Genomic DNA, 57,671 nt, shown 5'->3' on the forward strand with positions numbered 1-57,671 from the left:
ATATAATCCTCATGTGCTACATAAGGTACGTAGTACATGAAGCGGCATTGACCAGGCCTTACAGGCGCAATTCCATCACTCACGTTATTGCTTTCCAGCTGGTAATAGTTATTATCGTTGTTGTACAGGCGTACCGCTTCCAGTGGTGGTAAACCTCCGGTAGTAGTTACATCGCGGGCAAGGGTCATGGATGGTGCAAACGGATAACCATTATAGAGCAATGGCATTACCTGGTTCTGCAGCCATTCATTGTTGGTACCCGCTTTCAGCAGTATGAGCGGTTTGGTAGAGAATGTCGCATCGCCACTTACATCAAACCTGTCAAATGTTTCCTGGGTATTAAAGCTGGTACCGATCACAGTTACATAACCGATAGCGATATCAAAGAGATCTTTAGAACCGGTAACATTATTCATCTTCTCAGCAAAGGTGCCGTACCTGCTGGTGCGGAAATTGTATGAGATGACCTCTTTATCTGCTTCAGAATTAGCATTGCCTTTCAGGGCGGTCTGTGTAAGAGTGGTGCTATCGCCGTCTTCTCCTACTGTGGTCTTGGCGTTCTTCGTTACGTTGTTGGCCGCGTTTTCCAGCGACAGGGAAGAACGGACAATATTATAGGTATAGATCGTTTCCTTTGACAGGTCAGCAGGGATATCAAAGTTTACCTGTGCTGCAGCTTCATCATAAGATACGCTCGTAGTGGCTACCTGTTTCTGTGCGGAAGTGAAGGCCGCTGTAATGCTGTAGCTCTCGCCTTTGTCGTCTGTTTTCCGGAACAGCTTCGGCTGACCGTATTTCAGTTTGAGATATCCTTTATTGTATTCACCCGGGAAGAAGTTGTACTGGTTCCTTACAGGATAAGCATATACTACGTTTTCCCAGCTGATGGTCTTAGGCTCTTCGCCGGTAGTGAATGTGCTGGATTTTGTTTCATAGTCGATGTTCCTGCCGTCGCTCTTCAACGCATCCCAGCTGGCGCCGTTCTGTTTCTCAAAATGGACTTTAGCCCCGGCCGTCAGTTTGGTTAATCCAGGCAGGATGTCGCGCTGATTGAGGGTTGCCGACATACCATCAGGATTTACAACAATTGCTCCTGTGATAGGCGTCTTATCGTTCATCAGTGTTACTTCATCCAGTTTCACACGGTAAGTAGCTACCTGGTCAAGTTCATTCATCATAGAGAAAGGTTTCTCGATCGCCAGGTTGAAGGCTACCTGCGGAGAAGAGAAGACACTGACATCGTTGCCCTGGTCGTCAGGTTTGATGTCGCTGATCACTTCTACGTTTATCTCTTTCGCACCCACTATTTCACATTGAGAACCCAGTTCTACTTTAATATTTGCAGTTCCTTTCACCAAACCACCAAGCACAGAATATTTCACACCCGCCATACCCCTGAACCAGGATGGATTAGGTAATTTCGCCTGTACCAATATGGCTGCGGATAACTTAGCAATATCAAATGAGCGCTTCTTTCCCAGTACTTTCACACGGATGCCCACGTTCCCTTTGAGATAAGCGTATGCCTGTCCGGATGCATACCATCCGTTAAAACCGATAATGCTGTTGCTGCCCTTACATCTTGCCTCTCCGTAGTTACGCAGCAGGATATCGGCGCCTGCACCTATTGCAAATTCACCATATATACCATAATCAAATGAGAAGCCTGCCTTGAAGTGTGCACCAAAGCCAAACCCTTTACCGGTGCTCATGGTGTTTTCCATGGCCATGAAATTGGTATTGACATTATCAAACACTTCGCTTACTTCCACAGGCACCGGTGGCATATCTTCCACTTTTGACCCCATCATAAAGTAGCTGCTCACTTCCGCTACTCCTGCAATGGAGAGCGCGTTCATCTGCGAAGGACGGCCTATATAGAGGTACCAGTCATCCTTGCCTACATGCAATACCGATTCGCCTACCAGTCCGCGTTCATGCGCACCTTTCACGATACCGGCAATGTTGACATAGGTTTTTATGCTGGCGTCAAATGAACTGTTCACGTTGTCAAACCGCATCTTAAACTGTACCCATACCGGGGCCGATTCATCTTCTTTCGCTTCGTTCTTGCTCTTCGCTTTTACAACCTGGTGCATGACATACCCGGCACCGTCAAACTGTGCATAACGGAAACCTCCGTTCGTACCGAACTGTACTTCCAGCGCCAGGTTGGCATTGATCACGACATCCGTTGAAAGCGCCAATGTCACACCACCCATGAAACCAAGTCCCGCATCTTTTGATGGTACATATTTAAAGATCTCGTTCACGTCTTTCAGGCCACCTTTTTCATCTATAGCATTCCTTGAATCGTAAGGATCAAAGTCTGAAGGGCGCTCCATATGATAAGACATACCACCCATCATACCTGTGATCTGTAACATTGGTGGTATCGGCACCCTGACGCCTATATAAGCATCCACATGCCAGTAACGGAAATCATCTTTGGAACCAAAATAAGCTGTTGCAGAGGCTTTGGGAATAGGTCCCGGCAGGGCGAAATCAAGTTTCCCCCTGAAGCCGTTCCCGTATACAGGATGGTTATCGAACAGCGAAATGATACCATGCATCTGGAAGGCCATTACTTTCACATTCAGATCAATATCGCTGATCGTTACTTTGTCCAGTTTCCAGCGTGTGTCCACTTTTTCTACAGGCTGGTTATCGACCATCACGGTCTGTTTGATCTCTTCCTGTGCTGCAGTGATGGTAAATGAAGTGCTGCCACTGAAGCCCTTATCGCCCGAGCCCATAAAGTTCAGCATCACGGTAGCGCCTACTGCTACTTTTCCTTCGGAGATACCTAAACTCAGCTCGTCGAAAGCGATGGGGAAACCACTCATTTTCGCATCGCCGGCTGTGGCTATTTCGAATGTACCGCTATGTACATAAGGTTTCTGTGTAGAAAGGGTCAGGTCTTCGAAAGAGATGTCCTTAATATTCAGCACACTCTTATTAAGCTCTACCTTACCGGTCAGTGTTGCTTTCGGAATGAAGTCCTTAGCCGTTTTGGTGACTTCTATGCGACAGTCCTTGTTCAGGGTAATTTTACCTGCAAAGAAGGAATATGTTTTATCTTTTGTGGTGGCGAGTGCGAATGAATAGTACGTATCGTTGCCACGCATACTCACTGCGGCATCGTATGCCAGCGGATCGTCGCCCAGGAAGCCTATTCTCATTTCCCCACCCAGGGAGCCGCCATTGAGCTTGTTCTTGCTGAAACTCAGTCCTACTTTGTCGATAGACATTGGCCAGCCACCTGCGCTGGCATCGCCCAGCTTTACAATGTTTTCAGCTTCCAGGCTACCGCTCACCCCCTGATCGTCTATAATGAAGTTGGACACGGTCACTTTAGGCCGTCCTTTAGCGGAAGCCACCTGCTCCGGTAATCCTACTTCCAGCTCCTGGAGGTAGAACCCGCGCCACAACAGCGGACTGGAAGGATCTTCCAGCATATCGGCAGTGACATCCAGGCCGGAAGGATTGGCCAGGTCACTCATATCGATGACGGCGTGCTTTACCTTAAAGTTGAAGTCTTTGAGGCCTTTGATACGGAACGGAGGAATATTGATATCAGCGATGATGTTGCTGAGATCTTTCGCTGAATTGATGGACAGGACTGCCTGTACGATCTCTTTACCCGGATCGTCCGGTTCTATCCATCCTTTATCAAACTCAAATACACCACTCAGGTTGGCCGATTTAAAGCCATTACAGTCCCATTCTACGAAGTTGCTGCCGTCTCCGGGAAAGTTAAGCTCTACGTGCTCGTTAAAGTTAACACGCTGGTCGTTCAGCAGCAACAGTTTGGTGGAGTTACCTACTCCGACACCTCCCGGCGTAAAGGCGATATCCTTGCCGCCGAATATCAGCTCGCGGCTGGTACCAGGGACATTGAAACGAAAATAAGCGCTCAGGTAGGCGCCCTGCGGCGTCATACGAATACTGTCAATGGCAATGACGTAGACCTTGCCGTTTATTTCACGGACAAGTCCCACAGGCAGTGTACCCAGCGATTCGTTAGTCAGGAAATTGATAAACTTGTTCTTTTCCTTGATCTTATTGAACACGCTGATTGCATGATCTACAAGGCCTTCTTTTGCCGTGTCTTTTGGAAGACCGGTTGTGGAATTTGTGGCGTTAGCGTAAACAGGCCACAGAAAGAACAATAACAGTGAAAATACTGCCAGTCGTAGGACGGGTACAGGGTGGTGCTTCATCGGTCAACGGGTGGGAGTCCCTTAATATTAACAATAAAACAAATGTAAATTATTTATTGTCCACATTACAATTTTTTATTCAATGTTAATTTAATTTAATGTATTATTCTTTATAAACAGGTGATTATCAGCAATGTGTAGAACGGTTGGTTTATGGGTTTTCGGGTTTGTCTTAATTTCCAGGGCAAGGTAAGCCGAATGGCAGTTCTTTCAGCGGGGATAGACAGGTATACCGCAGTCGTATACACGATATCTATGGAAGACCCGGGCTTGCAGGTGGTGGCTGCAGCCTTACACCAGACGTATACCAGACGTATACCAGACGCATACCAGACGTTACACGACATCTATGGGCAAAAAACCGGGTATGCAGAGGCTCACGGGGTATATAAACAATCAGCCCGCCAAAGACGGGCTGACTGCAGCAAATGATTCCATTAAGAGGTAATACATTGCTAATATGGCTTATTAGGACTTATAGTATTATATCCGGCAACGCTAAGTGCAGGGCGCCCGGTTAAAGGCAACGCATTACAATATAACAGCACTACATTAATGGCGATATGCCGGCTTTTGCGCCGGGTGTAACCCGGACCTGGGCTGGACTTATAAACAGGCATCCTACCGGGGCATTTATGGGAACAATGCCTGCCACCCCGGTAAAATGCCTGTATTCGTTAAGCCATGGTCTCATTGACCATTGTATTAATTTTCTGTTGTGATTTGCGCAGATGGCGGTTTGCCATTCGGCGGGCGTCGTCCGCTGCAGATTCGGCCTTATTCAGGAGACCTTTCACACCTCCATTTTTACGGGTCAGATATAAGATCACTCCGGCTGCTGCTGCGCCGACAATAGAAGCGGCTATCATTGCTTTTTTCATAACTCGTTCATTTTGGTATGCATTGTTTAATACAAGAGTTATACCAATTGAAGCCAGATTTTATATTTTTGCCGGCACAATTAAGACCAAACATGCCCGAAACCACACCTGTTTACAGTATCCCGTTGAAATACCGGAAAATGGAGAATCTGCATATCGTTTTCTGGCTGCTGAAAGACATAGGCTGGTGCCTGATCTGGAAGCCATTGGGCATTGCGATGATCTTCCCGACGTTGATAATCGCAATTGTTATTGCTTACCGTACACGGCAGTTCGTATCCGAGTTATGTCACAACCTGGCTATTGCCGTGTGGATCACTGCTAACTCGTACTGGATGATCAGCGAATTCCTGCATTTTGATGCGGAGATCATTACCGGCGGAATCACTTATAAGCATTTGGCACTGATACCATTCTTAACGGGCGTACTGATACTGGCATACTATTATGCCTGGTATAAACCAAAACATCCCGAAGAGACCGAGACGATGTGATGCTTCTCAATAGTCCCACCATACATGCTGTAACCAGTCGTCCGTTCCTCCCATCCTGTCCAGCGCCTCCTGGTAGTGGACCGTATTGCTGAATGCCTCTGTGGCGGGATAAAACAAACGCCTGGGCGGAATGCCGTCTGTCTGCGATTCATTGCCCATGTCGGTAATCGGCTTCAGTACCGGGAAGCCACTGCGGCGCTGGTTGGCATACGCTTCAAATCCATTGGGAAATAGCGCCACCCATTTCTGCATATTGATCTGTTCTATCTCCTTTCCGGGTGTCAGCCTGTGTGCACGGACAAATGCCGTTGCTGTATCGTCCGGGATATATCCTATTTCAGGGTATAGTTTCAGCTGATCTATGGCTGCCCGGATGCCTGTCTGATACCAGGTATTGGCGTCGTCAGGGATCCAGCCCCGGGCGGCTGCCTCCGCCTCCAGGAAGGCCACTTCCGCATATCCCATATGCAGGAATGGAGCCTGCAACTGATAGAAGGGTTGGTTCAATACGCAGTATTTATCCGCAGCAGGTATTACCACGCCTTCAGGGCTCACGTAATCTTCCTGGTCATCCCAATAGTACAGTCCCGGCGCCATGGACAGGTAATTGGTAATAGCGGCGATGTTGTTTCCTTTAGCGTCCTTATTCTCGAAAAAGGTAGGTAAACGCGGGTCTCTTTCTGCCTTCAGGAATTCTACAAAGGTGCTGCTGCCCCTTACCCACTGACGGACGTTATCTTCCAGCAGTGCCTGTGCATAACCGTTGCCCCGCAGGTCGGGATAAGCATAATTATCGTGCAGCATGCGGAAATTATCTTCCGGGCCCCGCATCACACCGGCGGCCAATGCCGCTGTTACCTGCTGCCGGGCAGTAATGGCGTTCACTTTTGTCAGCCGCATGGCCAGGCGCAATCGCAGAGAGCCTGCCAGCCGTTTCCACTTTTCCAGGTCGCCGCCATAGACAATATCATTTGAGATGCCCTCTTTCATAGGATCGAACTGCACAGTGGCCTCTGCCAGCTCTTTGAAAAAGTCGGCGTAGATGTCTGATTGTTTATCGTACTGCGGTGTGTAGACCTTGTTGTAATAGGCCAGGCCGGCCTGTGAATAAGGAATATCGCCATAGGTATCTGTCAGCAGTGAAAACACGTACACCCGCAATATACGCGCGGCCGCCAGGTAATTGGCAAGGGCGGTATCGTTCTTATGATTTTCCAGCAAGTCTACCAGCTGCTTCAGGCTCTTACCATACAGGTTCTCCCACATGCAGTTGTTATAAAATTCATCCCGGATATATTTCCCTCCCTTGCTCATATCTTCCGCTCCTGTCAGGTATTGCACCATGGGTTGAAAGATGTAAAGATTAGGATATCCCATTTCACGTCCTCCATCCATGAAATAAGCGGCAGCCGTAAGCTGCTCGCCCGGAGGAATACGCTCTTTCGTCTTGGGATCTGTATTGATCTCATCAAATCCTGCGGTGCAGGATGATAGTAATAAGATCAGGAGTATGTTCCATCTGTGTCTTTTCATAAGCATCACTTAAAACCTGAGGGAAAGTTTAAGACCGTATGATTTTCGCGTTGGCAGGGAGCCGTATTCCAGGCCCTGTGCCGTTGTGTTGTTGTAACTTGATTCAGGATCGATATTAGGCACCGCTTTGTAAAGGGTGAATGGATTGCGCGCGACAAGGGAAATGGTGGCCTCCCGGAATACCCTGCCGGAGACGGGCAGATCGTAATCAAGATGCAGTTCCCTGAGCTTTACGAAAGTAGCATCGTAAATAAACGCCTCGGGAATGCTCTCTCCCAGCCTTTTCCAGTAGGCCTGCGGATTTACATAGGCCATTACTTCATTGCCCGTGGCCGCCTGAATACCTTTAACAGGCAATCCGCCGGTAGCCGTCCACTGCTCCGGTGTTTTTCCTGCATGGATCCTTTCCTGTTCGGAACGCGCCCATTCTTCCCTTCCTGCCAGCGTTCCTTTCTGGTTGCCGTTTGAATAGGCCAGCAGGTTGGTCATAGAGAAAATATTGCCGCCATATTTTATGTCCACCAGCACTGTCAAAGCCAGGCGTTTGTAGGAGAAGCGGTTGGTAATGCTGCCTGTCCAGGCATATTGATTACTTCCCAGGCGACTGTCTGTGCTGGTATATTTCGGCAGATTATTCCCGTCCAGTACCAGGCGCCCCTTGAAGTCGCGCAGGAAATGCCTGCCGGTGAGCATACCGTATTCCGCATCTTTCTTTGCCACAACAGAAACATTTCCCCAGCGGGCCACTGCTACCGGGTAATAAGGCGATACCAGCGAGTTGAGCGACTGTATCCTGTTCATGTTGCGGGAGAAGATCAGCCCTGCTTCCCAGCTGAAATGCCTGCGCAGCACCGGCATGCCGCCCAAGGCTATTTCAACGCCTTCATTGCGGATATTGCCGGAATTGATCACGGCGCTGGTATATCCGCTGGTGGTGGAAACGGGTGCATTGAGCACCTGGTCTTTCGTCCGGGAATGATACCAGGTGGCGTCAAGGTGTAAACGGTTATCGAAGAAGGTCAGGTCGGCGCCTGCTTCATAGGCGTAGTTAACGCCCGGCCGGAGGTCGGCGAAAGGCACATTATCTACCGCCACACCACCAATGGAATATCCCTTCACGAGCGGAATGTCGGGATTGTAGCCATAGGTGAGCCGTAATAGATAAGGCTGCACAGCGTCCGTACCTGTTTGTGCTACGGATAAACGGAGTTTACCGGAGGACAGGATACGCTTGTTCTTAATCAGCTCTGAGAACTGGAATGCAGCTGATGCAGAAGGATAAAAGTAAGCATTGTGATTGTGCGGCAGGGTAGACGACCAATCCTTCCGTCCTGTCAGTGAAAGGAACAGAAGCCGCCTGTAATCGACATCCAGGGAGGCATATACCGCGTTGATCCTTTTCCGGAGGATCATTTCATGCCGTATACGGGTCGCGAAATTGTCGATGCCTCTTTCGTCGCGGATATTCATTTCACGGCCGGTAGTATTACGGATGGTTTCCTTGTAATCCATGCGGGTGGTCCCTACATTCAGCGTGAACCTGAACTTATTCAGCTGGCGGGTATAGGTCAGCAGCAGGTCGCTGTTGATCTCCCACAGTCTTCTGTCCTTGAGGAACATAGCGCCCATTGGGTTCACAGGCGTGGAGTAGTTCATCAGCTCATTGAAGAAAAACGCAGAATAGTCGGCGCCCGAACGTATGTGCAGGGAGAACCCGGGGCAGAGTTTATATTTCAGGCGGATGAAGCCATTGAAACGATCCTGGTCGCTGTTGTTGGGTTGCTCATAGATGGCCCAGTAGGGATTGACCTGGTAGGTGTTGTTATTCCAGTTGATATAGTCGCCCGTTACAGGATCTTTGTAATGCTTCAGCCAGTTGAGGTCAATATTGGGCGCAATCCCGCTTAATACATAGCCCACGTTATTGGGATTGTCGGACAAGGCAGGCCGGTTCAGCACTTCCTCGTCCAGCCATGCCAGGCGGGTATCCAGCTCCAGGTGCCGCGTGAGGCGGGTCGTAACCCGGGCGGAGAAGTGATGCCTTTGCAAGCTGCTGGTGGGCATGATATCGTTGTTGCGTGTATTGGTATATGATGCCCGCAGCTGCGTCCTTTCATTTCCTGTGGACAGGGCCAGTGTATTGATGAGGGTAAATCCCTGGCGGAAGAACTTTGTGACAGGGTTCCGCGCTTTCACATAAGGCGCCTTCGTGCCATTCCAGAGCCATACCATGCTATCGGCGTTCATTTTAGGTCCCCAGCTATATTGCGCATCCCAGCGGGCTGCGGCTGCGTCTGCGGGCAACTGACCTTCACGGCCGCTGCCATAGGCGTCCTGGAAGTCATACTGACTATTGAATCTTTCCAGCACGGTATTCGACATAAACTCTATTTCCAGCCCTTTACGGGCGCCTTTCTTTGTTGTGATCAATATGACCCCGTTTGTAGCCCGGCTGCCATATAAGGCCGCGGAAGCCCCTCCTTTGAGCACGGAAAGTGTCTCCACATCATCCGGGTTGATAATGACGGTACCATCACCCAGATCATACCCTCCATACTTTTCCGCCTGACCGGGAGAGGTATTGTTCACGGGGATACCGTCTATGACAAGCAGCGGCTGATTATTCCCACCCAGCAGGCGCATTCCCCGCAGGGTCAGTTTCGTGGACCCTGCCGCTCCGCTGTTCACCGGGCTGACATCCAGTCCTGCGATCTTTCCGCTAAGTGTACTCATAGGATGCACATCCCGGACACTGGTCAGCTCCCTGCCTTTTATTTCTGCATGTGCATATCCCAGTGAGTATTGTTCCCTGTTAATACCGAGGGCCGTTACCACGACGGGGTTCATTTGCATGATACGGGTGGTTGCCATCGTATCGGGGACAGCTGCAATTACTTTATGAAACCGGATAATGATCTGATGGCCGATAGTGCGGATCTCATACTGAGCGGGCGGGAAAACGGTTTCCAGGGCGGCCTGTATGGAGATCTGCGTTTCGTTCATGGTAACGGGTGTACGTCCGTTGATGATCTCATTAGGATAGGCAAAGGAAACACCGGTCTGTTCACCTAACCATTTCAGGAAGGCAGGAACAGGCATCTTCTTCACCCGGATATCCAGATGCTGCTGCAGTAGTGGAGACTGTTGTGCCGTACCGGTCAGCACCGCGCACAATAAGAGGGTTAAAATACCCAAAGTGGCCAGGACCTTCATAAGGGTAATGGAGCTCAGTTATTGATCCAGAACGGCCGAAAATATTGCCAAGGCTTCGTCCTGGGGTGTATTATGCAGGCGTAAGGTAATTCGTTTATGCCGTAAATTTTCAACAACTTTTATTTCCGGAATATGGTAGTGGGCGGCTAATACGCGCGCCACATTTGCTGCTTCTTCATTCTCAAATACCAGTTCATTGGTGGCCCAGGCGCATTGATTGCTATAGTTACCTGTCGGATGTTTTATTTCATCATCATTCCGGCCTACAGTTGCCAGGTTGCCGCTGCCACTGTTCAATACCAGCTTCTTTCCCCCGCTTTGCAGGCTGATGCTGCCTTCAAAGACGATCACTTCTGTGAAGGTGCTGTCTATGCGCAGGTTGAAGGCTGTTCCCAGCACTTTTACGGTTGATCTATCTGCTACGACAAGGAACTGCCGCTGCGGATCTTTCACTACATCGAAATAGGCTTCTCCCTGTAGTAGCTTCACCTCGCGTTGTTTGAATAACTTCCTGTAAGCCATGGAGGTACCTGCTTTCATGTGTATAGTAGAGCCATCAGGGAGGGTGATACTGTCTATATTGGAAGTCGGCGTGGTATAAGTGATCCAGGCATTGCGGGTATTTTGCCACCACCAGCCGCCTGCGGCCAGGAACAACAGGACAACAGCCGCGGCAACGATCTTCCGGGGGAACATGCGCTTTACCCTGGCGACCGGCGCCATGTGCTGCGACAGCTCCTGCCACCCTTCAGCTACATTAAAGGGCACAGGAGGGACACCTGCGGCAGCCTGCCAAAGCTGCTTCATTTCTGCATACAAGCGGCGGTTCTCTTCCGAGTCCTGCAGCCATTTGTTCAATGCAGCCTGTTTGTCCCTGTTACCGGGGTCCGTCAGACAATCTATGATGAACCCGGTTATGTCGTTGTTGTTCATTGCTTTATAGTATTACGACAATTCAGCACCCCTATACTTTGATGCTACTGCAATTTTTTTCCGTCCAATAAGTGATTGCGAAGATATTTCAGAGCTACTGCCAGCTGAAAATAGACCGTGTTGAGCGTGATCCCCAGCCGTTCTGCTATTTCGGCGGGCTCCATTCCCTCGAAGCGGCTGAGCAGGAAGATTTCCCGGCAGCGCGGCGCCAGGCCCTGTGAGAGACGTACGATCTCTTTCTGTAACAGTAAATGGTCTGTGATATCATGCAATGACGCATCGTCGGCCTGCCATTGCAGGACTTCTTCGCTGACATTTCTCGAACGCCGTTTTAACTCGTTGATGCTCCTGTTGGTTATTGAACGATATAGGTAGTGACGCACATTCCCGGTGATCTCGATCTGTTGTCCCTTTTCCCAGAGGTGTGCAAACAGGCTTTGCACGACTTCTTTCGCCAGGTCATTATCCCTGACCCAGCGATAAGCTAACAGGAACAATTCCTCACTGTATGCTGTGTAAATTTTCTGGAAGACACCGGCATTACGGCTACGGAGGGCCTCAGTAGCTTCTTCAGCAGAGATATGGTATCCGTCTTGCGTCATCATCAATTTGAATGCCGCACAAAGTATTATTTTTTTTAAATAATCGAAGGGAAATTTCAGCAGCGACTGTGAAAAGCAAGCACCCCTGAAAAGATGGTGCAACGCTGAAATAATGCAATGATAGATCCTGTTAAGTATTCAGACGACCTGCTGCTTCATAATTATCTTTCAGGCCTACTCCCGACAATTGCAGTCTGACGGCCTCCTGCAGCAGATAGCAGATCTTTCCTGCTGCAGTGTCATATTGTAGTCCCTCCCGGCGGATGTTAGAGATGCAGTTCCTTGATTCATCTGTATTGCCCACCTTCGGGTTAAAAGTAAAATAAGCGCCCATACTGTCGGCCGCACTGAGCCCGGGCCTTTCTCCGATCAGTACCAGCGTCATTTTCGCTTGCAACAGGGTCCCGATCTCATCGCCGATGGCCACCCTTCCCTGCTCCACCAGGCAAACAGGTCCTGTGGATATACCTGCTGCTTTCAGCATAGGTAACAATTGCGTCAATAACGGTAAGGTATGTATATTCATCGCCGTTGCGGAGAGGCCATCTGCGATAATGATGGCTACGTCTTTCTGCAATAAGGCAGCCGGCAATGTGTGCAGGGTGTTAACACTCTCTGTATCCAGTCTCCTGCCTTTATCAGGACGTTGCAGGTATTCCTGCCTGTCGGCCGCACTGCTGTGCAGCAACAATGTACCTGTATGAAAAGGTTGCAGCTGTTCCATTAACAGCGTTATATCCAGCTTTGAGTAAACGGCATCCCGGGCATGTGCATGCGCCAGCCTGAAAGATAATACTTCCCTCAAGGGGATAGCAGTACCTGTTCTTCCCAGCGCAATACGCGCTGTTGTAAAAGCCCTTAATGAAGACCAGGGATCTTCCTGTACCTGGTTGCTGTGCTGTAATTCCTTGCTCATCTCTTGTGATGGATATTAATAAAATATACTGCCTGCATTTCCTTATGGCGGTGCAACCTAATCGCTGATGCTTAGCTATGCCGCATGATCGCTTAATTACTGATAGCTTTCATTATGGATCATGCCATAACGATTGATCGTACTTATGTGGCATGCACACTTAACTGCTGCTTTTCATTATGGACTATAGCATAATTACCGATGCAGCATGAACAGCTGATTGCGTCAGGCGTTCCGCGATGCATTATCGTATAACTGCTTACGATGTTCACCCTGCATTATAACCCAGCAGCTGATGCATCTTCCCTACCTGCTGCAACTGGCCTTTATGATTGACAATGCCCTGCCTTTGCAGCCAGGCTTCAAATTCAGGCGCGGCCTTCAGGCCGAGTACCTTGCGGGCATACAGCGCGTCGTGAAAGGAGGTGGATTGATAATTCAGCATGATATCATCAGCCCCCGGTACGCCCATGATAAAATTGCAGCCTGCCACACCTAATAATGTAAGCAGGTTATCCATATCATCCTGGTCGGCCTCTGCATGATTTGTATAACAGATATCCACTCCCATCGGTAATCCCAACAGTTTACCGCAGCAATGATCTTCCAGGGCTGCACGGATGATCTGTTTACCATCGAACAGGTATTCGGGGCCAATGAAGCCTACAACAGTGTTCACCAGTAAAGGAGAAAACTTACGGGCCACTGCATAAGACCGCACCTCGCATGTCTGCTGGTCCACACCTTCATGTGCGTTGGCAGACAAAGCACTTCCCTGCCCCGTCTCGAAGTACATCACGTTGTTACCAATAGTTCCCCGCTGTAATGACAGCGCTGCCTGATGCGCTTCTTCCAGCAAGCCCAGGTGAATACCGAAACTGTTGTTGGTCTTTTCTGTACCACCGATAGACTGAAATACCAGGTCGACCGGCGCACGGTGAATGATCTCCATGGCTGTAGTAACATGGCATAAAATGCAGGACTGCGTGGGAATATCGAACTGTGTACGCAACTGGTCCAACATGTGCAATAATTGCACGACTGCCTGCGGACTATCCGTAGCGGGATTGATACCGATCACCGCATCGCCGCTGCCGTACAGCAAACCATCTATGATACTGGCGGCAATGCCTTTGGGATCGTCTGTGTTATGATTAGGTTGCAGGCGTACTGACAGGTGTCCTTTTAAACCGATGGTATTACGAAAGCGGGTCACTACTTCACATTTCTGCGCCACACTGATGAGGTCCTGGTTACGCATCAGCTTTGATACCGCGGCTACCATCTCGGGTGTAAGCCCGGGCGATAAACGTTGCAGCGCCGCTGTATCCGCTTCATCGCTCAGGAGCCAGTCGCGCAACTCCCCTACGGTGAAATGACTCACAGGTGCGAAAGCAGCCTGGTCATGTGTATCAATGATCAGGCGGGTGATCTCATCTTTTTCGTAAGGAACGATCGCTTCCTGCAGGAATGTTTTTAAAGGTACATCTGCCAGCACCATCTGCGCCGCAACACGTTCTTCATAGCTGTCGGCCGCCAGCCCGGCCAGGGCATCGCCTGAGCGGAAGGGCGTCGCTTTTGCCAGCAGCGTACGAAGATTGCCGAAGGTGTATGTTTTGTGTTGTATGGTATGCTGATATGACATGAATGTTGTTGTAAAAATATTGATGATGTACGCGGCTTCCCCGGGGTTGCCCGTGTTACGATACGCCACCCGGGGTTGCCACCCGTGTTACGATACGCCACCCGGGGTTGCCACCCCGGGCTACAAACACAGGGACTCCTGACGGAGTCCTATTGCGTTTTGTGGCTTGCGTTTTATGGTTTGCGTTTTTTGTTTTACGTTTTTTTTGTGAATCGTATTTGTCAGAGCACCATTTCTTGTTGGGCAACAGGAACCACCGGTGTGCGGTGTTTGCCCATTGCTATGAATATAACCACTGCAATGATCAATCCTGAAAAGAACAGGAGCGCCAGCAATTGATTGTAGTAGATGATCGCAACCAATGATACCACCGACAATGCGAGTGCAATAGCAGGGAACCAGGGATAGAACGGCGCTTTAAAAGGACGTTCCAGTTCCGGTTCTTTCTTTCTCAGTATGAACAGGCTGATCATGCTGAGGATGTACATCACCACAGCGCCCATTACAGAGAGGATCACCAGCTGATCTGTTTTACCCAGGTACAGTGCCAGCACGCCCAGCAATCCGCCGGCTATGAGGGCGATATAAGGCACCTGTCTTTTAGGGCTCAGTACAGCCAGTACACCTGGCAGATAACCGCTGCGGGCCAGCGCAAACAGCTGGCGGGAATAACTGATAATGATGCCATTGAAAGAAGCGATCAATCCGAAGAGACCAATCCCCGCAAAGATCTTCGTAATGCCGCTCTGCTTACCCAGTACAACGCCGATGGCTTCCGGTAAGGGATAGTCAATGGCTGATAATGATTTCCAGTCGGTGATGCCTCCTGTTAACACCATCACGCCTACCGCCAGTAATGCCAGCGTGAGCATAGCAGAGATATATCCCTTTGGGATATTACGGGAAGGATCCTTCACCTCCTCTGCTACCATGGCAATACCCTCGATACAGACATACAGCCAGATAGCAAAGGGAAGGGCGGCAAATACGCCGAGCCAACCTGCAGGCATTGCATTGTGCATAAAATTGGCCGCTTTGAAGGATGGCCCTACAATGCCCATATATATCAGCAATTCGGCTACTGCCAGTAAGGTGATAACCAGTGAGAAAAGGGCTGATTCTTTAATACCCAGCAGATTGATGCCCGTCAGCAGCACATAAAAAACGATACCCGTTCCCAGTACGGGCAATGCAGGATGCAGGAAATGCAGGTAATTGCCCAGGGCAAAAGCAATAGCCGGTGTGGCCAGGAGGAATTCTACAGCAGTGGCATATCCTGCTATCAGTCCGCCGAAAGGCCCCATTGCCCGGTGCGAATAAGTAAAGGGACCGCCTGCCTGTGGAATGGAAGTGGTCAGTTCTGTAAAACTGAAAATGAAAGTAATGTACAGCAGCGTGATGACGAGCGTGGCCACAAGGAAGCCGATGGTACCGGCTACGCCCCAGCCATAATTCCATCCGAAATATTCACCGGAGATCACTAATCCGACGCCGATGGCCCAGAGATGTATGGGCCTGATCACTTTCTTTAAAACTGTTTCCTGAGCAGACATATATAAACACGGGATTGCTGGTAATGCCTGAATCATTACCATTGGTTGATAAAGTATATTCCCGTTTCCCTCCGCGAAATGTTGTCAAGATACACAAAAAGATCACATTTCAAGCGCCAGCGAGGTATTCGCATTGCGGCTGCCTGCAAATTTCAGCCTGTATTCTGTGGGGGTCAGCCCTACTTCCTTTCTGAATACTTTACGGAAGGCCTTGATATCGTTGTAACCACAGTCGAGCATTACCGTGAGGATGCTGTTACTGGTCTGTTCCAGCATCTTTTTAGCCGCTTCGATACGGGTCTTCTGCAGGTATTCTATGGGGGTGATGCCTGTAGCCTGTTTGAAACGGCGTACGAAGTTGCGGCGGCTGGCAGGAATATTTTCCATGAACGATTCCACGTTGCGGGCCTCCTGGAAACAGGATTCCATGCGTTGCTGTACTTCAGAGATCAGCGGGTCTGTATGTTTCTTTTCCGGCAGGAACATACCGAAGTAGGATTGTGTTTCACGATCCATGTCGATAGCAAACAGTTTCGCAGCCTTCACGGCCATGTCCTGTCCACAATATTTCTCTACCAGGTGCAACAACAGGTGGAAGGTGCTGGTAGCCCCTCCGCTGGTGTAGATGCCTGACGAAGAGGTAAGCACTCTGTCGGGCTGTAGCAACACATCAGGAAAATGACCTGCAAAAGCGCGGCAGGCGTTCATATGCGTGGTGGCAGGCTTACCATCCAGCAGACCTGTAGCCGCCAGCAGGAAAGCACCGGTGCAAAAACTGGCGATTTCCGTTCCTGCGTGGTGTTGTTGCCGTAGCCAGGGAATAAAGGTGCTGTTGGCGGCAATGGCATTATCCACATCTCCCGCTATAAAAGCAGGGATCAGTACAATGTCAGGTTTCGCTGCCTCCTTTAATGCCACCGTGGTATAACGGCCGTAATGAGGTAACATGTCCACTTCCTTCTGATCGGGCAGTACCAGCTGTATATTGAAAATTGGGGCCTGCTGGTTGACAGCATACATATTGTTTACCGATTCGAATACATCCAGAATGGCGGCCGTGCTTATAAGCCGGTGGTTGTAGGTGAGCAGCAGTGCCAGGTTCATCATGATTTCAGGTTTTAAACAAAGTACCGGTCAAGTTACGACATTTGGCTCAAATACGCCCTATCTGCTTCTTTATCAGTTATTCAAGAAAAGTTTATAAAATATGCTTCTCCTGCAACCTTCCTTTTCCGGAAAAATGAAAATAGTGTCTCATTCCGGCGTATGATCCACGCCGCTTCCGGTATTGCTGCCGCCTAGACCAAATTGCCTGTTACAACACCAATAAAAAAGATCTGAAATATTATAAGCAATCGTATTTTTAAGGAAATAATAATGCTTTATTCCACGTTAGCGTGCTGCTAAAGGGTGTACCTGCATCATTATGCATGCAGCGTTGTCAGATCATCATTATTTTCCTTTAGCCGGTAATGTAATACAGCAACATTTCAAACCATTATCTTTTATACCTGATATCATACAGTTATCTTATCATTCCATGTAAACAGCTATATACTTCTGCAAACCACAAGGCATTCCGCTATAGCCTGATAAAAATCCCTCTTAAACACATGAAGAAAACCGTCAATTCCCTCCTCCTTTGCATGACTATGTTTGCTTTGGCAACCTTATTACTGATGTGCAAAAAACAGGACGCCAACAGCATGAAGCGGGTAGCCGGCAACAGCCTGATAGCCGCTGCTGCCGCGCCACAGATCGTTACGTTCGTACATCCTGGTGTGCTGAACACACAGGCAAGCCTGGACCTGATCGCCTCACAGGTGAATGGCGCCACGCCGGATCCTGTACGTACTGCCGCTTACCAGAAAGTACTGGATTATGTCAATAACAACGCGCTGCCTACCCGCTTCTGGGAAACCGTGACCGTGGGTTCCAACGGGGCCACCACAGAGTCAAAAAGCCAGATCAGGAAAGACGCCATACTGGCTTATGCACTGGCCTTGCGCTGGGCAAAGACAGGTAATGCCACGTATGCACAACAGTGTATCGCCATCCTGAACGGCTGGTCTTACACTTTCAAACAGTATGCAGTGCTGTCGGGGTCTAACCAGTATCAGCCATCGCTGGAAGCGTCATGGACCACTCCCAGTTTTGTTGCCGCTGCTGAGATCATGCGTTATTACAAGGCCTTTGGTCAGTCGGCCGGCTGGTCTGACGCTGACATCAACCAGTTCAATAACTACCTGAACCTGGTGAAGAACAATTATATCAACAACACACCGGCGTACAACAACAACTGGAATGCTTCTGCCGGTTATGCTAAAATGGCCATCGGCATTTTCCTGAACAGCACTACCGTATACCAGAATGGTTATAATATCATTACACAGCACCTGCCGGTCATTATTAAGTCTGACGGCACCATTCCTGAATATTGCGACAGGAATGACTGTGTGCATTTCCAGTATTCACTGACAGCATTCGCATATGCGGCCGAGCTGGCAAGTATACAGGGCGACAATTCCCTGTGGACATTCAATTCCAACCTGCTCAGCAAAGGCTACGATTATATGAAGGCTGCCTACAACGGGGCCACTTCCTGTACCACCTGTTCTACTTCCAGCACCGTTTTCCCGGGCACCGAAGTGGCTTACAATTATTACAAGACAGCGAACCTGAAATACCTGCGGGAACTGCAGGACCCGCTGTATGTAACTTCAGACAAAACGTTCCTGGGCTTTACCTCCTATACACATTTTGATGTACCCGGCCTGTAACAACGACAAGTAAACAGATAACCAGGGCTATAGCGGATAAGACCGTCCCGGATACTCCAGGACGGTCTTTTTTTTAAAAAAAAGATATCAGGTATTGCAACGTACGTTTTTAATGCATACCTTTGAATCATGAGCTTATTTAAGAAAGATACATCTCCCGAGATGGTGCCGACGAAAACTGAAATGGACGTACTGCAGATACTCTGGCAGTATGGCCCCTCTACTGTACGTTTTGTACACGACAAATTGAATGAGCAGAAAGAGGCGGTGATCTATACCAGTACTTTAAAGCTGATGCAGGTAATGAAGGAAAAAGGGATGCTGGACCGTGACGAAAGCAGCATGAAACATGTGTACAGCGCTGTCGTGGAAGAGAAAAAGGTGAAGGGCACCCTGCTGAGCCGTTTTATGGACTCCATGTACAATGGTTCACCGAGCGACCTGGTGGTGGCATTGCTGGGCAATGACAAGACCTCACCGGAAGAATTAAAGAAGATCAAAGAGTTGTTGAAAAATATGGATAAGTAACTAAATTCCAACACCCATGCACCCCTACCTCAATTTACAATCAGGTGGCGAACAGTTTCTCCAGGCTTTCAGCTGGATGCTGATACATTCCCTCTGGCAGGGATTGCTGCTGGCCCTTACAACGGCCATATTACTGCAATTCACCAAAAGGGCGCCTGCACGATTGAGGTATTATATACTGTTCAGCCAGTTTGTATTATTTATACTGGCTTGTATATGGACCTTCTTCCTGGGTATGAGCAGACCATCGGTAAGTATTGTACCACTAAGCGATACTTTCGGGCAGCATGCTTCGCAACTGCTGCATATCAATACCATTAACATACAACAGTTTGCCGGTGCATGCGCCGCTTATATTTCCAGTCACGCATCATGGCTGGTACTTGTGTGGGCTGTCTTTTTCGCTTTCCGTTCCATCAGGATGGTGCAGGGACTGATGTACCTGCAACGTGCACGGCATCAATATGTTTATGCGGCGGCCGGCTGGCAGGAACGGCTTGTGCTGCTTTGTGGAAAGCTGCATATCAATAAAAGCATCCGCCTGCTGGAATCGGCCCGTATAAAGGCACCTATGGTAATAGGACATCTGAAGCCGGCGATACTGATGCCGGTGGGTTTATTGAGCGGTATGCCGGTGGAACAGGTGGAGGCAGTACTACTTCATGAACTGGCCCATATACGCCGGCACGATTATATTGTAAACCTGCTGCAAACCTTTTGCGAAACTGTTTACTTCTTTAATCCCGGTCTCTTATGGATGTCCGGCCGGCTGCGGGATGAGCGTGAACATTGTTGCGATGATATCGCCCTCGCACAAACCGGTAACAAGAAAGAATTTATACAGGCGCTGATCAGTTTCAAGGAACACGCTATGTACAATCATGCAGCTGTGGCATTTCCGGGCAGGAAGAACCAGTTGCTGCAAAGGGTGAGCCGTATTATCAACAACAAATATCAGCCGCTGGGAACAGGTGAAAAAGTATTCTTCATGGCAGGCATCCTGTTGCTGACAGTTATCCTGTCAACCGCTGCCATTACCCAGCTGCGCAGTATGGAGCAGGATCTTGCCGGCATACATCACACCGCCAGGAATTATGTCCTTCCCATGCCGTCGCCCTTATTGCCAATTGCAGCTGTTGCACCCGCAAAACCAACTGATGGTGTTACGCTGCAAAAAAACAAGCGGATAAAAAATGCAGCGGCCGCTCTTTCTGTCATAACACGTGATGCGACAATAAGCAGGGAGTCTGCAGACGAACATTACGTGGAAAAACTGCTGGCAGATGAAATACAGCCGGAACAAACAGAAGCCGCCATGCCCCGCGATGAAAGGAGGCGCATAAGGCCAGCGTATACAGCCGGCAATACACAAAGGGCAAACTGGTCTGCCTTCCGCAGGCAATATACTCCCGGCAACAGCCAGCTGCCCAGCAGCTCTTCTGAGCTCCACCTCACTGCAAACGGCAGAGAGATCACGCTAAGTGCCAATGAGGTAGTGCTGCGGGACGAGCAAAGAGAAGAGGCAAGACTGGCTCATATACAGGGTCAAAAAGACAGACTGCAGGCAGATCAGGACCGGGCGCAGGCTGTCAGGGACCGGATACAGGCGGAAAGAAACCGTGCACAGGCAGACATGGACAAAGAACGGGGAAGGCTGGACCGCATACAGGCGGAGAAGGACAGGATGCAGGCAAACCTTGACCGTATACAGGCTGATAACGACAGAGTACAAGCGGAAAAAGACAGAGCGCAGGCAAACCTCGACCGCATACAGGCTGATAAAGACCGCGCGAGGGCCGAGGCAGAAAGAAGGCAGGCAACACAATAATCCATTTAAATAATCATTCACCATTTAAAGCCGTGCAATAGCACGGATGGCATTGTATTGCCACTACCATTCTAAAAACAACAATATGACGTAAAAAATTTTCGCAGCCCTTACTGCGACAGGATCTTTATTTCCCGTTCATTCCCGGGCTTTGTTTACAAACCATGTAATTTTTTTACAGCAAAAGCTGTAACAGGATGTCTATTGCCTGTACATCCCAGGCATTATTTACAAACTTAAAATTCATCAGAAAATGAGCACACATTACTTCAAAAGCAACATACTGCTTGCATCATTCCTCGTATTGACCCTTTCCATAAATGCACAGCAGATCTCTTCCCAATACACGACATCTGATCAGAAAAACGGGAAGGAACGTGTCATCACTGACAAAGGTGATAAAACCTACCAGCTGGAATTTACGGATGGCAAGATGAGCTTTTTCTCTGTAGATGGTGTCAGCATACCGGAGGAAAAATGGGGCGATTATAAGGCCATTATCAACGAGATCCAGGAGCAGATGAAAAAGGACAAGGAACAGGCAAGACTGGATCGCATTCAGGCGGAAAAAGACAGGGAACAGGCAAAGCTGGACCGCATCCAGGCCGACAAGGACAGAGAACGGGGAAGACTGGACCGCATTCAGGCTGACAAGGACAAGGATCGCGGAAGGCTGGATCGCATCCAGGCGGAGAAGGACCGGGAACAGGGAAGGCTGGACCGTATAGAGGCAGACAAAAACAGAGAACAGGCCGACAGAGACCGCCTGCAGGCAGAGAAAGATCGTACGCAGGCAGAATCAGACAGGCAGCAGGCGGACCGGGACCGCGTACAGGCGGATAAAGACCGTGCACAAGCTGCATTGGATCGCATACAGGCCGACAAAGACAGGGAACAAGCCGCGAAAGACCGTGTGCAGGCAGAAAAGGACCGTGCACAGGCCGCGGCTGACAGGAAGATGATGGCCGACCTGACCGCCGATCTTATAAGTGATAAACTCATTACCAGTGCGAATGACCTGCACATGCTGACCCTGTCTCCCACTGAAATGACAGTGAATGGTATTAAACAACCTGATGCCGTGCATAAAAAGTACCAGGATAAATACAGCCGCTTTGCCAAAAACCGTTTCTCCTACCTGTCTGACGGCAATAGCCAGCAGATGCAGATGCACCGGGGAAATTAAATGACCTGCTTATTAGTAGTTACTTTCCATTATGAGAAAAGCCGTCTTATTTTTGAGACGGCCTTCTGCTTATCTGTTCTATTAATGTATCTCCATTCAATATTCGCCAACCAGAGAAGTTGAGCTGTTTTTCTATCACTCCGGGTAACTGGCCTACCACCTCCCTGACCGCTGCCTGACTTAAGACCCAGTTGTTGGGGCATTGGCCACTGCTCAGGTTAAAAAAGACCGGTCTGAATTCCGCTCTGGCCCGCAGGCTGTCTACCTTTTGTTTAAGAAAATACTGCCCAAGCGCTGTACGCGCTACGCGGGTGTTATAAAGACCTGCAATGATCTCACTCAGCTCACTGAATTTTCTTATCGCTGCCGGTTCCACTGCCGTGCTGTCGCCGAAATTAAACTGGACCACAAATACTTTTATCGAGGAGTCTTTCAATGGCAATACGTTTAACACCTGTAATAAGGTTTCCGCTCCTTTATTCTCATAATACCCTCCATCTACATAGTGCGACTGCCTGCAACTGCTTTTGCCGTCCCTGTAACAGAGAGCCGCTCCGGGCGATACCAGCGGGAAGCGGCTGCTGAGATTGATAGCAGTGCTATATTGCAGATTGAGACCAGTTACATTGTACAGGTCACGATGACTGCCAAAAGGCAAAGCGCTGACATCTACATTACTCCATATACATTGCCGGCCAGTTTCTACCTCTGTAGTATTGATGAAGAGGGCCGGCAAATCACCGCCAATAGTCGAATCGAATGAACTATCCAACAGGTTCACCCGGGGCTTCCACACCTTACTGGTATCTCCACCACTATACTCCCAGCTTCTCTCCAGTGCTATCGCCCTGTCAAACTGTTCGATATGATGCGGCCAGAAGTAATTGACCACTTCTCCAAAAAACATCTTTCCTATCACCGCAGAAAGATGATCATGCTCGAAGAAGTTCCTGATAGCAGGCACCAGGCTGCCTGCCTCGCCAGACATGCGTTTACTGATCACCATCGAATTAAATACGTTAGCACCGACGGAGCCTCCGGAAACAGTGCTATAACAATAGATATGCTTCGTCAGGAATGGCATGTCCTCCTGGAGTTGTGCCAGTGTCAGCGCAGTAAAAGCGCCTGTTCTGAGTGCACCGCCTTCCGCTGCGACAAAAATAACTGGTATTGTTTTTCCATCTTCCAATCTATAGGTTCCTGAGGAATCATCTTTCAGGTGCTGCAACCATGCACCGAAATGCCTTTCGATGGTTTGCCGCTCGCCTTTTCTTACCTTGTACAGCTTCCTGGCCGGGTGATCATTATTATAAAAAGACGAGATCAGAAACAACGCTAACAACACCCATCCCAGTGGTATTGGCAGCGCCCACCGGCGTCTGATACTATTGAGGTAGTTAAAAAACACCACCACTATCTGCCAGCAGGCAAATGCGGTAGCAGTAATTCCCGCCGTTCCAAGATGCATAAAACAGTTCTCGGGCAGCCAAAGAAATATTATAATGATAAGGGCCGCTATACCTGTAGAAAGATATAGCTGATTCAGCAGATGAGGATAGAAACGCCGGGGTATCCGGTATAACCAGATCTTCAACTTACTATCTTTATCGAAATCTGTTTTTAAAAGCGTGAATGTTGTATGATGAACAATTGCATCATCTTCAATAAGGGGAGCGGGCAGTGTCGTACCGTCCGGAAGTACAACACCTGTCGGTAATTCCCTATCAGGAAGTTGTTCGTCACGCACTACCTTCTCTGAAATATTAATACGCACATCGCTATAGATACCATAGAGCTTTTTGCTCCAGACCAGTTCATTCCCTGTTGGAACAAACCAGCTAAATGGTCGTTTTTCAGACCAGGACGACAAGATGGAGCTTATATAGAGCACGTACAATCCTGCCACTAATACCAGGCTTGTAAATAGTATTCCTGCTACAGCCCGGTATTCTCCATTATTCAGTTTAACATTTCCACTGAACACTACAGTAAGCATCGCAATACCAAAAACAATAAAAGGATAGAAAAGAGAAACATTGGCCACTCTCCGCTGGATGCTCTTTCTTTGCTCCACCCTGTCCCGTGACAATGACTTACCTGAGTTGTCGGTCAGGTACACCATCCACCGGCATGTCAGTTCAGAAGAAATCGCCCAGAACAACATCGCTGCCTGCAGAAAAATGAAGGTAAGCGGCTGTACAGGCGCATTACCAAGGTCTTCTATCATGCATAGTATAACATCAGCGCCCTGTGTTGTCTTTACAAAGAGAAAGAATGCCGCCAGATCAAAGATGAGTAGTATCCATATACCACGCAATACGATGATCAGATCAGAGAACCAGGCAGAATCCCGTGTAGTATTCATGTTTTTCAGTTTATCTTCCACCAACGTTAAAACCTCCCATGTTAAATGTTAAGGATAAAAACCAGGCGCTTTTCCAGACGTCTTTCAGAGGGATGGTACTCAGCTCATTCAATTCAATGACATCACCCGTTTTATAGCCGCCGTCCAGGTCTTTTACAGGCCCTAGTGCAACACCACTGCTGAATACCCAGCGACTGTCACGGCCAAACATCACGCTTCCGCCAAACAGGTAACGGGGCAGCGCCTGTTGATTAATGGCAATCCCTGCAGTGGCACTGAAATTCACATCTGTGCCGCTACGCCAGTAAATATGCGTCAGGATAGCGGGTCCTATGTTAAAGTTGCCTACATCTTTGTTCAGTATCCTCTTCCGCTGTACGGAATCAATAGATGAGATGCGGGATGAATCTATTGTTCCATTGTCCCTCCTTACATAAGTTGTATCGTTAAACCATTCTGTTTTGGTAATAAAGTCTTTGTTTACCAGCGAGCTGCCAAACAGGCCTACACTAAAGTCAACCTTTACGCCACCGGCGGTATAGTATTTCCTGACAGTCTCTTTATTCATGGTGACAAGCTTACCATCGTGATAACGGTTTAAGGTAAGGCTGATCAGGTCTTTGTTTTCAATGAGGAGGTTGTGATTGTCGTACCGTTTATAACCGGCTATTTTCAGGAAGAGGTCTACAGCCTCATGTACAACCTTAAAGTACTCTTCCTGCTGGTCCTTGTCAATGTCTTTCAACTTCAGTTCTGCTGCTTTTAATATGCCTGTTGCCGTAAAGTCTGTAATCCCTAAAAGGGTCGTCATCCGTTCTTTGATATAGGCAACCCCATTTTCTACCATCTCCACATCCAGTCTTTCCTGCTTCATTTTTTCGTTTGCATATCTTTCCAACTCAATACGCAATTCTTTAAACAGGTCGAAGGTTTTCATTCCATTTTTTATACCGCCGGCGGCTCCCTTCTGCTCTTCAAGTGCTGCCGCCTTTTTTCCTTCCTCCCCTGCTGCGCCCGCGCCGGTGCTGGCTATAAAGGTCCTGTTAAATAAGGCTGCATCATCGAGAAAACGGTCGCCGTAATCGGCAGACAAAACAATACTATCACGGTATGGATGATAGTGCGGCACTACGATCAATAAACTCCTGTTTACTGTAGGAGACAGCTTTCGGACTTCTTTGATCTTATAGATATTATCACATTGCGGAGGTAACACATTGCTTCCTGTGGCAGCAAACTGCACCGCAGGATACAGTGCTTTAGTGATATCAAGTTCCTTTTTCAGCAGGTCCAATTTCTGGGCGATAGCGTTCAATTGTTCTTCAGTCGTCGCTGCCGATATCTGCTGACTGACATCCTGGAAGTCTTTTTTTATCGTATTTAACCTTAAGGTAGCCCTGCTATCTGTTGTCTTTAGCTGAAAGCCCGTCAATTCTTTATCAAGCTCATTAATTTCCTTTAATACACCGGATAATTTGTTCTTCTTTCCTCCACGTTGTGCTTCCATAACAACACCATCGCAGGTATTACCCAATACCTTATTCAATCTTTTATAAATACTAACCGGATCCTCTTTACTGAAATCATAGACAATGGCCCAACGTGTATGGTAATTTAGCTTGACAGACTGTTGCGGTACGATTTTGCCTGCCCATGCTGCTTCCATTTCAGGGGTCGGTATAAATAAATAGAGAAGGTCCTTATCAACAGGGGTTTCAATACGTTGCGGTTCCGCTGGTACGGACTCACTTATATGTGTTTCAGGCTTAACGGGAACAGTTACTTTCACCTTATCTTTAACGAGAACAGCATTGATCGTTCCTCTTTCAAACCCTTCCTTTTGACGAATATCTGCCATAAATATTTGGACCTTATTACCGGAAGTATCCACCTTGACCAACCCTTTCGGCATCAGTTCTTCCAGCGTAGCAGAGCTACTATCTGAGGTAATAACAGATGCCTTAAGGAATTTTTTCAGATCATTCCCTGTTATGTGAATTATACTGAAGACTACATTCCTATCGAACGTCAGTCCTAATTTCTCTTCAGCTTTTAATGTATCAGGCCATAGGGTAAAATCCGCCGTAATGACCTGCTTGTCCTGTGCCTTAGCTGCTATATTGCAACAGATCATCAGCAATAACAATAATGTCTTTTCCATATACTAGGTATTAATTTCAAAATCCCGGTTAAGGAATAGGTTATAGCACGGTAACACGGCAGAACAATCATCATTTCCGCCGATAATAAAACCAATCAGCCTGTTGGTCTGCTTTTCTACAACAGGAGCTCCCGAATCTCCGCCTACCGAGATCTTTTCTGTCAGGATGATCTCAGTAAATTTCTGGCGGTGCGGGCCTATTTCCACATTATTAGAGAGACTGAGTACCTTGCCTTCGTTCATGCCCGATACATATCCTATCATCACTACAGTAGTACCTTTTAGTGCCGACAGTTCTGAAAAGGGAACATGCTCCCTGATAGTAATAGATTCCTCTTCGTTCAACAGTGCTCTGGATAATCGCACTGCGGCATAGTCGTATTTCGAGGAATATTCCCCCTCGGCAACAATATGCGCATCCGTCCTCCCCCTCCCTATAGGGAAGAACGCCTGCCTGAAATCGCCTTTATATGGGCTAAGTGGAAAGAGATCACTCAACAGCACATGATAACAGGTCAGCAGGAAATGATCAAATGTATTTCCGTTCTTTCGCCGTACACTTAATGATCTTGTTCCAAACGTAGACATGTCTTTTTTGGGGCTTATTCCACCTCCTATATGTAGCGGTATATCACTTTCCATATCCCTCTTTGAAATCAAAACATTATGCGAGAAGGTCCCCACCTCCAACACATCCGTCAATATCCTGATCCCCCTGTAATGGATCTTCGGCAGCACTGTCACACTTAAATCAGCTGCATCTACCTTCTCTTTCACGTATACCAGCAATGACAACTCCTGTCCTTCATCAAAATTCTTATTGCCGATACCGCAACCCACATAGCCCTTCACATCTTTCTTCAGGATGCTCTCTGCTTCCTTCAGCACCATCAGCAGTATGGCCATTTGCTGATCAGCAGGGAAGTCGGCCAGCTTACAATCATCCAACTGAAAATTGATATTGTAAAACCCTCCGCTCCAATAGTAAAACCCATCGGCAGATCTGTACCACAGGTAATTACCATCCACCACATCTCCATACACCACAGCATTCACTTCCACCGTATCACCGGGCGACACGTAACCTGCCAGCTGACCGGTAGTGCCGGGCTTACCTGCCCGTTTGTTTACATGTTGGGAAACCAGGAGTTGCATTATTAACCTTTTCTGTCTGTGATCTTCAATTGTTCTGTAGGTGTACCGGAAGGAGTCGATGCCGGCTGGCCGGAAGAAGGGAGTCCTGTCGCGGGATTGTTGGCATCTGCACCTGCTACAGGTTTCGGGCCGGCAGCTCTCAGGCGGATCACCTTGTTCAGCAGATCAAACCAGAAGGGGGCGCCCAGGCTGACAGCCAACGCTGTCAACACCCAGCCGAAAATGGTGAATAGTCCTCCCTTCTGCAAAGGATGGAATTGCAGGAACTTACGGGGCTGACAGTCCTCGCGGTTGGCTTTTGATTCCAGCAGTGCCTGTGCGATGATCTCCTGCTGTTGTTTGGTAAATCCCCGGTTGTCAAGACTATCGATAATAGCACGTACACCTTTGGAGGTGTCTTTGTAATTCCATCCCAGCCCTAAGATGTAGTTGGCTTTGTCAATATCGCTCAGGGTCATCTGCATGGCATCCTTTAACTGCGGATCTACCAATGCGACCGTTTGTTTTACTATTACGGTATCAGGAGCCGGCGCGGCTTCGGCCGCCTTTTCTTTTTTTACATCTGCAGCATCAACAAGACCTGCACTATCTTTCGCCTGAGCTACCGAATCTGTCGGGGCGCCTGTAGCTGCCGGCGCGCCGGGGTCTTTTTTACTGCCGGCTCTTTTTTCCGCAGCGGCTGTCTTTGCTGCATCTACTTTTTGTATGAGCGTGTCATAACGGCTCTGGGAATTAATAGCCAGCTGCACCAGGTTTTCCCGGGCCGTTCTGTCTTTCGACAGAATACTCGTGATAGTGATCGTATCTGCGTTAAAGATCACTGCAATCACAATTCCGATGAGAAAGAGGATGAATTGGGTCTGCCGCTTGTACCAGCCGGCTACCCTGTCCATTGTATCGTTGTACCATTTTTCCAGGAGCGCCCGGAAACGGTCTGCGTCTCCCTGCGCGTCCCTGTACAGTTGCTGCAGATAACGCAACGTTTCATCATCGAAACGATAGCTCCTCCCGTTGGCATCAATGGCGCCACTATCGAACAGCGCCTCTTTGATCTTACTCATTTGAGGAACAAGCCCGTCGTAGTCTTCACCACGCAGTAATAACATCAGTGTATTGGCGAAGGAAGAAGGTGCAATGTAGGCTGGCTTACTATTCCAGCTGCTTTCTGACAGGTATTTAATAGCGGGATGTTTATAGAATGCTTTTGTAGCCCCATTTTCATTCAGCGGACATTTAAAATGCTTCCAGTTCTCTGACACTGCCGCCCACCAGCGACGGATGCCTGATGCCATATAAGAAAAGATCGTATTATTTTCAGGCGCTTCCGCTATCCCGTTGGTCCTGTCTTCCAGCATATTCCTCAGCGCCTTCATCAACATCCTCGGCCGGAGACTTAGCCACTGAGCAATGATCTCTTGTACTATAGTGGCAAGCAGGCTATATAAAAGGAAGATGAAGATCAATCCGATACAAACGTCCAGGGCAACATTGTTAAGCATCTTGGGGGTATGAGTATGAATAATTACATGACCGTAAATTAAAAGTTTCTATTCCCCCAAAAAATACCAACTACTTTGTATTTTTCCTTTTGGCCTAAAACGAAAAAAGAGGCTCATGCCAAATATAAATGAGCCTCCTGAGAATAGCTTAAAAGCCTGCCGGTCTCCGTCAGGTATCCGAACAAAAAGAGCCCGTATCTTACTTTTGATACGGGCTCTCTTCCTTTTAATAGTATGTTCTTTACCTGATCTCTTTCAACATCTCTGTCACCGCTGCTTCCAGCTGGTCGTCCCTGCCGGTCAACGCATTTTCATAACGCAGCGGCACGCGGATATCCGGCTCCAGCTGCGTGTTTTCCAGCGGGTGATCGCCGGTTCTGCCAATTACGCCCACCATTGGGATACCGAATACCAGCGAAGGATCTATCTGACGTTCCCACCATACCGCAGTACCTGTTCCCGGTACCGGCATGCCTACCAGCTTACCGAGGTTGTCCTGTTTGTAGATGAAAGGAAAGATGTGCGCATCGCTATAGTTCCCCTCTCCCATCAGCACGCAGCTGGGTCTTGTCCAACGGGTCTGTGGTTCCCATGCCTTGGTTCTGTGCCCCTGCGGTGCAAAGTTTATATATGCTTTTCCACCCAGGAAATTGTACAGGTCATCGTGCAGCCATCCACCGCCATTGAAACGGGTGTCTACGATCAGTGCCTGTTTCTCCCTGTTCTTACCCATTACTTCATCGTACACTGAACGGAAACTGGCGTCGTTCATACTCTGTACATGCACATATCCTACTTTGCCACCGCTCAGTTTATCCACCATATTACGCATGCTGTTTACCCAGCGTTTGTACATGAGGTTACCTTCATCATTACCGGAGATAGGTTTTACAGATTCATCCCAGCGTTTCTGTGTGGCCGGATCATAGATGCTTACCAGGATATTGTTGCCTGCTTTACGGTTCAGCAGTTTAGCCCAATCCTGTTGTGCTGTAATTTCCTCTCCGTCTATACGCTCGATGATATTACCTTTTTTCAGTTTGCTGGAAGCCTTGTCGAAAGGTCCGCCTGCTATCACTTCATCCACTTTCAGTCCATTACCAGTGTATGTTTCATCATATAGTACACCCAGTGCAGCGGTGTTATCGCCATCGGGGCGGGATGCGTAGTAACGGCCGCCGGTATGCGATGCGTTCAGTTCTCCCAGCAGTTCGCTGAGCAGTTCCTGGAAGTCGTAGTTGTTACTGATATGCGGCAGGAAACGCTCGTAGTTCTTTGCATATGCTTCCCAATCTATCTTTTTCAGTGTAGCGGGGTCGTAGAACTTATCTTCCACCTGTTTCCAGGCATGTTCATAGATGTAACGGCGCTCTGCTTCCTGGTCAAGCAGGAACTCTGTGCTGATGCTGACAGGCGTGATCTTGCCTGAAGCAGCATCTACTTTCACAACGCTGCCACGGTTGCTCACGAAGATGCTGTTACCATCTTTGCTCAGCTCAATACTACCGGGGCTGCCACCTAATTTGGCCAGTATCTTCGTCTCTCCTGTTCTTGGTTCTGTCACCCACAGATCATAACCTTTTTCAAAAGAGGCCATGTAGTATACCTTGCTGGCGTCATTGTTCAGCACATAATCGCTGATAGAAGCACTGTTGATGGTCATCCGGATGATCCTGCTGTCGAGGTTATCGAAGTCAGGGTTAAAAGGTTTCTTCGGAGCAGCAGTATCCTTCTTCGCTGTTGCGGAATCTTTACCGGATTTCTTTGCGTTGTCTTCTTTTTCTTTCAGCAGGTTGAATTCGTCCTTTGAGAGTTTATACCGGTCATATGCTTCCTGGTCAAAGAACACCCCGAAGATGTCCACTTCCGTGGCGCCTTGTCTGGCCAGGCCGCGGCGACCATTACGATCGCTCAGCCAGGTCATTACTTTACCGTCTGCCGCCCATTTATTGCTGTTTTCTCCAAAGCCGCTCATTACAGGATAAATGGTCTGTCCTTTACCGTCTGCAGCGATGATAGCCGCATTGCTGACATTGAAATAACCCTGATGATCGTCGGTCACGATCCACTTTCCATCGGGGCTCCAGAAGAATTGCCAGTCGCCGTCAGAGTAGGAATAGTTATGCCCGGCCGGCAGCAGGGTGCGGCTTTTTTTCGAAGCGATATTATATACACGCAATACGTTCCTGTCTTCCATATAGGCAATTTCTTTGCCATCGGGAGAGAACAGGGGCTGAAATTCCTCCGCTTCCGTAGCAATGAGTGGTTCTTCCTTCAGGATCGTAGATGCGAAGAAATAGGGCTCTTCTGAGCGGACAATGGAAGCCTGGTAGATGTCCCAGTTGCCTTTCCTTTCTGCCGCATAAACGATATGTTTACCGTCAGGCGCCCAGGATACGGACCGTTCCTGCTGGGGTGTATTGGTGATGCGTTTGGTCATATTGCCTTCCACGCTGGTCACAAAGATCTCCCCACGGGCTACAAAGGCCATTTCCTTTCCGTTGGGGCTCATGGAAAACTCTGTTACATTGCCGTTTATCGACAATGGTTTCGTTACTGAAGAACGGCCATCATTAAAGATCTGCACGGGCACTTTCTTTGGCTGCTGACCTTCTTTCAATGTATAGATCTCCCCGTTCCAGGTAAAGCAAAGCAGGTTGTCGTCCGATTTAGACAGGTGACGCACCGGATGCTTTTCAAAGCGGGTAAGCTGTTGTAATTTATTCTTGTCTGTTAAAGATCCTTTGAAGAGGTTCTGGGAGATGCCTCCTTTCTCACTCAGGTAAAACACCTGGTCATTATCTGCAAACAGGGGCTCACGATCTTCACCTTCATAGCCCGATACCTGTTTGTAGATTTTAGCGGCCATGTCATATACCCAGATGTCGCGGGTCACTGCCGACACATGGTGTTTACGCCAGGGGTCTTCGTATCCTTTTACGTCCTGGAAGACAAGCTGCGTGCCTTTCGCGTTGTAGTGGGCAGACTCGGCGCCGGCTGCGCTGACCAGGATGGAGCGGCCACCGGTAACGGGTACATTATACAGGTTGTCGAACAGGCCGGAGCTAAAACGTACGCTGCTGGCCGGCGCATTGCGGGCGCTGCCGAAAAGCACCTGTTTATTGTCGGGTGTAAAATCGTACGGAACATCTGCAGCGCTGTTGTAGGTCAGGCGTACAGGTGTACCACCTGCGGCCGGCATTACAAATACGTCGAAGTTACCGTAACGGTCACTGGCGAAGGCAATGGATTTACCGTCATGGCTCCAGACGGGCATCATGTCCTGGGCTTCATGAATGGTGATGGGAACGGCCACACCACCATTCGCATCTACCCGGTAGATGTCTCCCTTGTAACCGAAAGCGATGGTCTTTCCATCAGGAGAAATAGCAGGGTATCGTAACCATAAGGCGTTTTCCTGTGCATAGCCTGTTGTAGCAGCATAGCACATTGTAAGAACGAGTAGTAGTTTTCTCATAAATAAAGGCGGCTGTTAATTCACTATCCAAGATAGTAAATGCAATAACGTCTTTATTCCTGAAATGATAAGTGGCGTTCTTTCCTGATGGCGTTCCTGCTTTGTCAGCTATTCCGTAGTTTACTGTGTTTGCGGCCATACCCGAAGTAGATGGCGAAGCCGATGAGCAGCCATACGATCAGCCTTATCCAGGTGTCGAGCGGTAAGGAGAACATCATCAGCAGGCAGGTGAGGATACCGAGTATCGGTACTACCGGCACAAAAGGTGTTTTGAAAGCCCTTGGGATGTCCGGCTGTTTAACACGCAGGATGATAACACCCAGGCAGACCATTACGAAGGCCAGCAGGGTACCGATGCTGGTCATCTCTCCCACTACATGAATGGGTACCAGTCCGGCGAAAAGGCTGATGAAGATACAGAGTACAATATTTGACTTGTAAGGAGTAGCAAAGCGGGGATGCAGTACGGCGAATACCGGCGGCAGCAATCCGTCTTTACTCATGGAATAGAACACCCTCGACTGGCCCAGCAGGTCTACCAGGATCACGGAGGTATATCCTATCAGGATCGCCGCAATGACGGCCAGGAACAACCACTCATACGGCGTATGCGCGATGGCGACAGCTACAGGAGCCGCATTGTCTTTGAACTCGGTATAATGCGCCAGTCCCGTCATGACGTAACCAAACAGCACGAAAAGGATGGTACATACGATGAGTGAGCCCAGTATGCCCACGGGCATGTTCTTTTTGGGGTTCTTTGTTTCCTGCGCCATAGTAGCTACAATATCAAAACCAATGAACACAAAGAAGACCACCCCTGCCCCACGCAGGATGCCGCTTACGCCGAAATGCCCGAATTCGCCTGTATTCTGCGGAATGAAAGGCTTATAATTCTCCGGGTTGATATAATGCCAGCCCAGGGCAATGAACACCAGTACCACGCTGATCTTCAGCGCAACCACGATGGCATTGAACAATGCGGAGCCTTTTGTACCGAAAATGATGATGGAAGTGATAAACACGATGATCAATACCGCCGGCAGGTTGATATAACCATGTATCTGTGAACCGTCTGCCAGTTTGATGAGCTCGAACGGCGAGGTAACCAGTTGCGCCGGCAGGTGAATATTGAACTTATCAAGGAAGGTAACGAGGTATTTAGACCAGCTGATACCCACGGTGGCAGCGCCTACTGAGTATTCCAGCACCAGGTCCCAGCCTATGATCCAGGCAAAGAGCTCGCCCAGCGTAGCATAAGCATACGTATAGGCACTACCGGCAACGGGCACCATAGAGGCCATTTCTGCGTAGCAGAGGGCACTGAAGGCGCAGCCGACAGCTGCAAGAATGAAAGACAGTATAACGGCAGGACCGGTATTGTTGGCGGCGGCTATGCCTGTGAGGGAAAAAAGACCAGCGCCTATGATCACGCCAATGCCTATAGCAATGAGATTGATACCCCCGAGATTACGTCTTAATGTGTTGGCCCCGCTCTGAGCAGCCTCCTGCTGAAGACTTTCAATTGATTTTTTTATCACAGGTAAAGTTGGTTTGGCTGCAAAGGTAAGTCTCTTCCTATTACCCTACAAAATTAATAGGTTTTATATTTCCTCCGACCGGTCTTCAACTATTTTGGTTCTGTTAACATCTCATTAACGAGTTCAATCGTCCTCTTTTATAACTTAGACAATATATTTCATAGGTATAGGGATATCAGACAGCTGCTCTTTATAGGGCGGCTTATTTTTTAGATATACCTTTAGCGTGATTTTATCGCGTATTTATAGTGAAAAAACGACTATGCCAGATCAGGACATAAGCGCCTGAACGCCCGCAGGGCTTGAGCTCAGCACAATTACCAGTAACAATGATGACATGTATGGCGCCTATACGGAGCAAGGGAGCCCCTGAGCATTGCACATTCCTTTTCCGGGAAGCGGAAGAATGGGATGCGGAGAGCTGATTTGCAAAGTGCCCGTTAAAGGTGCAGATTTGCGCTGCGTGTTATGCGGGTAAGTACATGGGAATTTTACGGAAGTTTTGAAAAGACCGGATAAGGACTATCGGGCTTCCCGGGGAAATTTCGGTGCGGAGCCTAACAACCACGTTATTACCCGGTAGTAAAACAATATCTGGCGGCTCAGCGTCTGGGTAGGCACCGGAAGCATAACAGGCGGGCCGACCGTAATTGAACATCTTTTGTGTCAAAAACGAACACTTTACCGATGCGCGCCACTCATAAATATCACCATATCAATCTGATACAATGCTGGCATTGCATTGGTAGCCTGCATTGCAAACCGCATATATGCTCCTGCACTATTTAAAGATCACTTCCAGAAGTTTTGTAAAGAACAAACTTGCCGCTTTGATCAACATCTGCGGACTGGCCATAGGATTGACGGCCGGGGTGCTGATCATACTCCTCATCAAAAGTGAATTCGAACAGGACCGGTTCCATAAGAACATCGATCAGATATACATGCTGCTGACAAACTCCCGGCAGGAAGGCAATATCAGGACGGGAAGCTCAACACCTGCACAATTGACGGTTGCCATGCGTAACAGCATACCGGAAGTGAATTACGCGGCTCATTGCAGTTCCAATTCCCAACATTTACTGACCTATGGCGGAAAGAGCATTTATGAGGATGGCATATATGCGGAACCAGATCTGCTGAACATCATGCACTTTCCCGCTGTGCAGGGCAACCCCATTACCACTTTGGGAGACGCCGGGTCTATTGTACTGAGTGTATCGACCGCAAAAAAACTCTTCGGCAACGAAGATCCGATGGGTAAGATCATCCGGCACAATAACCAGCACGACCTGAAGGTTGGCGCCATTATGCAGGACCTGCCGGCAAACAGCTCCGTGAACTTCCATGTGGCACTACCTTTCCGGATCTGGGAACAGGAGAATGCCGGCACATTCAGGAACTGGGAGGCCTATGTGCTGGCCACGTATGTAGAACTGAAACCCGGTGCAGATCTCACCGCCGTCAATAAGAAGATAAATGCATTATTCCCTACCCCTCCCACCGATATCAATCTCGGAGTATTTGTCTATCCTTTTAAAGACAGGTACCTCTATAGCAGTTTCAAAAATGGCAAGCCAAACGGCGGAAGGATAGAGATCGTATTGTTGTTTGCAGTCATCGGCATATGCATATTGCTGGTTGCCTGTATCAATTTTATGAACCTGTCCACCGCCCGTTCTGCTATGCGCTCACGCGAGGTAGGCGTCAGGAAAACGCTTGGGGCCACCAAAAAACAGGTCATTGTGCAGTTCCTGGGCGAGGCTTTAATGATGACCACCCTCGCGTTGCTCATAGCCGTTGTACTGGCCGTATTATTATTGCCCAGCGTCAATTATTTTACGGGAAAGAGCATTACCATCAGTGTATCTGACTGGCGACTTTGGCTGTCGATAACGGGTATGACCCTGCTCACCGGGCTGATCGCCGGCAGCTATCCTGCCTTCTTCATGAGCGCCTTTCAACCGGTGCGTGTATTGAAGGGAGTGATCGTGAACAAAAAAAGCAGCGGATTGCTACGCAAGGGGCTTGTTACTTTTCAGTTCATTATTTCCATTTTCCTGATCATCACCACCATTGTTATATACAGGCAGCAATCATACATACAGCAGCGCCCTATCGGCTATGAGCAAAGCAATCTTATAGACATTCCTGCCAGGGGTGAGATGACCACAAAGCTGGGGGTCATGAAAAACGACCTCTTACAATTGCCCGGCATCGTGGCAGTATCCGGCGGCGCTGACGACCTGGTCAGGTTTGGCGGTGCTACGGATGGCATTAACTGGCCCGGAAAAACGGCCGATCAGAATTTCTTTATCAATGTTTCTGATGTAGCGTATGACTGGGTGAAAACCGCCGGATTGCAGCTGATTGAAGGAAGGGATTTTAACCCGGCTTTTGGCGCTGATTCCACCGGTTGTATACTCAATGCAGCTGCTGTACGGAAAATGGGCCTTAAAGAGCCCATAGTGGGCACCAAACTGGGTAACAACACCATCGTGGGCGTAGTGGCAGATTTTTCCTTCAATGATGCCTTTAACGCCCCCCCGCCTTTGATCGTCTATCTGAATCACGGGCCTTTGAACCATTTGTTTGTCCGTCTCCGGAATGATGCTGACTGGCAGAAAAGGCTGGCACAGATAGAGCAGATCGTTAAAAAGCATAACCCGGATTATCCCTTTGAGTTCCACTTTACGAAAGATCTCTACCAGCGGCAATTCAAGGGTATCCGCTCCACCGGTCAGATGGTAAGCCTTACCGGTATGCTTGCCATCTTCATATCCTGTATGGGACTGTTCGGGCTCTCTGCTTTCCTGGCAGAACGGCGGAACAAGGAAATAGGCATCCGCAAGGTATTCGGCGCCAATGTTGCAAAGATCTGGCTGATGCTGTCGCAGGATTTCCTGAAGCCGGTACTGATCGCCTTTTTAATTGCAGCCCCGCTGGCGGGCTGGGCGATGTACCTGCTGCTTTCCTCCTTTGACTATCATATTAGTCTTTCCTGGTGGATGTTTGTACTGGCGGGAACGCTGGTGTTGCTGGTTGCGCTTTTCACCATCAGTTATCAGGGTATAAAAGCAGCATTGACCAATCCGATAGACAGCCTGCGGACGGAATAAATTTCTCTATCTTAGATACATGATACAGGAAGAAGCCCCTCTTACCAATGAAGACATCCGGCTCCTCAAAACCGCAGGAAGGATCACAGGCATACGGTGGTTGCTGTTATTACTGTTCACCGCCATTACACTGGTCCTGACTTCCCTCCTGCTGATGGCTGCCTGCGGAAGGCATGCCACGCTTTATATTCCTGTATCAGCCGCCTGGGGGGTGTTTTTCGCCATCTGCCTGTTTATGTGGCGGAGTGCCCTGAAGCAGCGCCGCCTCATCAGGTCGGGCCTGCATACGGGCAGAAAGCGCCTGCTCCGGATACGGATAAAGCTTCTTCACGCCTCACCCAGGGGCGAACTCCGGTATATCAGCACGACCAATGAGATCGTTGATGTAAAAGCCACCCTGCCTGATAAGAGCTTCTTTTACGAACAAAGGGCCAGCTACCATCCGGCTATTGTCCGGAACATCAGTGGCCTGACCGGCCAGGAGGTAGTGCTGCACGTCAGCAAAGCAGGCAATATCCTGCTGAAAGCAGAATACCCGCGTACTTCCTTCAGGGAATCGACTGCCCGCATCTCCAGTGATGACCTGCAGCTGATGAAAGAGAAACAATCCACACTGGTGAAACTATTCCTGACCGGCTGTACCGGCCTTGCCCTCATCTTGCTGCTGGGTGGCATTGCCAGGGGATATTATTCCAACCTGTACATTGTTATTGCCGTTATATATGTCGTCTTCTTTTTACTGGCCAGCCCTGCCTATTACGTTTACAGCAGTTATACCCGGTCAGAGGGTAAGATCGTTGTTCGCGGTAAGGTTACGGAGATCATCTCTACCATGCGGCCTGACCGGGGTACGGGCGATATCTATTACCGGGTGGGCGACAGGCTATACCTTGTCCGGCCTATCGAGAACCTGGACACCAAAGTACAGGCAGGCAACGAGGTAGAATTACATTTCATACGCAAAAGGAACGGACGCCCCGGCAGAATGCTGTACGATATAAAATGCTAAGCACTAACAAAAAGTTAGTACCTTAGCAGGACTTAAATGTGAGTCAATGGCTGAAACAGTTTCTAAAGTCAGGCTGGGTTCGAAGGAGTGCTCTGAGGCCCTGACAGCAGTGGGCGACGCCCTGTATGTGATAGGTGGAAAATGGAAACTACGGATCATCATTGCCCTCTCCGAGGGTTTCTGCAGGTTCAATGAGCTGCAGCGGCGGGTGACAGGCATTTCTGCCAGGGTATTGTCCAACGAACTGAAAGATCTTGAACTGAACGGTTTTGTGGTCCGCACAGTGCAGGCAACATCTCCGGTGATAGTAGAATACAAGCTGACAGACTACAGCGATACGCTTTCAGATGTGCTGGGCGCACTCCGTGCCTGGGGATCTATGCACCGTGCCACTATCAAAAGCAGGATGAAGGAAGCTACACAGGCAACATCTTAAACACTACACGCATCATCATGTTGTTAACCGACGGAAAATATTATGGCAATACCGTTCGCCGGATTGAGCTGGAACATTTCAATCTGACGCTGACGGAATATGCCTCAGCTGCTACCCTTCCCAGGCATCATCATGAAAATCCCTATCTCAGCCTGTTGCTGGAAGGTAACTATATGGAAAAAGGCAGTAAGGGAGATACGATAATAACCGGCGGGCACTCCATCTTCAGGCCTGAGGATCATGAACATGCCAATATCTTCGATGAACATCCGGGCAGATGTTTTAACCTGGAACTGAAAAATAACCTGGGCGGTATGTTGGACCGGGAGATGAAGGCGCAGCGGACAATGATCTTCAAACAATCTTTCCTCGACCTCTTCCTGTTGCATTACCGTTTCCTGAAAGGACATGCTGCCGATACCCTCGATATGCTGTCTTTAGAGATCGTTACCAACCTGTTTACCCACGACCAGCTTTCGAAATACGGACAGGCGGGATGGATCACCACCATTACAGACCGTATCAACGATATGCCCGACGATCAGCACCTGGTGGACGTACTTGCGGCGGAAGTGAATATTCATCCCATCTACCTGCTACGGAAGTTCAAGGAAAAAACAGGCCTGCGCCTGTCGGAATACATTACGCGGGTAAGGCTGGAAAAAGCAGCCAACAGCATTGTGGCAGGCCGGGAGAACCTGACCGGCATTGGCTACAGCAGCGGGTTTTACGATCAAAGTCATTTCAGCCGCAGCTTCAAAAGTTACTTCGGCGTTTCCCCCCGCGATTTCAGCAAAATTGTGAAAGGTTAGTTCTGTACAAGTTTGTTCCTTGTGGGAGTACTTACTTTGTTGCCAGGTAAGATCCCGTAAAACATGAAACGCATCATCACACTATTTTTAATCCTTTGCCTGGTACCCTTCCTTTCTCCGGCACAGCAAACAAACCTGTTGTGGGAAAAGGCAGCCCGGACACTCGTCAAGGCTGACCTGAACGGCTCGTCCGCCATTCTCCGGGATATACTGCGCGACCCGCACACCGGCGCCAATGACAGCGCCAAAGTATACCGCACACTGGCGCTGCGCGACTGGCAGTTCCAGCATGACTATGACCTTGCCAACAAACGCCTTGACAGCGCCCTCGCTGTTGCTGCAAGCGGGAATGCGGCTCTTGTGGCCCGCAGTAACATTGCTGCGGAAGCAGAACGCTATACTACCTCCCTCGGGGCTGCAGAAAAGGCCTTGGGCCTTGCCGCCACACCCACTGAACACAGAGATGCGGCCATCGCCTACGCCAACACCGTTTATCTTTCTTCGAAAAACAATCAACATCCTGACACGCTGCTGTTGAATAAAGCGGGCCAGCTGCTCATGGAAGCCCTGCAACAGATGCCAGGACTTCCGCAGGCAGCCAAACTGCTGGTGGGAACTGGTATCCTTAAAAAAGACGGCCGTCTGGTGCTGATTGGCTGGAATGCCTATTTTCATTTCCTATCAGCAGATAGCGCTTATCCGTACCTGCGGGAGAATGCCAGGACATTGTCCACGATACTGCCACACTGGAAAGGTAATACGCTTCCTGCTGCAGAAAAAGAACAGGTTGCCCGGGCGCTGGCGGGATCGGGCTTTTATGAACACGCAGCCTTACTGGCAGGGCCCTCCCAGCAAGACATTATTGTGTACGCCCGGTACCTGCAGGAACTGGGCAGCTTAGCAGGCAACTACTACCGTCAGTTAGCGCAGCATACATCCAACGACAGCCTCTTCGAGCAGCAGGTAATGCAGCTGTGCGGAGGCGTACTGAAAGACCTGCACTTATCCGCAGGAAAAGATTCCCTCACGTATGAAAAGTTCCTGGAGATCATGCAGCCGCGATTCGGAACAATGGGCTTCTTCGGCGCCACATCCAGTTCCAGTGCCAGGGAAGTGTGCCTGGGACATATCGTCAACATCACCCGTAAAGAGGTATTGCAATACGGTTATAAGGCATCGCTTACATTCATTGAATTAGACCTGATGACATCCAATGGGTTCATCAGCTGGCTTTCGGGCAGAAGATCGGGGAACGGTGGCTGGTCGGTGAACGATACTATTTACAGGGTAAGGGAAGTGTATATGAAACAACCTGTTGAGGCATGGACACTGGTTAGCGACAGCACCGTACGCAGGGAGCAACTGGCCATCTTTGAAAAAGCTATTGCCGGTACATCCACAGATACCGCTACCCTGCTGAACGGCATCGATATACGCCTTCGGATCAACGCCATGGATAGCCTCTATGCAACATTGTACAAGCAGGGATTACGTGGCAGCGACCTGCAGTTGCAGTTCATGAATACGCTTGAAAGAAAGGAGGAAGTGGCGTCTATTTTTGCCCATGAAGGCAGGCATAGTATTGACCAGATCTATTTCGCAAAAGACTTTGAAAAAGCGCCTAACAGTGAACGGGAATACCGCGCCAAGCTGTCCGAGATCACCTGTGCTGATTTTCCCCTGTTCATATTCGGTAAACTGATCTCCAGCCCCAGCACTTCAGGCCACGGCATGGCTAACAGGAAGATCCTGGAAGAGGCCCTGGCATGGATGGGTAAACATCAGGGGGACATCAGCGGCTATGATACCAGGATCCCTGCTATAAAACAATTGCATCTCCTTTCCGCCAGCCAGATACAAACATGTTTCCGTGAAGCAGACCCGTTGAGCAAACAGTAGTTCGTGCTACGCTGCTCTCAGGCTTTTTACCGGATCAGCTACAGCTGCTTTTACTGCATGGAAGCTTACCGTTGTCAATGCAATAAAGGCTACAAGTAAAGCGGCTGTGGCAAACATGCACCAGGTGGGGCTAATACGGTATGGATAATTTTCCAGCCACCTGTTACCGGTACGATATGCTATTGGCATGGCCTGCATCAACGATATAATGCATAACTGAAGAAGGGAGCTCCAAACCTACAGAGCCCCCTTCATACTATGGGAAAAAAGCAATCTTAATAGTCGCCGTTACCATTATTGTTCCCTGTCATTCCATGACCATTCGTACTATTCTTACCGGGCACCAGTTTCCAGATCTGTCCTGTGTTGCCTGAAGGGCCCAACATACCTGAAACAGCTACATACAGTTCACCACTCCAATCCTGTCCGAAACCTTTGAGATAGTGCTTCAGATTGTCCGGATAATTCTTCAAGGTGAGCTCCTCAAAGTTCCATAAACCACCGTTGAGACCACGGGGAGTGGACATAAACAATTCTGCATCCGCCTTCCCTTCTGTACGGGCAAAAGTGCCGAAGATATATTTACCTGTCAGCCAGGGCAGATCTTTACCACGGTACACATTACCGCCTATGATAGTTACTGCGATCCCGCCTTTGGGGTTTTCCGCATTATTCAATTCAATAACAGGGTCAATGAGCTTGTTGCCGAAATTGTCCTGCACGGGGCATCCTCCGGGCAATTCCTTTTCATCGTCGGCTGCATTAAAGCAATGTGTGCCTTCCTTTACATTCCATCCGTAGTTGCCGCCTTTTGTTACCACATCGATCTCTTCGTACAAAGCCTGTCCGGCATCGCCTGCATATAGCCAGTGTGCACCGCCCATATCGAAAGAGAAGCGATAGGGATTGCGGAAACCGTAAGCCCATATTTCATCCTTGCCTGGCTTGCCCACAAAGGGATTATCCGCAGGGATAGCATAGGGGCTTCCTCCATTTACATCAATACGCAGGATATTGCCAAAGAGGTTAGCTTCGATGTCCTGTCCGTTGCCACCGGCATTTGTTTTATACCAGTCGTCCACGTGGCCCGGCGCCACATCATCTGCGCCACCGCCATCGCCAATGGCAATGTAGAGATAGCCATCCCAGCCAAAGGCGATAGTTCCGCCATTATGGTTCATTTGCGGATCGTCCAGGTCCAGTATCACTTTTTCGGAACTCATATCGGCCATGTTAGGATTACCCGGGTCTACTTTAAATTCCGCAATACGACTGAGATTGTTCCAGGTACCTCCACCATCAGGGCCACCTGAGCGCGGCGGCAATGTGTAGTAAATGTAGAACCTGCCGTTGTTCCTGTAATCGGGATGGAACGCCAGTCCCAGCAATCCACGTTCATCGTAGCCGGGGTTTAATGGCACTATTTTACCGCTTACATCCAGAAAAGGTGAAGGCATTTTATTGCCATTGGCATCAACGATCCAGATCTTCCCGATCTGGTCAATAATAAACAGCCGTTTACTGTCGTCCGGCGCTGTCACCACGCCCAGCGGAGAAACAAGATTGTCGGCAATAAGTTTTGAGTCCACGACTTTGGAAGGGTGATCATCATCTTTTTTACATCCCGTGGAAACAAGCATGGCAGTTAACAATGCTACTGTTAAAGGGCCGGCAATACGGCGCAGGAGCAGACAGTTGGCTCTTGTGGAATTGATCTTCATAATAATCGATTTTAGATTGGTTAATTAATCATCAATTGATCAAGATCATAATAAGTAATAAGGAGTGCTAGATGGTTTTCTTTACCGGCAGGCAGTACAGCGCTCTATCGTGCTCATGGATATACATAGTTGGCAAAGAAAAAGATATGGCATCATGTATAAGTAATACGTCACTATTTATGAAATGGTTGCCTGCCGGTAAAAATAAATATTATGCCTGTGGCCGCCAGCAAAGGGTTTCAGGGTAATACACACACCGTCATGTACAGATCGGGACATACCGGAAACAACAGTTAAGTGGCTTTACAAGGTCGATGTAACCGGAATAAACGATCTTCTGCATATTAAAAGGCTGTAGGCAGCACCTGGTAGCCAGATGAAAAGAGAAGAACTCAGAAAGACATAAAGAATAGCTTAGGTGATACCTGGGTCCCTCAGGTATCCGGATAAAAAAAGCCCGTCCGCAGCTGGCGAACGGGCTTTTTTGTCGTTATAAAATCATCAGAAAATATATCTCGCTCCGAGCTGCAACTGCCACCTGGAGATCAGGTCTGGGCTGGTAATGAATGTTTGTTTCTGTGAAGGATCGAACTGATAGATTGCTTTACCGGTATTATCCTTGCCGGCAACACCAACAGGCTGGTAATAACCAGTGGTACTTGCATACTTACGCAGTCCCCATTTACTGCTAATGAGGTTACCGAGGTTCACTACGTCGAGGCTTAGCTGGATAGTGCTGGTCTTTTCTTTACCGCGGAAGTTAAAGTCCTGCAGTACGCGCATATCTATCTGGCTGAACCAGGGCGTGGTACCGGCGTATTTCTGTGTGTACTGGCCACGGTGTTTGCTCAGGTATTTATCCTGGTTGATGAACGCTTCCAGTGCGGCGCCCTGTGCGGCAGCATTCTGGGTATTACCTTCTGCATCCAGGAGCGGGGCAAAGTTCATGTTGCGGATCTCTGCCGATGTAGGCACATACATCAGGTCGTTCGCAAAAGAGCCATCGTTATTGAGGTCACCTCCATATACATAGGAGAAACGGTTACCGCTTGTCCAGTTACTGAAGAATGATACGGTAGTGGCGTATTTGCCTTTGCAGTATTCAAACTTTTTAATACCGGCTAAGACTATACGGTGGGTGTTGCCGTACAGGGAGTGGGAATTCACCGCCTTGTTAGCGTTACCGAGCACCGGGTTACGGTCAAATGCATCGCCGGAGATCTCTGCGGAGATGGAGCTGGCGTCTTTTGCTACCAGGTAGTTATAACCCAGCATCAGGAAATATCCTTTACCGAAGGTTTGCTGCGCCTGGAAAGTAGCATTGAAGGAGTACCCTACTTTCACGTTGGTGAATACATAGGTGGAGGTATTTCCTTTGTCGGATGCCTGGTATACAGCACGGTTATCGCCGGTACCTGAATTCAGCACACCTGTAGGCGTACCCAGGCCATAGTCGCGTACCATCATGGCGTTGATATCTTTCGAATAAGCCACATCGCCACTCAGCACCGTACCGATAGGCAGTTTATAATCCAGGCCAATGTTGGAACGCCAGATCTGCGGCCATTTGAAATTGTGGGCTGTTACGTTGTAATAGCCGGTGAAGGGATTTCCGATGGCATTACCCAGCCATACGAAGGGGAAGCGGCCGGTGAACAGACCGGTACCACCACGTAACTGTAAGGTCTTATCGCCCCTGATATCCCAGTTAAAGCCTAAACGGGGAGATACCAGTACTTTACCGCTGGGCATACGGGTATTATCTATTTGCTGACCAGGTCCATTCTTCACGGGGTTACCGTTTTCATCGAACAGCTTCAGGTTGTCGCTGTTGGGAACAGTAGGTGAAGCGGTTGAAATAGTACCCAGGAAAGTTCCGTTATCCGGATCTATGCTGGGGTTGTTGTAACTGGCTTTGGACGGGAAATACAACGCTTTGTCAAAACGAACGCCATAAGTCACCTTAAAATGGTCAGTTACGCTGAACTCGTCCTGCAGGTAGGCAGAGATCTGTCCCACAGTAAGGTAGTACCATGTCCACTGGTCGGCGGCCACGCGGTTCTTTGCATATGTTACGTTCTTATCATACACTCCTGCAGCTACATTCGTCAGGAAAGTATTGATGTCCACGCCGGAGAACACGGTAAAGCCAAAACCTGTCAGGTTAAAGGAGTTTCCGAATTTGAACTGTTCATAGGATGCCCCGATGGTAAGGGTATGTTTGGGGAGGATGATATTGAAGTTGTCTGTCAGCTGCAATGCATCCTGGTTGAGGCGGTTATTAATGGAGAAAGGCTCGTATCCTGCTACTATGTAAGGCACATTGTATTTTGTGATGTTCAGCACGGGGAAAGGCGAAGAGAACGGATCGCGCTTGTCCCTGAAACTGGTGAACACTGCACGGAACTTGTTGGAGTAGGTATCGTTGAAGTTAGACTTCAGCTCCAGTCCGAAGGAGTGCAGTTTGTTGATCATCTTATATCCTGAATTCCGGAACTGCAGGGTGATGGCGTCCGGGCCACGGCGGTTAATGGCGTTGGGGTGCGCAGTTTTTTCCTGCGAAGCGTCCAGGCCATTGTAAGTGAACGACAGGTTATGCTTGCTGTTGATCACCCAGTCTATCTTTGCCAGCCATTTATAGTTCTTGCGTTCAAGGTCAAAGTTCTGGTAAGGGCCGGTTACATAACCAAAGCGTTGGGCCAGTGCAGCGCTGACAGCATTGAGGTCTGACTCGAGCACGCGGGAGGTGGTCACATCGCCGGCGTTGCTGTTATTCCTCGCTACATAGGCGCTTGCGCCATCTTTACGCTGTTCTGTTTCGAAGTTGACGAAGTAGAACAGTTTATTCTTTTTGATAGCGCCTCCCAGTGAGAAACCTCCCTGGAAATGTTTGAGTGTAGGCACTGTCAGTTTCTGCCCGTCTACTTTATCGCCCGAGATAGCGTCATTACGGTAAAAACCATATACCGTTCCGCCGAATTTATTGCTCCCGCTTTTGGTAACGGTATTCACCCCCGCGCCGGTAAATCCTGACTGTGTAACATCATATGGCGCGATATTGATCTGGATCTGGTCTATCGCATCCAGAGAAATAGGCTGTGCGTTTGTTTGTCCGCCGGGAGCCGGTGCATCCAGTCCAAACGGGTTATTGAACACGGCTCCGTCCAGGGAGAAGTTGTTATACTGCCCGTTCCTTCCGGCAAAGGAAATACCGTTGTAGGTAGGCGATGCGGACGGAGTGATACGCAGGTAATCGTCCGCGGAACGGGAGATAGTGGGCAATTGCCGGATCTGCGTGGCACTGATGTTGGTAGAAGCCCCTGTACGCTGGTCATTGAAGATGGTGGAGCGGCCGCTGATCACCACTTCATTGAGCTTCCCGGCTTCTTCCACCAGGCGCAGGTCGAGGGCCGTGTTTTGTCCCAGGGTGAGGTAAATACCGGTAGCTGTTTCCGTGGCGTAACCGGTAAAGGAAACCGTCACGGTATACGGGCCGCCTACACGAAGGTTAGGTACGACGAAGCTACCATCCGATTTGGTGACCAATCCTTTGTTGATACCGGCATCAGCGAAGGCTACCCTGACGGTTGCACCGGGCAGGGGTTGTCCTGCCTGACTTTTGACAATACCGCTCAACGTTGCGGTAGTTACCTGGGCTTGGGCATTAATAAGTAGAAAACAGGCAATGAGTAAGCTTCCTAATAGCTTAGTTAGATTTGGTTGATACATCTTGGTATAAATTGGGTAAGTAATTGCTACAATCTTGAAAGTAAAAAGCGTCCTTATCATCCCCAACAACACTATACAATTTACTCAAAATTTTGCGTATTTCCCGGGGGTATGCTGCAGAAATTTCAATTGCGGGGGTTTAAAAGTAACATATGTAGGTAATTCTAAAGTGTAAGCTATCGTAATTTGAATCGAAAGCGGTATTGCTATAGCGGGAGTTCGGTAGCGATTCGCTTCGGCTTCCTACTTATAGGTACTACAGGCCTACATTACACCTACATTTCCATAGCGTTTGCTATAGAATAGTGGCTATAATGCTATAGCAGAGTGCCTGTAGGATACAGGTTCCACCGGATCCTCAGGCTATTTGTACACTGGTGGTATTGTATGTTGTAGCCCGGTTTCAGTATGGGTTGCGCCTTTCGAAGGTTTTCACGCGAAGTAGCCCGGTTTCAGTATGGGATGCGCCTTGTCGAAGGTTTTCACGCGAAGTAGCCCGGTTTCAGTATGGGGTTGCGCCTTGTCGAAGGTTTTCACGCGAAGTAGCCGGTTTCAGTATGGGATGCGCCTTGTCAAAGGTTTTCACGCGAAGTAGCTCGGTTTCAGTATGGGATGTCGGTCGGCGCCTCTCCGGATGCCGATTGAGCGTTTTCAAGCGAATATGATTTTGAATATAGATTGGACTGCACCGCTCGTGTCACCGGGAGAGCCGAAGGCCCGACATTCCCATCTGAAACCGGTGCTACTTCCGCTCCTCCCACGACTATGATTGGGTCCTGCTTGCCGGGAGGAAATCAGGTGAGGGCAAATATACCGGGGTATAGATTCGCTCAATGGTTTTAAATGGCATTTTGAATCGTTAACTATGCATTTGAAAATTATCACCATCCGGACAGGGTAATGCTCTGTATGGGGCTTAAAATATTATTTCCGGGCGTCCTGGATCCCCTTTCGCGTTAGGGCCTTTCGCTCCGATACTCGTTCTAAATTTATTTGAAGGCATACATGATCGAAACCAGGCTTTGTGTTCATTACAATTACCTGTTCAGGATTACCTGCACAGGTAATCCTGAACAGCACTATTGAAACTGTAAAGTTTTCCGTACTAAGACACATTAAAACGAAGAAGGACCGCTCAAAAGAAGGCAAAAACAACGAATAGCTGCGTAAAGCTTAATTTGCACAGCTGTAAAGCAAATAATGAATTTACAATAACACCTGTAAAGTCAATCCTGAAGTCCGCACAAGAACTGTAGAGTTTTTCTGTACTAAGACAAAGTTTTCCTGTACTGAGACAAGACACGTTTTTGTACCGCTTTGATACCGCTTTAATACCGCTAATCTTACGTTAATCTTACGTTCATGGACGTAAAATTAACGTAAGATTAGCGGTATTAAAGCGGTATCAAAGCGGTATCAGGACGGGATTAAACCGAAGAAATATAACAAAAAATAATTACACCCAATACAGTCAAACAGACGCTTATGTCGCACCGTCAATGCAGGCACCGGAGCTCAGGCGGCAATCGGATGCCGGCACGACAGGTATGTATATTTTTTTGGATAGCAGTTTGCTTAAACCAGCTTATAGCGTATTTTTGCTATTGTGAGAAAAGTATGCCTTTACATACTGATTGTTTTTATCTGGGCCGAGAGTACCTCATTGGATCAGTTGCTGAAGCTGCCTGTGTTATTTGAGCATTTCAAAGAGCACCAGCTGAAGAACCACGATGTGGGCCTGCTGGAATTCATTTCCATGCACTACTGGGGGCATGATATGGACGATACGGATAATGACAGGGACATGCAGCTTCCCTTTAAGAAGGTGAATATCAATACTCACTACCTGCTTTTTGCCCGGTTAAACCAGGCGCCCCGCATCATTGCAGCCGAGCAGACCGTATTACAGACTTTTACCATTTACAAGGATCAATATCATCCTGACCCTGACCTTACCTCCCCTTTCAGACCTCCCTGTGCGTGAATTGCACCCTGTTATTTACTGATCTGTGCTGACAATGCAATGGTATTCCGTTGCCTGTATGTCATTTCATAGATCTTTCTGCAATTCATTCAACAGCAAATCATGCTTGATAAGATCATTCAATTCTCAGTTAAGAATAAACTGGTGATTGGCCTCTTCATGTTGCTATGGGTTATTTACGGCATATTCGAAGTAACCCGTCTGCCTATTGATGCGGTGCCAGACATCACCAACAACCAGGTACAGATCATTACAACAGCGCCCGCATTAGGTGCGCAGGATGTAGAGCGGCTGATCACTTTTCCTATTGAACAGGCCCTCAGTAATGTTCCTCACCTGAAGGAAAGCCGGAGTTTATCACGCTTCGGATTATCCATCATCACCGTTGTGTTTGAAGACGATGCCGATATTTACTGGGCCCGTCAACAGGTAAGTGAGCGGCTGCAACAGGCGGAGATCACTGAAAACGCCAGTAAGCCAGAACTGGCGGCTGTTTCCACCGGTCTCGGAGAGATATACCAGTATGTGATCAGGCCCCTGAAGGGATATGAAGACAAATATAGCCTGGCAGACCTCCGTACTATACAGGACTGGATCGTGCGGCGGCAATTGCTGGGTACCAAAGGAGTAGCAGAGGTATCTACTTTTGGGGGAGAGCTGAAGCAATATGAGGTGGCTATCAATCCGTATCAGCTGAAGTCACTGGGCTTGACTATCGGCGATGTTTTCAACGCCTTACATACCAACAACCAGAACACCGGCGGGGCTTATATTGAGAAAGGGCCTACAGTTATGTACATCCGCAGCGAGGGATTGGCGGGTAGTATTGCCGATATAGAAAATATTGTTGTCAAAAACACGGCAGCGGGCGTTCCTGTACTGATAAGGCATGTGGCCAGTGTCAGGATGGGCGCGGCTATCCGCTATGGGGCGCTGAACTACAACAATACCGGTGAGGTGGCGGGCGCTATTGTATTGATGCTGAAAGGGGAAAACTCTTCCCAGGTCATCAAAAATATAAAAGCGCGTATCGCGGAGATTCAAAAGACATTGCCGGAAGGCCTGCTGATAGAGCCATTCCTTGATCGTACCAAGATGGTGAACAACGCTATTGGCACGGTGGAGCATAACCTGCTGGAAGGAGCGCTGATAGTTGTGTTTGTGCTGGTGATATTCCTGGGGAACCTGCGTGCGGGGCTGATCGTGGCATCTGTGATCCCCCTGTCCATGCTTTTCGCCATTATCATGATGAATACTTTCGGCGTAAGCGGTAACCTGATGAGCCTTGGTGCGCTTGACTTCGGATTGATAGTGGATGGCGCGGTGATCATCGTGGAAGCTATCCTGCATCATTTGCATTATTCCAGGGAGTATCAGCAGAAAGACAGGCTTTCGCAGGATGACATGAATGCGGAAGTAGCGGGATCCTCTTCGCGCATGATGAATGCGGCCGTATTCGGGCAGATCATCATCCTGATCGTATACCTGCCGATCCTTTCACTGCAGGGTATTGAGGGTAAGATGTTCAGGCCGATGGCGCAGACAGTAGCATTTGCCATTATGGGCGCATTTATACTTTCCCTCACCTATGTACCGATGATCAGTTCATTATTCATCAGCAAAAAGATCACACATCAGCCAAATATTTCCGATCGTGTCATGGAAAGGATCGAGCGCTTTTATCAACGGGTGCTGGGGCGTGCCTTACGTTTCCGTAAGAGCGTGGTAGCAGTTGCATTCGGATTGTTTGCCCTGGCTGTACTCCTGTTCAGCAGGATGGGTGGAGAGTTCATTCCGCAACTGGAAGAAGGCGACTTCGCCGTAGAGACAAGATTGCTGATAGGTACGAACCTGAGTACGACCATTGCTACATTCCAGCAGATATCAGGTATTCTGAAAGAGAAGTTCCCCGAGGTAGAACGGATCGTATCCCGCATTGGCAGTTCGGAGATCCCGACAGACCCGATGCCCATAGATGCGGGCGATATGATCATTGTATTAAAAGATAAATCTGAGTGGACGAATGGAGAGAGTTTTGAGGAGCTGGCCTCGAAGATGTCGGAGGTGGTACAGCATGCGATACCGGGTGTGACCTTAAGTTTCCAGTTCCCGGTGCAGATGCGTTTCAATGAACTGATGACAGGCGCCAAGCAGGATGTGGTATGTAAGATATTTGGCGAAGACCTGGACCTGCTGGCGAAATATGCGGAGCAGATCGGTGCTATCAGCAGAACAGTATCCGGTACGGCCGACTGGTATGTGGAGAAGATGACGGGGATGCCGCAGGTGGTGATCCGTTATAACAGGAATGAAATAGCGAAATACGGGCTGAATATCGATGAGATCAATCGTACTGTTAATGCAGCATTTGCCGGCGCGGCTGCGGGCAAGGTGTATGAGGGAGAGAAACGTTTTGACCTCGTTGTGCGAGTGGGCAATGAAGGCAGGCGGAATATCGAGGATGTGCGCAACCTGATGGTCGCAACCTCCACGGGCAGCCAGATACCACTGTACCAGGTAGCTTCCATTGAAGAAATAGAAGGGCCCAACCAGATACAGCGTGAGGATGCGCGTCGCAGGATCACTGTCGGCTTCAATGTGAGAGGACGTGATGTGCAGTCGATCGTTGAAGAACTGCAGCAAAAGATCCAGCGGAAAATAAAATTCGAACCGGGGTACACCATCACATATGGCGGTACTTTCGAGAACCTGCAGCAGGCGAAGAAGCGATTGAGCATTGCGGTGCCTGTAGCTTTACTGCTCATTTTTATCATGTTGTATTTTGCCTTTTCATCTGTAAAAGAGGGCGCGCTGATCTATACAGCGATCCCCCTGTCGGCCATTGGCGGCGTCTTTGCACTGGCCCTGCGTGGCATGCCTTTCAGCATATCTGCCGGAGTAGGTTTTATAGCCTTGTTTGGAGTGGCGGTATTGAATGGCATCGTGCTTATTTCTGAGTTCAATCGTATTAAAAAAGAAGGACAAATAACTGATGCACTGCAACTGGTGATGATGGGCACGCGTAACCGTCTGCGGCCGGTATTGATGACAGCTGCGGTAGCATCGCTGGGATTTTTACCTATGGCCCTCAGCAACGGCGCCGGCGCGGAAGTGCAACGCCCGCTGGCGACCGTTGTCATCGGAGGATTACTGACCGCTACCCTGCTGACTTTATTCGTGCTGCCTGCGCTTTACCTCTTATTCGAAGGAAAGGTCAAAATAAGCCCGAATAAAGCGGTAATGATTGCAGGACTGGTACTTGTTTCCATTCCTTCCCTTAAAGCCCAGAACAGCCCTGTAAACATTAACCAGGCCATCAATATTGCATTGCATCACAACCTGCAGGCTACAAGCGCGCGCCTGAATGAGCGGGCGGAAAACCTGCGGCGGCAGACAGGCTTTGATATTCCGAAAACGCAGTTCAGCGCTGACTATGGGCAGATCAACAGTGTCCAGCAGGATAACCGCTTTGGCATTACGCAGTCGCTGAGTTTCCCGACGGTATACACTCATCAGAAAAAGGCTTTGCAGGAGAACTACCTGGCGGCGCAGGCCAAAACGCAGATGATGGAGCAGGATATCAGGACAAATGTACGCCGGCTGTTCTATGACTGGGTATGGCTGCATGAGAAGCAACAGCTGTTACGGTATGCTGACAGCATCTACCGTTTATTTGAAGAGAAAACCAATCTCCGTTTCAGGACCGGGGAGACGAATATACTGGAGAAGACCACTGCGGAATCGCACCGGCAGCAGATTGCCAACCAGCTGGAGATGCTTTCTGCGGATATGCAGATCACGCTGAAGCAGTTTAATCTGTTATTAAGTGACAGTGTGGCTTACCAGCCGCAGACGGATAGTATCCGCATCACCTATGCTACTGTGGATACTGCGCTGGGCCAGCTGCCCCAGATACGTTCACTCCGGCATGAATCGGCCGCTGCGCACTGGCGCTGGCGTACGGAGAAGTCAAAACTATTGCCCGACTTCTTCATAGGGTACAATAACCAGAGTATTTCAGGGATCCAGAATGTGAATGGGCAGGAGACTTATTTTAGTAACAGCAAACGGTTCAACTATGTGAATGCGGGGATCAGTATTCCATTGTTCTTCGGTGCGCAGCGTTCCAGGGCATCTGCCGCACAACTGGACTGGCAGCTGTCACAGCAAAGGGCAGATTATGCCTTGCAGCAGACGCGCACAGAATGGCAGACTGCATTGACACAGGTGCAGAAGTATGCTGCCAGCCTGCATTATTACCAGGGCAAGGGCCTGGAAAATGCGGCAGCGATCATCTTTACTGCCGACAAGCAATTCGTTGGCGGGGAGATCGACTACCTGCAATGGGTCATGCTTACAGACCAGGCCATTGGTATCAGGAACGAATATCTGGATATGCTGAACAATTATAATCAGGCCGCCATCCAGGTACTGAGATTGCAAAACCTTTAATTCAATTCACTCATGCGACAATATCTTTTCTTATATCTGCTGTTTCTGGCCTGTAACAGCCATACGCCTGCCCAGGAGCCAGCCGCAACGCCTGCTGCTGACAGTAGTATGGTAACGCTTACCAGCGATCAGATCAAAAATGCCGGCATTGAAACCGGGTATCCATCCACGATGGCCGTCAGCGGCGCACTGCGTTTACAGGGAACCATTGACGTACCGCCACAAAGCACTGTGAGTGTGAGCTTTCCACTGGGAGGCTATTTAAAGAGAACAGACCTCCTGCCGGGCGCTCATGTGAGCAAAGGCCAGGTGCTGGGAGTACTGGAAGATATGCAGTTCATCCAGCTGCAACAGGATTACCTGCTGGCAAAAGAGAAATTCACTTTTGCGGATACGGAATATAAGCGCCAGCAGGAGCTGAACGCCAGTAAGGCCAGCAGCGACAAAGTGCTGCAGCAGAGTAAGGCTGAAATGGAGAGTCAGCATATCACCATGCAGGCCCTGGCCCGGAAGTTAGAGCTGATCGGGATCAACCCCGAGCGCCTGCATGCGGGCAATATTTCTAAGACGGTCAATATCCTGTCGCCCATTAATGGATTTGTGTCCAAAGTGAATGTGAACATCGGCAAGTATACCTCTCCTACTGATGTGCTGTTTGAGCTGGTGAACCCCAGCGACATCCACCTGGCATTAAGTGTTTTCGAGAAAGATGTGAACCAGCTGTCTGTCGGCCAGCAGGTAGTAGCTTACAACAACGAACATCCGGAGAAGCAATATAAAGCCGAAATCCTGCTGATCAGCAAGAACCTGAACGAGGACCGGATGGCGACGGTGCATTGTCATTTCCACCAGTTTGATGCTTCCCTCCTGCCGGGCATGTTTATGAACGCGGAGGTAGCGGTCAACAATGCGACGGCATTGACTGTTAATGAAGCGGCTATTGTTCGCTGGCAGAACAACTTTTATGTGTTTGCCGATAAGGGGAATAACAGTTTCAAGATGCTGCGCGTGACCCCGGGGAATGTTAATAATGGGCAAGAACAGTTCTCTGCGCCGGGGGTGGATACCAGTACCAGATTAGTGACTAAAAATGCTTATGCGCTGTTGATGAAGATGAAAAACAGCGCCGAAGAGGAATAAGCCTAACTATACCAGATCGTAAACAGAAGGCCCCTGCACTGACAGGGGCCTTTAATTTTTTATTGGAGTCGCCAGTCGACCGGCTCTATACCGGCCTTGGCCAGTAACTCGTTGGTTTTTGAGAAATGCTTACAGCCGAAGAAGCCCTTGTCGGCACTAAACGGAGACGGATGGGCGGCTTTCAGTATATGATGTTTCGTTGCGTCGATCAGGACCTGTTTGTCCTGGGCGAAACGGCCCCATAATATAAAAACCACATCCCTTTTCAGTTCAGACACCTTCTTAATCACGGCATCGGTGAAGTTCTCCCAGCCTATTTTGCTATGGGAAGCCGGTTCATTGGCCCTTACGGTCAGCATGGCGTTGAGGAGCAGAACCCCGTGTTCCGCCCATTTTGTCAGGTTACCGCCCGGCGGGATGGGCAATCCCAGGTCTTCCTTCATTTCCTTGTAGATATTTACCAGGGAGGGCGGAGGTTTTACGCCATCCTGCACGGAAAAGCACAACCCGTGGGCCTGTCCGGGGCCATGATAAGGGTCCTGCCCCAATAGTACGACCTTGACTTTGTCGAAAGGGGTCTTATCAAAGGCGTTGAAGATCAGGTTACCGGGAGGATAGATGGTATTTCCGACAGCTTTTTCATGTTTGAGGGCCATGACAATCTGTTCGAAATAGGCTTTATGAAACTCATCTTTCAGGACTTCTTTCCAGCTAGGCTCGATTTTAACCTCCATAGCAGCTATTTTTTTTGATTTATTTTGAATTATTAAGGGAATTTTCCATAGATTTGCACTCCCAAATTAAACGTTAAATATAGGAAAATTTGGGATATGGAACTGGACCGGTAGCTCAGCTGGATAGAGCAGCTGCCTTCTAAGCAGCAGGTCATTGGTTCGAATCCAATCCGGTTCACGAAAGCGCGATGTAAGTCGCGCTTTTTTTATGCGGGAAATTTGGCTGGAGGGATTCGGAGTTTTTTGGATAATTAGCTTAAATAAAATCAAGTGAATTAGTGCACCATTCGGTGAACCTTCCGGTGCCTATCTATGTGGGGCATGCGGCAACCCCGCCGGGAACAGGTTACGGGGAATGGCGCCGCGGCAATGCCATCCCTGGCTTAGGTTGAAAAAAAAACGTCCTAATTATTGACTATGACAAGAGTTATTGAGGTTTTAGAAAGTTAAAGGTATCTTTATAAGATTATACTTCTGGAATCTGGTATTTCTCTAAAATGGAGTCCGCTAAGTCTTCTTCAATTTCCAGGGCCCCACCTTCAAAGTAGTATGCTCCAGCCTCGAAACATTCCAATATACATTGAAGTAATGTGCTAAGCGAATCGTATCTGGCATCCAGCTCAGTTCCATATAAAGCCAATGAGTGCCAGTACACATAGCGATAAAAATCATCATCCTTATTACAATTAACCAAAATATAATCTCCCCCGCCACTTGTAAAAAGCGGAAAATACTCTTTTGAAAAGTATCCCTCACTTGTGAATGACTTGTAGACATCAACGAGGCGGTCCATTGATTCCATTATCCCCCAGGGAAAGAGAAGAGAATCTACTATCGTTTCGTCGCTCGACTCCTTTATTCCATTCTTCCATTTAAAAAGCTCAAATACTTCCGGTGGAAAAGAAAGATTGAAAGGTGCGATTCTTTCCTCAATTTCAACCAGGGAGATCCCGTCCTGAAGCTGGGCAAATCCAATTGAGTGCTGATCAGTGAAGAATTTTTCTAACTTTTTTAAAACGGAAGTTATCTGCATATGGTTTTTCATTTTGAAGCATTGCAGGATTTAAAGTGGTTTTCTGTGGTGTAGGTGCAATAATAGATAGAATTATTGTTGGCGCAAACCGTTGGAGAAGACTTTATAATATCTGCAATAGCGGGAATACGATTGACAGCCTCTCCCTTCATGTGAGAGTTAGTATCGACTGATTTAAGGAGGGAATATCCTGCGGGATCAACTCCGACCCGAACATTGGGACAATTCCCGGAAACAAGTCAACACCAGAGAAAGTGAGTTCAAAAGCATAATAAGACTCGGGAATTATTGAAGGGCGATCTTGAACGGAGTTACTGCCTGCTTTTATAAGAAACGATGAGGCAGATTGTACCGCCGATATGCAGTAAAAACTCCCACAATTCTATCCAACATTTTTTTTACCAATAGAATCGATCTCTTCATCCAGCGAGGCCTGACCATCCTTGCGATTGGAATTTGGCCAACCGTATTCATTAGCAGCGGAATCCCCCTCTTGTAACAGCATTCCAAAAACAAAAAATGGAATAAGCTGCCACCAGCCGCTTTTTCCAAAATCGTGGCAGCGTTTCGCCCCCTGTGCGAATAGAAGCCAGTAACAAGGGATAATATGACTAACCGCCCATAAAGAGCCCGGATCAATGCCGACTCTTGACATCGTAAGATTAATGGCCATAAAAACCAACCAAGTAATGCCATATTCCACTCTTCCGATTCTGCCTTTAAAAGAAAAGGGCCTTTTAAACATGATAGTATTTTGAAGTGAACAATGAGAAAGCATTAACTTTATTCCTTAAATTGAAGTTAATACTTTATACGTGTACTAAAAGTATAAGGATCTCCTCCTTCCGGGATACACATCACAAGAAAGTTTTTGCGAACCCATGTTAGTGAATGATGTGAAAATAGACACCACATTTGTTCAGTTGGAAAACGTTATAACTGGTTAAAACGAGAACTGTAAAATGTAACTTCTATGATATCTGTAGGAGGTAGTCACTGAGCTAATATCTTTTTCTTTTGAGTTTCATATTCATCCTGGGTGATTGCACCGGCGTCTAAAAGCTCCTTTAGTTTTTTTAATTCATCAGC

At 48.6% G+C, this 57,671-nt stretch carries 36 protein-coding genes and 1 tRNA gene (2 of these 37 cut by a window edge); 14 read left to right on the top strand and 23 right to left on the bottom strand.

The features are described 5' to 3' along the window. Both MYF79_RS25940 and MYF79_RS25945 read right to left on the bottom strand, forming a co-directional pair. Positions 1 to 4,223, bottom strand: partial view of a hypothetical protein gene (locus MYF79_RS25940; protein ID WP_247810794.1) — the 5' portion only. Its footprint begins 190 nt before the window's first position; only the first 4,223 of its 4,413 coding nucleotides appear in the window; its start codon is at positions 4,221 to 4,223; the stop codon falls past the left edge of the window. Positions 4,224 to 4,900: 677 nt separating this feature from the next. Next, entirely contained in the window at positions 4,901 to 5,104 is a 204-nt protein-coding gene (locus MYF79_RS25945) for a hypothetical protein (RefSeq protein WP_247810795.1), read from the bottom strand. 92 nt (positions 5,105 to 5,196) lie between these two features. Between MYF79_RS25945 and MYF79_RS25950 the strand changes: the two genes are divergently transcribed. After that, the gene (locus MYF79_RS25950; RefSeq protein ID WP_247810796.1) at positions 5,197 to 5,598 is read left to right on the top strand and encodes a hypothetical protein; all 402 of its coding nucleotides are present in this window, start codon (positions 5,197 to 5,199) and stop codon (positions 5,596 to 5,598) included. A gap of 6 nt (positions 5,599 to 5,604) precedes the next feature. On the opposite strand, the gene MYF79_RS25955 is transcribed toward MYF79_RS25950, so the two are convergent. The 8 genes from MYF79_RS25955 to MYF79_RS25990 form a co-directional block, all read right to left on the bottom strand. Further along, positions 5,605 to 7,131, bottom strand: a complete 1,527-nt coding sequence (locus MYF79_RS25955) for a SusD/RagB family nutrient-binding outer membrane lipoprotein (protein ID WP_247810797.1) — start codon at positions 7,129 to 7,131, stop codon at positions 5,605 to 5,607. Between the two features lie 9 nt (positions 7,132 to 7,140). After that, on the bottom strand, positions 7,141 to 10,344 hold the full coding sequence (locus tag MYF79_RS25960; RefSeq protein WP_247810798.1) for a SusC/RagA family TonB-linked outer membrane protein: 3,204 nt from the start codon (positions 10,342 to 10,344) through the stop codon (positions 7,141 to 7,143). A gap of 18 nt (positions 10,345 to 10,362) precedes the next feature. Continuing rightward, positions 10,363 to 11,277: a FecR family protein gene (locus MYF79_RS25965; RefSeq protein ID WP_247810799.1), complete on the bottom strand. Its 915-nt coding sequence runs from the start codon at positions 11,275 to 11,277 to the stop codon at positions 10,363 to 10,365. 44 nt (positions 11,278 to 11,321) lie between these two features. Continuing rightward, positions 11,322 to 11,882 carry an RNA polymerase sigma-70 factor gene (locus MYF79_RS25970; RefSeq protein WP_247810800.1) on the bottom strand — a complete coding sequence of 187 codons (561 nt, stop codon included), beginning with the start codon at positions 11,880 to 11,882 and terminating at the stop codon, positions 11,322 to 11,324. Between the two features lie 127 nt (positions 11,883 to 12,009). Continuing rightward, complete coding sequence (gene eutC / locus MYF79_RS25975) at positions 12,010 to 12,795, bottom strand: ethanolamine ammonia-lyase subunit EutC (protein WP_247810801.1); 786 nt, start codon at positions 12,793 to 12,795, stop codon at positions 12,010 to 12,012. 268 nt (positions 12,796 to 13,063) lie between these two features. After that, positions 13,064 to 14,440 carry an ethanolamine ammonia-lyase subunit EutB gene (locus MYF79_RS25980; RefSeq protein WP_247810802.1) on the bottom strand — a complete coding sequence of 459 codons (1,377 nt, stop codon included), beginning with the start codon at positions 14,438 to 14,440 and terminating at the stop codon, positions 13,064 to 13,066. A gap of 221 nt (positions 14,441 to 14,661) precedes the next feature. After that, the gene (eat, locus tag MYF79_RS25985; RefSeq protein ID WP_247810803.1) at positions 14,662 to 15,993 is read right to left on the bottom strand and encodes an ethanolamine permease; all 1,332 of its coding nucleotides are present in this window, start codon (positions 15,991 to 15,993) and stop codon (positions 14,662 to 14,664) included. 102 nt (positions 15,994 to 16,095) lie between these two features. After that, entirely contained in the window at positions 16,096 to 17,100 is a 1,005-nt protein-coding gene (locus MYF79_RS25990) for a GlxA family transcriptional regulator (protein WP_247810804.1), read from the bottom strand. A gap of 506 nt (positions 17,101 to 17,606) precedes the next feature. Between MYF79_RS25990 and MYF79_RS25995 the strand changes: the two genes are divergently transcribed. The 4 genes from MYF79_RS25995 (at position 17,607) to MYF79_RS26010 (ending at position 22,315) form a co-directional block, all read left to right on the top strand. After that, positions 17,607 to 18,773 carry an alginate lyase family protein gene (locus MYF79_RS25995; protein WP_247810805.1) on the top strand — a complete coding sequence of 389 codons (1,167 nt, stop codon included), beginning with the start codon at positions 17,607 to 17,609 and terminating at the stop codon, positions 18,771 to 18,773. Between the two features lie 129 nt (positions 18,774 to 18,902). Beyond that, complete coding sequence (locus MYF79_RS26000; RefSeq protein WP_247810806.1) at positions 18,903 to 19,301, top strand: BlaI/MecI/CopY family transcriptional regulator; 399 nt, start codon at positions 18,903 to 18,905, stop codon at positions 19,299 to 19,301. 16 nt (positions 19,302 to 19,317) lie between these two features. Next, positions 19,318 to 21,129 (top strand): M56 family metallopeptidase, encoded by a 1,812-nt coding sequence (locus MYF79_RS26005; protein ID WP_247810807.1) that lies wholly within the window; start codon positions 19,318 to 19,320, stop codon positions 21,127 to 21,129. A gap of 253 nt (positions 21,130 to 21,382) precedes the next feature. After that, on the top strand, positions 21,383 to 22,315 hold the full coding sequence (locus MYF79_RS26010; protein ID WP_247810808.1) for a hypothetical protein: 933 nt from the start codon (positions 21,383 to 21,385) through the stop codon (positions 22,313 to 22,315). Positions 22,316 to 22,361: 46 nt separating this feature from the next. Here MYF79_RS26010 and MYF79_RS26015 read toward each other — a convergent pair whose 3' ends face one another. The 6 genes from MYF79_RS26015 to MYF79_RS26040 all read right to left on the bottom strand — a co-directional run bounded on the left by MYF79_RS26015 (position 22,362) and on the right by MYF79_RS26040 (position 34,514). Continuing rightward, a complete protein-coding gene (locus MYF79_RS26015; RefSeq protein WP_247810809.1) occupies positions 22,362 to 24,680 on the bottom strand; it encodes a hypothetical protein in 2,319 nt (772 codons plus the stop codon). Between the two features lie 10 nt (positions 24,681 to 24,690). Continuing rightward, positions 24,691 to 26,841 carry a hypothetical protein gene (locus tag MYF79_RS26020; RefSeq protein ID WP_247810810.1) on the bottom strand — a complete coding sequence of 717 codons (2,151 nt, stop codon included), beginning with the start codon at positions 26,839 to 26,841 and terminating at the stop codon, positions 24,691 to 24,693. Positions 26,842 to 26,844: 3 nt separating this feature from the next. Then, positions 26,845 to 27,996, bottom strand: a complete 1,152-nt coding sequence (locus MYF79_RS26025) for a serine protease (RefSeq protein ID WP_247810811.1) — start codon at positions 27,994 to 27,996, stop codon at positions 26,845 to 26,847. A 2-nt stretch (positions 27,997 to 27,998) separates the two neighbouring features. Next, positions 27,999 to 29,495, bottom strand: a complete 1,497-nt coding sequence (locus MYF79_RS26030) for a hypothetical protein (RefSeq protein ID WP_247810812.1) — start codon at positions 29,493 to 29,495, stop codon at positions 27,999 to 28,001. A gap of 241 nt (positions 29,496 to 29,736) precedes the next feature. Further along, complete coding sequence (locus MYF79_RS26035; protein ID WP_247810813.1) at positions 29,737 to 32,973, bottom strand: S41 family peptidase; 3,237 nt, start codon at positions 32,971 to 32,973, stop codon at positions 29,737 to 29,739. Positions 32,974 to 33,077: 104 nt separating this feature from the next. Next, complete coding sequence (locus MYF79_RS26040) at positions 33,078 to 34,514, bottom strand: amino acid permease (protein WP_247810814.1); 1,437 nt, start codon at positions 34,512 to 34,514, stop codon at positions 33,078 to 33,080. Between the two features lie 770 nt (positions 34,515 to 35,284). Between MYF79_RS26040 and MYF79_RS26045 the strand changes: the two genes are divergently transcribed. The 5 genes from MYF79_RS26045 to MYF79_RS26065 all read left to right on the top strand — a co-directional run bounded on the left by MYF79_RS26045 (position 35,285) and on the right by MYF79_RS26065 (position 41,789). Continuing rightward, positions 35,285 to 37,633: an ABC transporter permease gene (locus MYF79_RS26045; RefSeq protein WP_247810815.1), complete on the top strand. Its 2,349-nt coding sequence runs from the start codon at positions 35,285 to 35,287 to the stop codon at positions 37,631 to 37,633. Positions 37,634 to 37,652: 19 nt separating this feature from the next. Next, positions 37,653 to 38,642: a hypothetical protein gene (locus MYF79_RS26050; protein WP_247810816.1), complete on the top strand. Its 990-nt coding sequence runs from the start codon at positions 37,653 to 37,655 to the stop codon at positions 38,640 to 38,642. A gap of 46 nt (positions 38,643 to 38,688) precedes the next feature. After that, positions 38,689 to 39,078, top strand: a complete 390-nt coding sequence (locus tag MYF79_RS26055; RefSeq protein ID WP_247810817.1) for a winged helix-turn-helix transcriptional regulator — start codon at positions 38,689 to 38,691, stop codon at positions 39,076 to 39,078. Positions 39,079 to 39,095: 17 nt separating this feature from the next. After that, complete coding sequence (locus tag MYF79_RS26060; protein WP_247810818.1) at positions 39,096 to 39,890, top strand: helix-turn-helix transcriptional regulator; 795 nt, start codon at positions 39,096 to 39,098, stop codon at positions 39,888 to 39,890. 63 nt (positions 39,891 to 39,953) lie between these two features. Continuing rightward, positions 39,954 to 41,789 carry a hypothetical protein gene (locus MYF79_RS26065; protein WP_247810819.1) on the top strand — a complete coding sequence of 612 codons (1,836 nt, stop codon included), beginning with the start codon at positions 39,954 to 39,956 and terminating at the stop codon, positions 41,787 to 41,789. A 6-nt stretch (positions 41,790 to 41,795) separates the two neighbouring features. On the opposite strand, the gene MYF79_RS26070 is transcribed toward MYF79_RS26065, so the two are convergent. The 3 genes from MYF79_RS26070 to MYF79_RS26080 form a co-directional block, all read right to left on the bottom strand. After that, the gene (locus tag MYF79_RS26070; protein ID WP_247810820.1) at positions 41,796 to 41,978 is read right to left on the bottom strand and encodes a hypothetical protein; all 183 of its coding nucleotides are present in this window, start codon (positions 41,976 to 41,978) and stop codon (positions 41,796 to 41,798) included. Positions 41,979 to 42,064: 86 nt separating this feature from the next. Continuing rightward, entirely contained in the window at positions 42,065 to 43,510 is a 1,446-nt protein-coding gene (locus tag MYF79_RS26075; protein WP_247810821.1) for a PQQ-dependent sugar dehydrogenase, read from the bottom strand. Positions 43,511 to 44,011: 501 nt separating this feature from the next. Next, the gene (locus tag MYF79_RS26080; RefSeq protein WP_247810822.1) at positions 44,012 to 47,146 is read right to left on the bottom strand and encodes a TonB-dependent receptor; all 3,135 of its coding nucleotides are present in this window, start codon (positions 47,144 to 47,146) and stop codon (positions 44,012 to 44,014) included. A gap of 1,699 nt (positions 47,147 to 48,845) precedes the next feature. On the opposite strand from MYF79_RS26080, the gene MYF79_RS26085 reads away from it, so the two are divergent. From MYF79_RS26085 to MYF79_RS26095, 3 genes are all read left to right on the top strand, one after another. Then, positions 48,846 to 49,223 carry a hypothetical protein gene (locus MYF79_RS26085; RefSeq protein ID WP_247810823.1) on the top strand — a complete coding sequence of 126 codons (378 nt, stop codon included), beginning with the start codon at positions 48,846 to 48,848 and terminating at the stop codon, positions 49,221 to 49,223. Between the two features lie 102 nt (positions 49,224 to 49,325). Beyond that, on the top strand, positions 49,326 to 53,675 hold the full coding sequence (locus MYF79_RS26090; RefSeq protein ID WP_247810824.1) for a CusA/CzcA family heavy metal efflux RND transporter: 4,350 nt from the start codon (positions 49,326 to 49,328) through the stop codon (positions 53,673 to 53,675). A gap of 12 nt (positions 53,676 to 53,687) precedes the next feature. Then, on the top strand, positions 53,688 to 54,815 hold the full coding sequence (locus MYF79_RS26095) for an efflux RND transporter periplasmic adaptor subunit (protein WP_247810825.1): 1,128 nt from the start codon (positions 53,688 to 53,690) through the stop codon (positions 54,813 to 54,815). Positions 54,816 to 54,874: 59 nt separating this feature from the next. Here MYF79_RS26095 and ung read toward each other — a convergent pair whose 3' ends face one another. After that, on the bottom strand, positions 54,875 to 55,549 hold the full coding sequence (gene ung / locus MYF79_RS26100) for a uracil-DNA glycosylase (RefSeq protein ID WP_247810826.1): 675 nt from the start codon (positions 55,547 to 55,549) through the stop codon (positions 54,875 to 54,877). A gap of 104 nt (positions 55,550 to 55,653) precedes the next feature. Here ung and MYF79_RS26105 point away from each other — a divergent pair. Continuing rightward, positions 55,654 to 55,727: transfer RNA gene (locus MYF79_RS26105), tRNA-Arg, on the top strand. Between the two features lie 288 nt (positions 55,728 to 56,015). Here the strand turns inward: MYF79_RS26105 and MYF79_RS26110 are convergent. The 3 genes from MYF79_RS26110 to MYF79_RS26120 form a co-directional block, all read right to left on the bottom strand. Further along, entirely contained in the window at positions 56,016 to 56,582 is a 567-nt protein-coding gene (locus MYF79_RS26110) for an SMI1/KNR4 family protein (RefSeq protein ID WP_247810827.1), read from the bottom strand. A gap of 382 nt (positions 56,583 to 56,964) precedes the next feature. Further along, positions 56,965 to 57,327, bottom strand: a complete 363-nt coding sequence (locus MYF79_RS26115; RefSeq protein WP_247810828.1) for a DUF805 domain-containing protein — start codon at positions 57,325 to 57,327, stop codon at positions 56,965 to 56,967. A gap of 248 nt (positions 57,328 to 57,575) precedes the next feature. Next, positions 57,576 to 57,671 carry the 3' portion of an SHOCT domain-containing protein gene (locus MYF79_RS26120; RefSeq protein ID WP_247810829.1) on the bottom strand. It continues 507 nt past the right edge of the window, so the window shows 96 of its 603 coding nt (coding positions 508–603); its start codon lies off the right edge, out of view; it ends in the stop codon at positions 57,576 to 57,578.

This window comes from Chitinophaga filiformis (genome assembly GCF_023100805.1).
GTDB classification, from domain to species: domain Bacteria; phylum Bacteroidota; class Bacteroidia; order Chitinophagales; family Chitinophagaceae; genus Chitinophaga; species Chitinophaga filiformis_B.

What these genes read in the sequence shown, in the direction of transcription:
- MYF79_RS25950 (WP_247810796.1), top strand. Translation starts at nt 5,197, where the DNA reads ATGCCCGAAACCACACCTGTTTACAGTATCCCGTTGAAATACCGGAAA.
- MYF79_RS26090 (WP_247810824.1), top strand. Translation starts at nt 49,326, where the DNA reads ATGCTTGATAAGATCATTCAATTCTCAGTTAAGAATAAACTGGTGATT.
- MYF79_RS26000 (WP_247810806.1), top strand. Translation starts at nt 18,903, where the DNA reads ATGAGCTTATTTAAGAAAGATACATCTCCCGAGATGGTGCCGACGAAA.
- MYF79_RS26045 (WP_247810815.1), top strand. Translation starts at nt 35,285, where the DNA reads ATGCTCCTGCACTATTTAAAGATCACTTCCAGAAGTTTTGTAAAGAAC.
- MYF79_RS26025 (WP_247810811.1), bottom strand. Translation starts at nt 27,996, where the DNA reads ATGCAACTCCTGGTTTCCCAACATGTAAACAAACGGGCAGGTAAGCCC.
- MYF79_RS26065 (WP_247810819.1), top strand. Translation starts at nt 39,954, where the DNA reads ATGAAACGCATCATCACACTATTTTTAATCCTTTGCCTGGTACCCTTC.
- MYF79_RS25995 (WP_247810805.1), top strand. Translation starts at nt 17,607, where the DNA reads ATGAAGAAAACCGTCAATTCCCTCCTCCTTTGCATGACTATGTTTGCT.
- eutC (WP_247810801.1), bottom strand. Translation starts at nt 12,795, where the DNA reads ATGAGCAAGGAATTACAGCACAGCAACCAGGTACAGGAAGATCCCTGG.
- MYF79_RS26115 (WP_247810828.1), bottom strand. Translation starts at nt 57,327, where the DNA reads ATGTTTAAAAGGCCCTTTTCTTTTAAAGGCAGAATCGGAAGAGTGGAA.
- MYF79_RS25965 (WP_247810799.1), bottom strand. Translation starts at nt 11,277, where the DNA reads ATGAACAACAACGACATAACCGGGTTCATCATAGATTGTCTGACGGAC.
- MYF79_RS26055 (WP_247810817.1), top strand. Translation starts at nt 38,689, where the DNA reads ATGGCTGAAACAGTTTCTAAAGTCAGGCTGGGTTCGAAGGAGTGCTCT.
- MYF79_RS26060 (WP_247810818.1), top strand. Translation starts at nt 39,096, where the DNA reads ATGTTGTTAACCGACGGAAAATATTATGGCAATACCGTTCGCCGGATT.
- MYF79_RS26035 (WP_247810813.1), bottom strand. Translation starts at nt 32,973, where the DNA reads ATGAGAAAACTACTACTCGTTCTTACAATGTGCTATGCTGCTACAACA.
- MYF79_RS26015 (WP_247810809.1), bottom strand. Translation starts at nt 24,680, where the DNA reads ATGAATACTACACGGGATTCTGCCTGGTTCTCTGATCTGATCATCGTA.
- MYF79_RS25970 (WP_247810800.1), bottom strand. Translation starts at nt 11,882, where the DNA reads ATGATGACGCAAGACGGATACCATATCTCTGCTGAAGAAGCTACTGAG.
- MYF79_RS25990 (WP_247810804.1), bottom strand. Translation starts at nt 17,100, where the DNA reads ATGATGAACCTGGCACTGCTGCTCACCTACAACCACCGGCTTATAAGC.
- MYF79_RS26070 (WP_247810820.1), bottom strand. Translation starts at nt 41,978, where the DNA reads ATGCCAATAGCATATCGTACCGGTAACAGGTGGCTGGAAAATTATCCA.
- MYF79_RS25960 (WP_247810798.1), bottom strand. Translation starts at nt 10,344, where the DNA reads ATGAAGGTCCTGGCCACTTTGGGTATTTTAACCCTCTTATTGTGCGCG.
- MYF79_RS26095 (WP_247810825.1), top strand. Translation starts at nt 53,688, where the DNA reads ATGCGACAATATCTTTTCTTATATCTGCTGTTTCTGGCCTGTAACAGC.
- MYF79_RS26030 (WP_247810812.1), bottom strand. Translation starts at nt 29,495, where the DNA reads ATGCTTAACAATGTTGCCCTGGACGTTTGTATCGGATTGATCTTCATC.
- MYF79_RS26110 (WP_247810827.1), bottom strand. Translation starts at nt 56,582, where the DNA reads ATGCAGATAACTTCCGTTTTAAAAAAGTTAGAAAAATTCTTCACTGAT.
- MYF79_RS25955 (WP_247810797.1), bottom strand. Translation starts at nt 7,131, where the DNA reads ATGAAAAGACACAGATGGAACATACTCCTGATCTTATTACTATCATCC.
- MYF79_RS26075 (WP_247810821.1), bottom strand. Translation starts at nt 43,510, where the DNA reads ATGAAGATCAATTCCACAAGAGCCAACTGTCTGCTCCTGCGCCGTATT.
- ung (WP_247810826.1), bottom strand. Translation starts at nt 55,549, where the DNA reads ATGGAGGTTAAAATCGAGCCTAGCTGGAAAGAAGTCCTGAAAGATGAG.
- MYF79_RS25945 (WP_247810795.1), bottom strand. Translation starts at nt 5,104, where the DNA reads ATGAAAAAAGCAATGATAGCCGCTTCTATTGTCGGCGCAGCAGCAGCC.
- MYF79_RS26005 (WP_247810807.1), top strand. Translation starts at nt 19,318, where the DNA reads ATGCACCCCTACCTCAATTTACAATCAGGTGGCGAACAGTTTCTCCAG.
- MYF79_RS26010 (WP_247810808.1), top strand. Translation starts at nt 21,383, where the DNA reads ATGAGCACACATTACTTCAAAAGCAACATACTGCTTGCATCATTCCTC.
- MYF79_RS25980 (WP_247810802.1), bottom strand. Translation starts at nt 14,440, where the DNA reads ATGTCATATCAGCATACCATACAACACAAAACATACACCTTCGGCAAT.
- MYF79_RS26020 (WP_247810810.1), bottom strand. Translation starts at nt 26,841, where the DNA reads ATGGAAAAGACATTATTGTTATTGCTGATGATCTGTTGCAATATAGCA.
- MYF79_RS26050 (WP_247810816.1), top strand. Translation starts at nt 37,653, where the DNA reads ATGATACAGGAAGAAGCCCCTCTTACCAATGAAGACATCCGGCTCCTC.
- eat (WP_247810803.1), bottom strand. Translation starts at nt 15,993, where the DNA reads ATGTCTGCTCAGGAAACAGTTTTAAAGAAAGTGATCAGGCCCATACAT.